Raw genomic sequence first — 57,671 nt, 5'->3', positions numbered from 1 at the left:
TGGTGCGCTTCTACAACCCGGCTCGGTCCCAATGGCACGATACTTGGTAAGTGATTGTCGTCGTCTGCCCGGGTCAGGGCTCCCAAACTCCCGGATTCCTCTCCCCCTGGATCGCCGAACCGAGATTCTCGGACCACCTGGGCGCCATCTCCGACGTCGTCGGCATCGATCTGGTCGCGCACGGCACGGTCTCGGATGCCGACACGATCCGCGACACGGCGGTCGCCCAGCCGCTCATCGTCGCCGCGGGGCTTCTCACCCTGTCCGCACTGCTCGAGGGGCGCCGGGACCGCATCGGCGGTGTCGCCGGGCACTCGGTGGGCGAGATCACCGCGGCGGCGGCGGCGGGCATCCTGAGTGAACCGGATGCCATGACGCTCGTTCGCGAGCGCGGCGCCGCGATGGCCAAAGCGGCCTCGCTCGTGAAGACCGGCATGAGCGCCGTGATCGGCGGGGATGAGGCCGAACTGCTGCAGAAGCTCGCCGAGCTGGGGCTCGAACCGGCCAACTTCAACGGCGGAGGACAGATCGTGGTGGCCGGCGAACTCGCGGCGCTCGACGCCCTCAGGGCGACCCCTCCGGCGGGCGCCCGCGTGATTCCGCTTCAGGTCGCCGGCGCATTCCACACCCGGTATATGTCCCCGGCCGTCGACCATCTCCGCGAGGTCGCCGACGGCATCGAATCGCACGATCCGACCCTCCCGATCTGGACCAACCGGGACGGTTCCCGAGTCACCGAGGGGGCCGCATTCGTCGACCTGCTCGTCGGCCAGGTCTCATCCCCGGTACGGTGGGACAAGACAATGGACGCATTCGCGGCCGCTGGCGTGACCGGTCTGATCGAGATCGCCCCGGCAGGAGCCCTCGTCGGGCTCGCGAAGCGCGGCCTCAAGGGAGTGCCAACGGTGGCCGTCAAGACCCCGGACGACCTGGCAGCAGCCTTCGAACTGATTGACGGTAACTCATGACCCAGCTCCAGCAGTCCCACGGACCGCAGTTCACCCGCATCTACAGCTACGGGGCAGCACGCGGTGACCTCGTCGTGCCCAACGAGGAGCTCATCGGCCCGATCGACTCGAGCGACGAGTGGATCCAGCAGCGCACCGGCATCATCACCCGCACCCGCGCCTCGGCCGGGATCCTCGCCGTGGACCTCGCCACCGATGCCGCGCGTGAGGCGATCGAGAAGTCCGGCGTGCCGGCCGATCAGATTGATCTCGTGATCGTCGCGACCATCAGCAATGTGCAGCAGACCCCGTCGATGGCCGCCGTGGTCGCCGACCGCGTCGGTTCCAACCCCGCCGCCGCCTACGACACGAACGCGGCGTGCGCCGGCTTCAGCTACGGCGTCACCCAGGCCGACGCCCTCATCCGTGCCGGCGCCGCCCATTACGCGCTTGTCATCGGCGCCGAGAAGCTCTCCGACGTGGTGGACCCCACCGATCGCTCCATCTCGTTCCTGCTCGGGGACGGCGCAGGAGCCGTGGTGATCGGGCCGAGCGAGACAGCGGGCATCTCCCCCGCCGTGTGGGGATCCGACGGGTCCAAGGCGGATGCCGTGGGCATGAACGCGACCCTCACCCAGTTCCGCGACGGCGTCGCCCCGTGGCCCACGCTGCGCCAGGAGGGCCAGACCGTGTTCCGCTGGGCGGTCTGGGACATGGCAAAGGTCGCCAAGCGCGCGCTCGAGGTCGCCGGCATCACGGCGGAGGACCTCGCCGCCTTCATTCCGCACCAGGCCAACATGCGCATCATCGACGAGTTCGCGAAGCAGCTGAAGCTGCCAGAGTCCGTGATCATCGCCCGCGACATCGCCACGACCGGGAACACCTCGGCCGCGTCGATTCCGCTGGCCACCCATCGCCTTCTTCAGGAGCACCCCGAGCTCAGCGGCGGTCTCGCCCTGCAGATCGGATTCGGCGCCGGCCTCGTCTTCGGGGCCCAGGTCGTCGTCCTCCCGTAAGATAATCAACGGTCAAACGACACACCCCCAAGGAGAAAACACAATGGCATTGTCCACAGAAGAAGTTCTGGCAGGTCTCGCGGAGCTCATCAACGACGAAACCGGCATCGCCACCGACTCGGTCGAGCTGGGCAAGTCGTTCACTGACGACCTGGACATCGACTCCATCTCGATGATGACCATTGTCGTGAACGCAGAGGAAAAGTTCGACGTGAAGATCCCGGACGAAGAGGTCAAGAACCTCAAGACCGTCGGAGACGCCGTGAGCTTCATCGTCGGAGCACAGGGCTAACTGCCACGCACGACGCGGCTGGCCAGCCCTGACCCCGGTCCGGGCTGGCCGCGCCCGCGTGACGATGCAGAATCGTTGATCCACAAGAGAGATGCCGTTATGACCAAAAAGATCGTAGTTACCGGAATCGGCGCGAGTTCCCCCCTGGGCGGGACCGCTCCGGAGTCGTGGAGCGCCCTGTTGGCCGGCGAGTCAGGCGTTCACGCGCTCACTCACGACTGGATCGACCAGTACGAACTGCCCGTCACCTTCGCCGCGGAGGCCAAGGTGCGCCCCGAGGTGGTCCTGGAGCGGCCCGAGGCCAAGCGCCTCGACCCGTCCTCCCAGTTCGCCCTGATCTCGGCGCGCGAGGCCTGGGCCGATGCGGGATCGCCGGATGTCGCCCCCGAGCGGCTCGGCGTGGACTATGCCACCGGAATCGGCGGCCTGTGGAGCCTGCTCAACGCCTGGGACACACTGCGTGAGAAGGGACCGCGACGGGTTCTGCCGATGACCGTCCCCATGCTCATGCCGAACGCGGCATCCGCCGCCATCTCGATGGCCCTCCATGCGAGAGCATTCGCCCACACCGTGGCATCGGCCTGTGCATCGAGCACGGAGTCCATCCACAACGCGTACACCAACCTGCAGCTCGGTCTCGCCGACGTGATCATCGCCGGTGGCACCGAATCGGCGATCCACCCGATCACGCTCGCCTCGTTCTCGTCCATGCAGGCGCTGTCCAGACGCAACGACTCCCCGGAGACGGCGTCTCGCCCGTACAACATCGACCGCGACGGCTTCGTCATGGGCGAGGGAGCGGGCAGCATCGTCATGGAGACCGAGGAGCACGCGCTCGCCCGCGGCGCCCACATCTACGCCGAGGTCGCCGGCGGCGGGGTCACCGCCGATTCGTACCACATCACCGCGAACGACCCTGAGGGTCGCGGGGCATCGCGCGCGATCGCGCTCGCCCTGGCCCAGGCCGGCGCGACCCCGGACGAGGTGGGTCACATCAACGCCCACGCCACGAGCACCCCGGTCGGCGACATCGCCGAGTACGCGGCGCTCAAGGCGGCGTTCGGTGATCGGGTGCACAGCATCCCGGTCTCCGCCACCAAGGGCGCGACCGGCCACCTGCTCGGTGGAACGGGTGCGCTCGAGGCGATCTTCACGATCCTCGCCCTGCGCAACCGCACCGCCCCGCCCACGATCAACCTCACCGAGCAGGATCCGGCGATTCCGCTCGACGTGGTGACCTCGCCGCGCGCGCTGCCCGACGGCCCGCTGCTCGCGATCAGCAACTCATTCGGATTCGGCGGCCACAACGCCGTTCTCGCCTTCAGGAGTGTTTAGTCGGGAGAACCCCGCGTTCCCCATGCGAATTGCCATCCTCAGCGACTATTACTTCGACTATGTCGGAGGCGCCCAGACCTCAATGAGACAGCAGAAGCTCGCCCTCGAGGAGGCCGGCCACACCGTGGTCGTCGTCTCGCCGGCACGGGGAGCCCTCGGGGCGCGCTACCAGAGGGTGGCGGACGGACTGCAGATCAAGCCCCTGTTCCGGTTGCCGGTGCTCGACCTCGCGGTAATCCCGAAGACCGCCAAGAACGTGGCGGCGCTCGAACGCTACCTGCGCGAGGAACACATCGACGTCGTGCACGTGCAGACCGAATTCGGTCTCGCGCATGTCGCGGATGCCGCGGCGGAAGCCATCGGAATCCCGCTCGTGCACACCGTGCACAGCTTCTATTGGGCGAGCGAGGGGCCGCCGCAAGCGTCGGTGGCCTGGTTCATCCGCTGGGCGCTGGAGAAGGCCATCGGCGAGAAGATCCCGAATGTGCTGTTCACCCCCCGCAAGACCGACAATCTGTTGCGCAACCTCGTGCTCGCCATGGCCCGCAAGGCCAAGCGTGTGGTGTCGCCCTCGGCACACCAGGCCGCGGATCTGAAGGACGCGGGCGTCACGGGCGAGATCTTCGTGATCCCCAACCCGATCGCCACCCCAGACCTCCCCTCCCAGGCGATCACCCTGAAGAGCGGCCAGAAGCCGCACTTCCTCTGGGTGGCGCGTTGCGAACCGGTGAAACGGCCCCTCCCGTTCGCTCGCGCGGTCATCGACGCTCTGGCCCGCACCGGCAACGGCTTCACCGTCGACTTCGTGGGCGAAGGCTCCGACCTCGCCGCCCTCAAGCGGCTCGCCGCCGGCCACCCCGAGATCCGAATCCAGGGCGCCCTTCCGCACGACGACGTGCTCGCGCTGATGGACGCCTCCTCGGCCATCGCCCTCACCTCGGTCGGTTTCGACAACCAGCCGATGACGATCGCGGAGGCGGTGAGCCGTGAGCGAGGCGTGCTCTACTGCGACCCCAAGCTCAGCGAGGGACTGCACAACTCGGGATTCCTGGCCGACTCGCCGGATGACGCCGGTCTCGCCGACGCGCTCGTCACCCTGGTGACCACGCCGTCGCTTCTCGTCGAGTTGTCCAGGGGCGCGGTGATCGACCGCGAACTGTTCTCGCCGACACGCTACGTCGAGCGCATCACGAAGGTCTACGCGGCCCGCTGAGGCCCTAGCCGACCTTGTGCAGCCAGACGACCTGGTTGGTGTCGCTGGCGTGGCGGAACGCCTCCAGTTCGTCGTCCCAGGCCTGCCCGAGGGCGAGCCGCAACTCACGGTGCAACTCGAAGGCGTCCGAACCGGCGATCTCCATCGCGTAGCGGATGCGATCCTCGGGGATGACGACGTTGCCCACCGTGTCGGTCTGGGCGAAGAAGATGCCGAGGTCCGGGGTGTGCAGCCAGCGTCCGCCATCGCTCCCGGGCGTCGCGTCCTCGGTGACCTCGAAGCGCAGGTGCTCCCAGCCGCGCAACGCGGAGGCGAGCGCCGCCCCGGTGCCCTGCACGCCCTCCCAGTAGAACTCCGTGCGCATGGAGCCCTTGAGGACGGGCTGTTCCACCCATTGGAAGTTCACGGCACGATCGAGGGCGCCTCCTGCGGCCCACTCGATGTGGGGGCAGAGCGCGCGAGGAGAGGAGTGCACATAAAGCACTCCTCGTGCCAAAGCAACACTGTTGTGATCAGTGAGACCGGCATTGCGTGCAGCCACGATAACTCCATTCCGTTGAGGTGCGACTTCCCCATCGACCTCGGAATGGCCCTTGCGTGCTGCGTATGAAATTTTACGGCAAGCCGTTTTCCCAATTATTGCTGATGGCGGCTCGAAATTACAACTGTGTAGTGCGATGGACTTCGTGTCGGGGCACATTCTCCCTATACTCGGTATAGCTTTGGCAGCAGCGAGGAGGTGCCGTGTCGGTTCGGGACGGCATTCTGGCGATCCTCACCATGGGGCCCGCCTACGGACTGCAGCTGCATTCGGAGCTGACGAGCCGCGCACCGCACCGCAAGCCGGTCAATGTCGGCCAGATCTACGGCACCCTCGATCGCGTGGCCAAGCAGGGGTTGATCGAGCCGGCCGGAACCACGGATGACGCCCTCCCGCTTTACCGCCTCACCGCGGAGGGCCGCAACGCCGCCCTGAAGTGGATGCGGCATCCGATGCTCGACGCGCTGCCCGAGTGGACCGAGATGCTCGACCAGGTGATCATCTCGGGATCGATCGATCCCGTGGCGGCCAAGGCCGTCGCGGAGGACTATCGCCGCTGGTGGGAAGGCGATCTCCGGCGCGCGCGAACACCGACACCGGATGCCTCCCCCGCCACCGAGGTGCACCTCGCCCGGGTCGCCCGCGAAGCCCAGGCGGTGGCGGCAATCGCGTGGCTCGGGGCGGCGATCGCCGCCCTGTCGCACTACGACTCGTCGCGCGCACTCTCCGACGTGCGACCCAGACGGGGGCGCAAGGCACAGGTGTAGCGTCGCCGATCCGCGGCTATTTCGCCTGGCCGTAGTTGTCCACGACCGCCACCGTCAGGGGGAAGGTCACGGGCATCGGTCCGAACATGAGCCGGCCCGCCTCCGCCGCCGCGGCGCGCACCGCGGCCTCGACCTCCGCCGCGAGCCCCTCCGGGCAGTGCACGACCACCTCGTCGTGCATGAAGAACACGAGGTGCGGCGAGTCCGTGATCCACAGTCCGCCGCCGATCTCGTGCAGGCGTCCGCGCAGACCGGCCATCCAGCAGAGCGCCCACTCCGCGGCGCTGCCCTGCACCACGAAGTTGCGGGTGAACCGCCCCCAGCCCCTTGCCTGGCCCCGGGCGCGACTGGCGTCGGCATCCGTCGCGGTCTCGCCATAGGCCTCCGCCTGGCCCTCTCGCCACTCGGAGCCCGGGCGTGGCGAGCTGCGGCCGAGTCTGGTCGTCACGACCTCGCCCTTCTCCCCGGCCCGCGCCGCCTCCTCGACGAGCCCGATCGCCCGCGGATAGGCACGGGTGAGTGCGGGCATCAGTCTGCCGCTCTCCCCCGTCGTCGCGCCGTACATCGCCCCGAGCATCGCGACCTTGGCCTCGTCACGAGTCGCAACGGCCCCGCTCGCCACGATTCCCGCATACAGGTCACCGGCGCTGCCCGCCTCCGCCATGCCGCGGTCTCCCGACAGCGCGGCGAGAATGCGCGGCTCGAGCTGCGAGGCGTCCGCCACCACGAACTTCCAGCCGGGGTCGGCGATGACGGCGCCGCGGATCTGCTTCGGCAGCTGCAGCGCTCCCCCGCCGCCCTTGCTGGCCCAGCGACCGGTCACCACACCGCCCGGCACGTAGTCGGGATGGAATCGGCCGTCGCGCACATTCGTGTCGAGCCAGTGCCAGCCGTTCGCCGCCAGCAGCCTGGCGAGCTTCTTGTATTCGAGGAGGGGCGCGATCGCCGGATGCTTGAGTTTCTTCAGCTCCCACGACCTGGTCGACTTGACCATGAGGCCGGCCACGCCCAGGGCCTTCAGCAGATCCGCCGGGGAGTCGGGGTTGAGCGCCGGCGCCTCGAGCGCGTCGCGCAGGCGGGCGAGGACCGCCTCGAGCTTCTCCGGGCGCTGCCCGCTCGGCGGCCGCGGCCCGAGGTGCTCGCCGAGCATCGCCTCGTGCGCCTCCGCGCTCCACGGGAGCCCCGCGTGACGGATCTCCGCGGCAACGAGCGCCCCGGCGGATTCGGCGGCGATCAACAGGCCGATCCTTCGCGGATCGTCGGCGGCGGCGATGGCCTCCCGTTGCAGGGCGAACTCGACGAGGGTGTCCTCGGCTGCCGTCGACACCGGACGCTCCTCCAGGTCGAAGAGGGTGTGCTCCTCGCGTTGCACCCGGGCCTCCGGCGTCGGCTGGTCCCACGAACTCCTCGCGGCGCTCGCGAGTGCCGAGCCCTCCGTCAGGGCGGAGCCACGCAGGATGGCGTGCGAGAGACGCAGGTCGACGCAGCGTTCGATGCGCACCCCTGCCTCGAGGAGCGGCGGGTACCAGCGGCTCGTGTCGTCCCAGACCCAGCGGGGATGCTCGGCCTCGAGCGGCGCCACCGCCTCCGCCAGAGCATCGAAGGGCACGGTCCTCGGGTCGCCGCTCACGCGGCCGTCGTCGTCGATCGCCTGCAGGACTGCGCCCTGTGGCGCGGAAAACAGGGAGACGTGCACGCTCCCAGTCTGCCGCCTGCCCGCGACATCGGGCGCACGGGGCGGTGCGCGTCACACGAACGGCGCGGCGGTCTCCATCAGACGGGAACGGATCATGAATCGCACGCCCTCTGGCGCCTCGACCGAGAAACCGCTCCCCCGGCCCTTAACGACGTCGACGGACAGGAAGGTGTGGCTCCAGTACTCGAACTGCTCCGCGGACATCCAGAAGTCGATCACCTGGGGTTCGGCGCCTTCCGGGGCGATGTCGAGTCGGCCGAGGAGGACGTCCTGGTCGGAGGTGATGAAGTCCCCGGCCGGGAAGCACATCGGGCTCGAGCCGTCGCAGCATCCGCCCGACTGATGGATCATCAGTGGCCCGTACTGGTCCCAGAGCTTGCGCAACAGCTCAACGGTCACGGGCAGGAACTCGACCCGGGGGATGCTCTCACCCGGGACCGTGACCGACGCGGTGACCACTCCGGAGCTTTCGATGACAGACATCGGTGTCCTTTCGATCTGTATCCAGTATGCGTCGGCCCGACGGGGATCTGGCCGGCCGAGAGGATTCTCGACAGGCCAGATTCCCGAACCGGTGCGGGTTTAGAAGAACCCGAGCTTCTCCTCGGAGTACGACACCAGAAGGTTCTTCGTCTGCTGGTAGTGATCGAGCGCCAGCCGGCTGTTCTCACGGCCGATACCCGAGCTCTTGTAGCCGCCGAACGCCGCCCCCGCCGGGTAGGCGTGGTAGTTGTTCACCCAGACGCGACCGGCCTGGATGTCGCGGCCCGCGCGGTAGGCCACGTTGCCGTTCCGTGACCAGACGCCGGCCCCGAGGCCGTAGAGAGTGTCGTTGGCGATCGCGATGCCGTCGTCGTAGCCATCGAAGCTCGTCACGGCGAGCACCGGCCCGAAGATCTCCTCCTGGAAGAGTCGCATCTTGTTGTGGCCCTCGAAGATGGTGGGCTGCACGTAGTAGCCCTCGCTGAGGTCGCCGCCGAGGTCGGCGCGCTCCCCGCCGAGCAGTAGCTTCGCGCCCTCCTGCTTGCCGATGTCGATGTAGCTGAGGATCTTCTCCAGCTGGTCGTTCGACGCCTGGGCGCCGACCATCGTCTCGGTGTCGAGGGGGTTGCCCTGCACGGCGAGTGCTGTGCGCTTCACGGCCGCGCCGAGGAACTGGTCGTAGATCGGCTTCTCGATGAGCGCGCGGCTCGGAGCCGTGCAGACCTCGCCCTGGTTGAAGGCGAAGAGCGCGAAGCCCTCGAGCGCCTTGTCGTAGAACGCGTCGTCCTTGTCGGCCACATCCGCGAAGAACAGGTTCGGGCTCTTGCCGCCGAGCTCCAGCGTCGCCGGGATGATGTTGGCGCTCGCGTACTGCAGGATTAGACGGCCGGTGGTCGTCTCCCCCGTGAACGCGATCTTGCGGATGCGCGGACTCGACGCGAGCGGCTTGCCCGCCTCCACGCCGAACCCGTTGACGATGTTGACGACCCCGGGCGGCAGGACGTCGCCGATGAGCTCGATCAGCACGAGGATCGACACCGGGGTCTGCTCGGCGGGCTTGAGCACGATCGCGTTGCCGGCGGCCAGGGCCGGCGCGAGCTTCCAGACGGCCATGAGGATGGGGAAGTTCCAGGGGATGATCTGCCCCACGACGCCGAGCGGCTCGTGGTAGTGGTACGCCGTCATGTCGCCGTCCATCTCGGCGAAGCTGCCCTCCTGGGCGCGGATCGCCGCCGCGAAGTAGCGGAAGTGGTCGGCGGCCAGGGGGATGTCCGCGTTGAGGGTCTCCCGAATCGCCTTGCCGTTGTCCCAGGTCTCCGCGAGGGCGAGCAGCTCGGTGTTCGCGTCGATCAGGTCGGCGATCTTGTTGAGCACGGCGGCACGCTGGGTGGCGCTCGTCTTGCCCCACGCCGGCGCGGCCCTGTGGGCGGCATCGAGAGCGAGTTCGATGTCTTCCGCCGTACCGCGTGCGACCTCGGCGAACGGCTTGCCATTGACCGGGGAGATGTCTTCGAAGTATTGGCCCTTGACCGGCTTGACCCACTCACCCCCGATCCAGTTCTCGTACCGTGGCTTGAAGGTGATTTTCGCATCCGGGGAACCCGGGGCCGCGTAAACGGTCATTGCAACTCCTGTCGACGTCGTTGTCCAATGGCCCACTGGTGGCCTTCAGGAAGACTAGGAGCGGCGAGGTTGCGGCGACGTTGCAACTTGTTGCACCGCACCGAGCTCGATCTCGATGCGTTCGAGCCGCGACACCACGGCCGCCCTCTTGGGCGACTTCGGGGGCAACATCATCAGGCACGCCCGCCACACCTCGACGTCGTAGACCGCCTCGTCCGAGCGCGCGTAGCTGAGAAGCGTGTCGACCGAGGCGTCGGTGAGGAGCGCATCTCGCAGCCGTGCGCTCAACTCCGCCCGGATCGCGACGATCCCGGGGGCGCTCGAGGTGGGAAGCAGCGCACCGGAGTAGGCCGCGAGGGCCACCCGATGGGCCCCTCGATCGAGGAAGGCGAGCACGCGATGCGCGTCGAGCTCCAGTTTGCGCGGCAGCCGATACGGTCGGGACAGGGGCACCAGCGCCTCGTCGGCGACCTCGAGCACCTTACGCAGGCGCACCATCTCGGCGCGCAGGGTCACCACCGAGCCCTCGCGCTCGTAGACGAGGCCCGCGAGGCGGTCCACAGACAGCCCCTCGGGGTGCCAGGCGAGCAGGGTGAGGATCTCCGCGTGCCGCATGCTCAGTTCGACGGCCTTGCCCCGGCTGGTGAGACGACCGGTGTCGCTGCCGAGCACCGCCAGCAGCGGCTCCGCCGCCACGGCAGAGGGCCGGCGCAGGGTGGCGCGCCTCGGCCGGGAGGAGAGCTCGTCCAGGCGTCGGATGCGAAGCTCCGATTCGACGGCCGCGACGGCGGCCTCGAGCAGCGGGAGGGTTGCCGGGGCAACGGCGTCCTCCCCGCCGGTGATGTCGATGACGCCGAGCACCCGCCCGGACGCGGGGTCGTGCACGGGCACCGCCGTGCAGCTCCACGGGTGCACGATCCGGTTGAAGTGTTCGGCACCCTGGATCTGGATCCCGTGGTCCAGGGCCAGGGCGGTGCCGGGGGCGCTCGTGCCCACCGCCCGCTCGGACCAGTCCGCCCCCTCCACGAACAGCATCCCCTCGGCCTTACGACGCAGGGAACGGTCGCCATCGATCCAGAGCAGACGGCCGGCCTCGTCTCCGACAGCGACGATCAGCCCCGAGTCGAAGGTGTGCCGGATGAGCAGGCTGTGGATGGTCGGCAGCACGAGGGACATCGGATGCGCGTCCCGGTACTCCCGCAGTTCGTCGTCGTCGAACTCGAGGGCGGTGCCGAGACGATCGGGATCGAGTTTCAGCTGAAGGGACCGCTGCCAGGACTCTTCGACCAGGCGCCGCACTCCCGTCGCCGGCATTCGGGTGCCCACCACGGAGTCGTGCGCGCTGGCGATACGCGCGCGATCGCGAACGTCATCCGTATGGGTGACGATCCAGGGACTGGCCACAGCGCTCCGATCATCGTTGGTCGAGTGGCGCAATCCTAGCCGGAGGCGCCGCGTACCGTCCGTGAACCCCTGCGCTCGTGCACTGGCTCGTCGCCCGGGCCACCACGGTCAGCCCGGGCCGGCACGCCAGCCCGGGATGACCGCACTGCCCGGATTCCTGCGTCCGGTGCCCCGACCCGAGCGAAACAGGCCTACTCCTCGTGCAGCAGCGACCCGTCCTTCTTGAGAACCTGCTTCTCGCCGGCCTCGATCGGCACCGAGAATCGGTTCTGCTTGGGCGGCATGGGGCAGTTGAACGCGTAGCTGAAGGCGCAGGGAGGCAGGATGGCCCGGTTGAAGTCCAGCGTGATCGTGCCGTCGGCGTTCGGCGCAACGAAGAGGAACCTGCCGACGCTGTAGGTGCTGTCGCCGCTGGTCGAGTCGGAGAAGACGAGCTGGAGCGCGCGCCCGGCCTTGAACGCCGCGAGGTTGTAGTCCACGCCGTCCTTGGTGAAGGTGATCTCGCCGGGCACCGGCAGCTCGCGGGACTTGCCGTCGTCCTTGAGGTGCTCGAAGCCGACGGTGGTGCCATCCGGGAGCTCGGTGAACGTGCCCGTGACCACCCAGTCGGGGTTGTAGTCGAAGGCGGAGATCGAACCGAATTCCTGGATTCCCTCGGAGTTCGAGTCGAACACGCGTAGCGCGTAGCTTCCCGCCTCGCTCGCGATGACGAATCCCGACCTGGTGTCGCTGAAGGTGATCTCGCTCGGCGTGGGCGAATCCTTGCCCCGCACGACCACCTCGCCGTCGACGAGCGCGCCGTCGACCTGGATGCCGTCGGCCGCGGTCGCCGTGAGCGCGAGTCCCGATTCACCGGCCGGTAGTGGCCCCCAGGTGCCCGGCACGCCCCAAATGGTCTGCTCGGAGTCGATCCACTGGGTGTTCACCAGGGCGAGACTGCCCTTCGGCTGAACGACGGAAAGCTCTCGTCTGGAGTGGAAGGCGGCGAGTTGCTCGGCGGGCGTGGCTGTTGTGGCGGTGTCGGTCATGGGTTCCATCCTCGCTGAAGTCCCTCACTGTAACGAGCCGGGACATGCCGCGATTCCCTTAACGAGAAAACCGGCCCTCGCACCGAGGTGCGGGGGCCGGTCTCATGGAGTTTCAACGTCTACGGCTGACATTCATCAGCATTAGTTGCATCCAGTTCGGCCACTACGGCCGGAAGACTTGCGTCTTACAGGGGGCGAATGTTCTCGGCCTGGGGTCCCTTGGGGCCCTGGGCGAGGTCGAATTCGACCTTCTGGTTCTCGTCGAGGGACTTGTATCCGCTCGAGGCGATCGCCGAGTAGTGTGCGAACACGTCCGGGCTTCCGTCGTCCGGGGCGATGAATCCAAAGCCCTTTTCAGCGTTGAACCACTTCACTGTTCCTAGTGCCATTATTTTCTCCTTCAGGAGTCTTCGCGCGAACCCGACTGTCGGGCCCGCTCGTCGCGGTGTTCATCGTCCGCTCCCGAAAGAGACATGGCACCCAGCCGATTGATTTCTCAGGCGGCCGATCTTAAGGGTTCCAAGCATTCAAGATGTGCGAGGTACTGCAACTGCATGACCCAGCGTAGACCACGAGGCCGAATTTTGGGCGAAACGTCCCAGGAAACTCAACAAATAACTCGTGGCGACTACTAATTCGCGTCCGAAAATGCCCGGGAATTCGGGCCTTCCGGCGCAGAGCGGCCGCGGATTCATCGTTCCCCTCAGCTCGGAACACCGCACCAAGTTGGTGGGTCGCGGCCGGCGACAGCGTTCGGGTCACCCTCGAGCGGCACACCGCGCCACGCGAACTAGCGGTGCCGGACGACCTCGCGACGGCACTGGCCGCCACGCCGGGAGGCGTTCGCGCTAGCGCCGACGACCGCCGGCTCGGCGCAGGAAGCCCACGACGGCGGTGATGGCGAAGAGCACGATGCCGAGCACCGCGAGCCAGAGCAGCCCCTTGACCACGAAACCCAGAATCGAGAGAACCAGCCAGAGCACGAGCAACACGACGACGATCACGATGAGCATGGCGATCAGTGTACGCCGCGGAATACCCGCCCCTCGCGCGGTTCTCCGGGTGGGCGACCGGGACGTCACTAGGCTGTGGCCCATGGAAACTCTCGTGAATGTCTTGCATGTCGTCGGCGCCGTGTTCATCGTCGGACCGATGGCGATTCTGCCGATGAGCGCGATGCGAGCGATTCGTGCCCGCAATGCGTCCCAGGTGGGGCTGCTGGCCAAGTCCACCAACCTGTTCAGCCTGCTGTCGCTCGTGGTTGTCGTGTTGGGATTCGCTGTCATGGGGATGACCGACCCGAAGGAGAAGCTCTCGATGACCACCCCGTGGATCCTGATCTCCCTGATCCTCTACGCGATCGCCATCGCCCTGAGCCTCGCCCTCGTAGTGCCCACGCTGCGCCGGGCGGCGGCGGACCTCGAGTCCGCGGGGGCGACCCCCGGTTCCGGCGCCGCGAACGCCGCGCCTCGTTACCCCGCTGTTGCCGCCGGCTCGGGAATCGTCTCGCTCCTGCTCGTCGCGGTGGTCGTGCTGATGGTCTGGCGACCCTGACCCGACCGCCGATCAGCGTCCGAGCCGGCGGTCCGGTCGCTCCACGAGACCGCGGAGCGCGTAGAGGATGACCAGGAGGTCCACGACCTCCTGCAGGGCCGCCCCGACGATCGCCGGGAGCACGCCGAACGTCGCGACGATCATGAGCGCGAGGCTCAGCGCGATACCGAGCCAGATCGCCCTCAAGGCCGTCGCGTTGGTCTGCCAACCGATGGTGATTGCGCGGACGACGCGTGACAGGTCGTCGACCATGATCACGACATCCGCCGACTCGCTGGCTGCCGTCGAACCTCGGGCGCCCATCGCCACGCCGATGTCGGCCACCGCGAGCACCGGCGCATCGTTGACGCCGTCACCCACCATCATCACCGGTCGGTCGGTGATGCCCTTCACCGCCTCCACCTTCTGCTCCGGGAGGCACTGGGCGCGCACCTCGGTGATTCCCAGCTCGTCCGCCACATGCTGCGCGGTGGCGGCGAGGTCGCCGGAGATCAGGATCGTGCGCCGCACACCGAGCCGCGACAGCTGGGCAAGGGTGGACTTCGCGTTGTCCCGCACCCGGTCGGAGAGCAGGATCTCGCCGGCATAGGCGCCGTCGACCGCCGCATAGACGGCCAGCTGCCCGGACCGCGGGGGTGGCGAGTCGATATCACCGGCGAGCCCCGACACGAATCTCCGCTTTCCCACGGCAATCCGACGGCCGCCGACGGTGGCGGTGACTCCGGCGGCCGTCTCCTCGTGGATCTCGGTGGCCGGCTGGAGCGCCAGGCCCGCCGCGAGAGCGGCGTCGACGATGGCTGACGCGAGCACATGCGGGGAATACTGTTCGACCGAGGCCACCAGCGAGAGCAGTTCGTTGGAGGCGAGCGACTCACGCGGCAGCACGCCGACGACCTTGGGCAGCCCGAGCGTGAGGGTGCCCGTCTTGTCGAAGGCGACGGTCTTCACCCGGGAGAGTTGTTCGAGGATCTGCCCCGACTTGACGATCACGCCCGCCTTGGCCGATCTGCTCATCCCGGCGATGAAGGCCACCGGTGCGGCGATCAGGAGCGGGCACGGGGTGGCCACCACCAGCACCTCCGCGAACCGCACCGGCTCCCCGCTCAGCCACCAGGCGAAGCCGGCGATGGCGACCGACACCACGGTGAACGGCACCGCGAACCGGTCGGCGAGCCGCACGAGCGGCGCCCGACTCTGGGCAGCGGAGGCCACGAGTTGCACGACCCGCTGGTATTGGCTGTCCGCCGCCACGGCGGTCGCGCGGATGCGGATGGCCGACTCGCCGTTCACACTGCCGCTCAGCACCTGCTCCCCCGCACCGCGCTCGACCGGGAGGCTCTCACCGGTGAGCTGCGACTCGTCGAACGTCGCGATCTCGGAGAGCAGCGTGCCGTCGACGGGCACGACCTCGCCCGGTCGCACGAATAACTCGTCACCGAGCGCCACGGCGTCGATGGGGATCTCGTCGACCGAGTCTCCGACCCCGACACGATGCGCCGACTGCGGAGCCCGCGCGAGGAGCGCGGTCAACTCCCGGCGCGCGCGGCGCCCGGCGAAGTCTTCGAGCGCCTCTCCGCCGGACAGCATCAGCACGATCACCAGGCTCGCCCAGTACTCCCCGACGGCGACGGTGGCCAGGATCGCGGCGATCGCGAGAATATCGACGCCGGCATGTCCCCGGATGATGTCGCGCAGCATCCGCCAGCCGCGCACGGCCGCCATCACCAGGGCGTACCCGCTCACGACCCAGCGGGCGACGTCGTGGGCGCCGGCGAGCCAGATCACTCCTCCGAGTGCGCCGACGAGGACGGTGGCCCCGACGACCGGATACCGGGCGAAGACACGCGACGCGGTGCGAACCTCGGCGGCGACTCCCGCCGAGGACACCTGGCGCGTATCGCTCACGTCGTGGCTGCCGCCGCCGTGCGGCTCGTCGCGCTGGTCGGGGCCACGCCGTCCGGCGCCGGGCTGTGCACCACGACCGCCGGCACCTCGAGATTGAGCATCACTTCGTGACTGACCGAGCCGAGCAGAGTGCGACCGACGAGCCGGCGGCTCTGGCTCCCGACGACGACGAGCGCCGCGGACGGCGAGGCCTCGAGGATGGAGCGCGGGATGTGGCCGCGGGCGGTGCGTCCGGAGACGCGGAGGTCCGGAAATTCCTGGCTGATGATGGCGAGGCACTGGTTGAGGATCAGGTCGTGGGCCTCCTGCAACTGAAGCAGGAACTCCGGCTCCAGGGGAAACGCGTCGAGCCAGATACTCGGTTCGAGCCAGCCGTGGATCACGGTGAGTACCTCTCCGCGTCGCTCCGCCTCGCGTGCCGCGAACCTCGCGGCGTTGAGGGATGCCTCTGAACCGTCGACCCCCACGACGACGCCCTCCCGTTCGCCGTGCGGCGCCGGGATGATGGCCACCGGACCGGGGGCGGATGCCGCGAGTCGGAGTCCGATGGACGCACCGCGCAGCACTCGCCTCGAGGTTCGATCGTGCACGCCGACGGCGATGAGCGAACCGGGCTCCGATCGGGAGAGGAGTCTGTCGTACGGCTCCCCCAGCACGACCTCACTGAGGACGGTCACCTCGGGCGCCGACTCCATCGCCTGTCGGGCATCCTTCGCGGCGAGAGTTCGAGCGGTCTCCAGGTCGTGCCGGCTGGTGGCGATGTCGCCGAAGACCCAGAGCAACGTGACAGTGCCGTTGCGCGGTCGTTCCCGGTCGATCGCCCAGGCAAGGGCAGCGTGGGCGGCAGGCGAACGATCCCAGCCGACGATGGTCTGTTCCGCGCGATTCGTTGCATCCATGACCCCATGCTCACGGCGTCCCCTTCGAGACGTTAGAGCACAAAGTCCCCCGCTGCCGGGGTGACGGCTACTGGTCGGTGTGCAGCGTGCCCAGGTGCAGCACGGCCGCCTGGGTCCTGCGCTGCAGGCCGAGCTTGCTCAGCAGGCTCGACACGTAATTCTTCACGGTCTTCTCGGCGAGGGAGAGCTCGACGCCGATCTGCCGGTTGGTGAGGCCGTCGGCGATGAGGGAGAGGATCTGGCGCTCCCGGGCGCTGAGCGACCCCAGTCGAGGATCACTGTCCCTGGTGTGTTCCATCCGCTGGACGACCCGCCTCGAGAGCGCCGGATCGATGAGCATGCGGCCGGCCGCCACCTTGCGGATGGACTCGACGAGTCCGCTTCCTCGCACGTCCTTGAGCACATACCCGGCTGCACCGGCCACGACCGCGGCGGAGAGGGCCTCGTCGTCGTCGTAGGCGGTGACCATGAGGCACCGAACCTCCGGGCTCTTCGATCGCACGTCGCGGCACACGTCGATGCCGTTCCCGTCCGGCAGGCGCACATCGAGCAGCGCCACATCGGGTAGCGTCGCCGCGATCCTCGCTCGGGCCTGGGCGGCGGTACCTGCCTCGCCCACAACCTCGATGTCTGGCTCGGCATTGAGCAGGTCGGCAATACCTCGGCGCACGATCTCGTGATCGTCAACCAGGAAAACTCGGATCATCGGGTTGCTCCGTCCATCGGTCGTTCAGTCTGCCAGATCGAAGGGGACACTCCAGCGCACACGGGTGCCGCTGTCGTCGGAGTCCAGGTCGAAGGTGCCGCGACGGCGCACCGCCCGCTCCTCGAGATTAGCGAGGCCACTGCGGCGTGGACTCGCCGACACTCCCCCGACGCCGTCGTCGGTGATCTCCAACGCCACCCAGCCGTCGGTGGCTGCGAGCGACACTGTGGTGTTCTGGGCCCCGGCATACTTGGCGGCGTTCGTGAGCGCCTCCCGGGTCACGGCGAGCACATCGTCGGCGAGGTCGTCGGTCACCACGAGGTCCACGGGGCCCGAGAACTGCACGGTGGGGGTGCGAGCTAGGCCTGGGGCGAGCTCATTGGCGAGATCGATAATCCAGTGCCGCACCGTGTCCCTGCGGTCGGCCGACTGCGAGGAAAGCGCGAAGATCACGGTCCTGATCTGCGCGATGGCCGCATCGAGACTGGAGACGCTTTGGAGCACCCTGTCCGCCTCGGGCGACGGCGCGATGGCCCCCGCGAGGCTCTGCAGTTCCAGTCCGGTGGCAAAGAGCTGCTGGATGACATGATCGTGCAGGTCGCGGGCGATGCGTCCGCGATCCTCGAGGAGCAGCATCCGCTGGCGGGTCGCCCTGGCCTTGGCGAGCTCCATGGCCACGCTCGCCTGGCCCGCGAAATCGGCGGCCATTTCGAGGTCGGCAGGCGAGAAGCTCGTCGAGCCATGGAGTCGGGCGACGATGAGGGCACCCTCGGCCCGGCTGCCGACCACGAGCGGGAGCGCCATCACCGGGCCGAGACTCGCACCGCTGGGCAGCGCGATCTCGTCTCGATCGCCGTCATTGACGAGGCGGGGCTGCAGTCCCTCGAGCACGCTGCCCGCGATCGAGCCCTCGGCTTCCACGATCGTCCCCTCCAGGGACTCCTCGTCGACCCCGCGGGCCGTGCCAACCGCGAGCTTCGCCGGGTCGTCGGTGGGCAGTACGACGCAGACGAGATCCGCCTCGGCCAGCGCGAGCACCCGGCCCACGAGGATGGAGATCGAGTCGCTCCGTTCGGAGGAGAGGAGCGCGGCCGTCACCTCGGCGGACGCGGCCGCCCAAGCCTGGCGTCGCCGGGTCTCGGCGAAAAGGCGGGCGTTGTCGATGGCGAACCCGGCGGTGGCGGCCAGCGCAGTGACGAGTTCTTCGTCTTCCTTGCTGAACTTACCCGACGCCTGGTTGGTGAGGTAGAGGTTGCCGTACACCTCGTCGCGAACGCGCACGGGGACGCCCAGGAAGCTGTCCATGCTGGGGTGCGAAGCGGGGAAGCCGGCCGAGCGGGAGTCATCGGTGATATGCCGCAGCCGGATCGGTCGCGGATCGTCGATGAGCGCCCCGAGCAGCCCGTGTCCCTCTGGAAGGTGCCCGATCGTCTTCGCCAGCTCCGGCGGCATCCCGACGTTGATGAACTGCTCGAGTCCGCCGAGCGGCGCGATCACACCGAGCGCGCCGTACTGGGCACCCACGAGACCCACCGCGGACTCGACTATCCTGCGCAGCACCACCGGAAGTTCGAGCTGCTCGACCACCGCCTGGTTGGCCCGGAGGAGTGCACGGAGCCTGCCTTGGGTGGTGAGCACCTCCTGGGCGCGGTCGACGAGTTCGCTCAGTGCCCGGTCCAGCTCGCCGCGCGGTTCGTCGGGGAAGGTCATGGAGTCATCTTCGCTCGTCACTGCTACACCTCAACTCACTGGCGACGGGGACATCCGCCGGGCCGGGTCCTCGTAACCGTGAGTTTATCCCCGGTTTGCCTCCTCCCGCGCGTAAATGAGCGGTTCTGTCGCCCGGTGGGACCAAAGCCCCTGTCGCGAACGGGGCGGGTTCGGCACGATGGACGAGCCGACAAGCGGCACACGGCAGGGAGGCCCGCACCATGGAACGCACCATCCTGGCGGGGATCGATGGGTCGTCACCCAGCCGCTCCGCGCTCACCTGGACGATGCGGCGCGCCGCGGCTACCGGTGCGGGCGTGCTGCTCGTGCACGTGGTCGATGACGAATGGGGCATGATCGGCACCCTCGCCCTCGAGGAGATCCACCGCTCGGCCCGAGAACTCGTGGAGGCGGAGTCGGAATTCGCGCGGTCTCTGGAACCGACTGTTCCGGTGACGAGCGAGGTGCTCCGCGGCGACCCGATGGTTGAACTCGCGAGCGCCTCCGCGCGCTCCGAACTGGTGGTCGTGGGCACCCACAAGACCGGGTTCCTGCACGGAAGGGCCTTCGGCTCCCGAAGCCTCCAACTCGCGGCGAGCGCCCAGGCGCCGGTTGCGATCATCCCCGAGTCCTCGGTGCGAAACCGCCGGGGAATCGTGGCGGGAGTCGACGATTCCACCGCGGGCTGGGCCGCCGTGCGATTCGCCGCGGCGGAGGCCGAGCGTACCGGCCAGGACCTCACCCTCGTCCGCTCGTGGCGGCTCCCCCAGTTGCGGCTGGACCCGGACGACAGGACGCTCCAGCACGAGAAGCTCGTGCATGCGGCCGTCGAGCAGATGATGGCCGACGCCGTGTCGCTGGCCAAGGAGCACTGCGTCACCGTCTCGGTGAAGTCGCGCACGATGCGCCGGACGCCGGCGGAAGCCCTTATCGAGGCCTCCACCTCAGCCCGCCTGCTGGTCATCGGCAGTTCCCGTCGCCACGGGCTGGCCCAGCGGGCCCTCGGCCCGGTGAGCCACGATGTGCTTCTCAATCTCGCCGGACCGACGCTCGTCGTGCACGGGGACCAGGACGCCGACCACCTCGAACGGGAGGAAGCCCGGGATGAAGGCGCTCGTGATCTACGAGTCGATGTTCGGTAGCACGAGAAGGATCGCGGAGCAGATTGCCGTCGGTCTCGCCGAGTCGTCGACGGTGGTGCTCGTGAGGGTTCACGACGCCGACCCGCTGGGAATCGGGCTCGCCGACCTCATCGTGGTCGGGGCACCGACCCACGTGCACGGGATGAGCATGCCCGCGACCCGAGCCACCGCGGCTGCCATGTCGAACGACCCGCAGCGCCACCTCGCGCTGGAGTCGGGTGCCGTCGGTGTCGGGGTGCGCGAGTGGCTCGAGACCGTGCCGACCGGATCCGGGCTCTTCGCGGCATTCGACACCCGCCGGGACATGGCCCGCATCCTCACGGGAGCCGCGTCGGTGTCGATCGGAAAGACACTCGCCCGCCGCGGTCTGCGGCAGGTATCGCGGCGTTCGAGCTTTCTCGTCGACGACGCCGAGGCCATCAAGGCCGGCGAACTCGAGCGCGCCCGCGCATGGGGGGAACGGATCGGGCGGCTGGCGACGGCCGCCCTCGCGGCCACGCCGTGAGTGCCCCGCAACTTGCGGGACCAAAGTCCCTCGGCGGTGCGCGGCGGGAAAATACTGTGGCCCTGCCCCGAAGACGGCGTGACCGCCCGGGCGGACACGCCCACGCGGCGGCATTCGACATCCTTCGTCGCGGACCCAGCGTTCGCCGGAACGGGAGCGCCACGTGAACGACCTGCTCAGTCCCCTCGTGCTATCGCAATGGCAGTTCGGGTTGACGACGATCTACCACTTCCTGTTCGTGCCGATCACGATCGGCATGGCCACGACGACCGCGGTCTTCCAGACGGCCTGGGTGCGCACGTCGAAGGCGAAGTACCTGCAGCTCACCCACTTCTTCGGCAAACTGTTCCTGATCAACTTCGCCATGGGCGTGGTCACCGGCATCGTGCAGGAATTCCAGTTCGGCATGAACTGGTCGACATACTCTCGCTTCGTCGGCGACGTCTTCGGGGCACCGCTCGCCCTCGAGGGCCTGCTGGCGTTCTTCCTCGAGGCGACGTTCATCGGCCTGTGGATCTTCGGCTGGGACAAGCTGCCGCGCGGCCTCCACCTCGCCACCATCTGGCTCACCGCCGCCGGCACGATCCTCTCCGCCTACTTCATCATCGCCGCGAACGCCTTCATGCAGCATCCGGTGGGCTTCGAATTGAACAAGGTGCGCGGGCGGGCCGAGCTCACCGACATCTGGGCGGTGCTCTCCAACAAGGTCGCGCTAGCCGCCTTCCCGCACACGATCGTGGCCTCGTTCATGGTGTCCGCCGCCCTCGTGATCTGCGTCGCGGCCTGGCACCTGGCCCGCAACCAGCACCTGGACACCATGCGTCCCGCCATCAAGTTCGGGATGTGGACGATGATCGGCGCCGGCATCCTCACCGTGCTCACCGGCGACCAGCTCGGTCTCGCGATGGTGTCCACCCAGCCGATGAAAATGGCCGCCGCCGAGGCGCTGTACAAGACGTCGAGCGGAGCCGACGCCTCGTTCTCGATCTTCACCCTCGGCACACCGGACGGTGTGAACGAGTTGTTCTCGATCCGCATCCCGTACCTCCTTTCGTTCCTGTCGACCCACACGCTCAACGGAACCGTCGAGGGTATCAATGACCTGCAAGCGGAGTACACGAGCCTCTACGGACCGGGCAACTACGCCCCGGTGATCTGGGTCACCTACTGGGCGTTCCGCTGGATGATCGGCCTCGGCCTCCTGTCGGTGATCATCTCGATCGTGGGCCTCTGGCTGATTCGCGGGGGCCGGATGCCGAAGCAGCGCTGGGTTTGGCGGGTGGCGGTCTGGGCGTTCCCGCTCCCCCTCGCCGCGATGATCGTGGGCTGGATCTTCACCGAGATGGGCCGCCAACCGTGGATCGTCTTCAGTCTTCTCAAGACCAAGGACGGGGTCTCCCCCAACATCACCGGTCTCGACGTGCTGATCTCGATCGTCGCCTTCACCCTGATCTACGGAGCCCTCGCCGTCGTCGAATTCCGGCTCATCAAGCGCGCTGCCCAGAAGGGCCCGGATGACGTGGTCCCCCTCGACGACACCTCCGGCCGGCCGTCCGACGCGGTCACCGTCTACTAGGAGCACACCATGGATCTCTCCCTACTCTGGTTCGGCATTGTCGGCTTCCTCTTCATCGGGTACTTCGTGCTTGACGGCTTCGACTTCGGTGTGGGAATGGCCCTGCCCTTCCTCGGCCGCGACGAGATCGACCGTCGCGTCATGATCAACACGATCGGCCCGATCTGGGATCTCAACGAGACCTGGCTGATCGTGGCCGGCGCATCCCTCTTCGCGGCCTTCCCCGAGTGGTACGCCACGCTCTTCAGCGGGTTCTACCTCGCCCTGCTGCTCATCCTGCTGGCGCTCATCGCGCGCGGGGTGTCGTTCGAGTACCGCCACCACCGCCCGGAGTCCCGCTGGAAGAGCTGGTTCGACGGGATGATCGTCGTCGGCTCGGCCGTGCCGGCGCTGCTCTGGGGTGTCGCGTTCGCCAACATCGTGCAGGGGGTGGCACTCGACTCGAACCACAACTACACCGGCACGCTCTTCGACCTGCTCAACCCATACGCGCTGCTCGGGGGCCTGACGACCCTGCTGCTGTTCTTCACCCACGGCGTGGTCTTCGTCTCGTTGAGGACGGATGGCGACCTCCGGCTGCGGTCGCAGAGGCTCGCCGTGCGCTCCGGCATCGCCACGATCGTCGTCGCGGCGTCGTTCCTGCTCTGGACCAACCTGGCCCACGGCAAGCCGCTCTCCTGGATTCTCGCCGGGGCGGCCGCCGTGCTGCTCATCGGCTCGTTCATCGCCAACTTCCGAGCAAAGGAGCGTGGCGCCTTCACTCTCATGGCGGTCACCATCGCGGTCGCGGTGCTGAGCCTCTTCGCCGCGCTCTACCCCAACGTGATGCCGGCGAGCAACGACCCGGCCAACAGCCTCACCATCGCGAACGCGTCGAGCACGCCGTACACTCTCACCGTGATGAGCTGGACCACCCTGATCTTCCTCCCGCTCGTCCTGGTGTACCAGGGCTGGACCTACTGGGTGTTCCGCAAGCGGGTGACCCGGGCATCCATTCCGCAGCCCACGAGCACGACGGCGAGCTGACCCAAGCGGTGCGTCCGTTCGACCCCCGCCTGCTGCGCTACGCGGCCGCCGCGCGCCTGTTCCTGGTGCTCTCCGGGGCTCTCGGCGTTGCACGCACCGCCTGCACCGTCGCGTTCTGCTGGCTGTTATCGCGCGTCCTTGTCGATGCGATCCACGGGGTGCCGCTCGAGGCAGCGTGGGGCGTTATCGGCGCGCTGGCCGCGGTGGGGGCGCTTCGGGCCGCACTCGTCTGGCTTGCCGATTTCGGCTCCGCGCGCGGCTCCGCCCTGGTGAAGAGCCAGTTGCGGCGTCGGTTCGTCGCCGGCCTCGCCAGACTCGGGCCGGGCTGGCTCGCCGGGCGCAACCGGGCCGAGATCGCCACGACGGCCGGGCACGGCCTCGAGGCCCTCGACGGATACTTCTCGCTCTTCCTGCCGCAGCTGGTACTCACCGCGGTGGCCACTCCGGTCATCGTCGCCGTCATGATGCTCCAGGATGCGACGAGCGGCATAGCGGTGCTCGTCACGCTTCCCCTGATCCCCCTCTTCATGGTGCTGATCGGCTGGGCCACTCAGAGCGTGCAGCGGGCACAGTGGCGCAGCCTCACCCACCTGTCCAGCCGATTCCTCGACCTCGTGAACGGGCTGGCCACCCTCAAGATCTTCGGTCGCGCCGAGCGCCAGCGTTCCCGTATCGAGGCGATCACCGAGGGCTACCGGGTCGAGACGATGAAGGTGCTGCGCATCTCCTTCCTCAGCGGGTTCGCGCTCGAACTGATCGCCAGCCTCTCGGTCGCCCTCGTCGCCGTCTCGGTGGGCCTGCGGCTTGTGAACGGCGACCTCGGACTCGGAGTCGGCCTGTTCGTGCTCCTGCTCGCCCCCGAGGCCTTCCTCCCGCTCCGGCAGGTCGGGGCCAACTACCACGCCGCGGCAGACGGCATCGCGGCCGCCGAGGACGTCTTCGTCGTCCTCGATGCGGCGGACGCGGTGCCCACGCCGTTGACGAGGGCCGCCTCTAACTGGCAGCCAGGCGCGCTCGCGCCCGCCGGCGTCCGCTTCTCGCGCGTGACCGTCGACTACGAGGGTGACCGGGCCGTGCACCCCTTCAACGCGGAGATCGACGCCGGGAGGATGACCGTGCTCGCCGGGCCGAGCGGATCGGGCAAGTCCAGCATCATCGCCGCGCTGCTCGGATTCGTGCCATTCGCCGGCGAGATCGACATCGACGGCGACCGGTCGGCCGAGAGGCTCGATCGCGTGGCCTGGGCCGGGCAGAACGCCGGCCTCCTCGAGGGCACGATCGCCGCCAATGTGGCGCTCGGCGCGGCGAGTGTCGACCGCGCCCTCGTCGAGCGGTCGCTCGCGCTCGCGGCGGCCTCCGAACTCGACCAGGACTCGCCCGTCGCGGTGAACGGCGGAGGACTCTCCGGCGGGCAGGCGGACCGGGTGGCGGTGGCCAGGGCCATCTACCGCTGCCTCGACCGCGGCTGCCCCATCCTCGTGCTCGACGAACCGACCGCCGCGCTCGACGGCGACACGGAGGCGGACCTTCTCGTCGGTCTCCGAACCCTCGCGGCGGCCGGGATCACCGTGCTGGTCGCGAGCCACCGGCCGGCGGTGCTCGCGGCGGCGGACGACGTGATCCGGATGGCGGAACCCGCCAATGCGTGACTCCCGACTGCCGGATGCTCGAACGCTGGCCGTATTGCGCCTCGCCCAGCCCCGGCTCGCCCGGTTCGCTCCTGGCGCGCTCCTGGGCCTGCTGTCCGCGGCGAGCTCCGTCGCGCTTCTCGCCACGTCGGCGTGGCTGATCACCCGGGCGGCCGAGCATCCCCCCATCCTGTTCCTCTCCGCGGCGATCGTCGGTGTGCGCGCCTTCGCGCTGGGCAGGGCCGGATTCCGCTACGCCGACCGGCTCGCGAGCCACGACGCGGCCTTCCGCCAGCTCGCCGCCGTGCGAGTGGGCATCTACTCGCGGCTCGTGCCGCTCGCACCGGACGGACTGGGCGCGACGGCTCGCGGCGACCTTCTCACCCGTCTCGTCAACGACGTTGACGAGTTGCAGAACTTGCCGCTGCGGGTCGTTCAACCCCTCGTGACCGCCGCGGTCACCGCCGTGCTCAGCGTGATCGGGATCTCCCTGATTCTTCCGGCGGCGGGGTTCGCCCTCGCGTTGTCCCTGGCCATCGGGTTCATCGTCTCGACCGTCGCCCACTCGGCGATCGCGGCGCGCGCCGAACGCGCCATCGCCCCTCTCCGCGGGGCCCTGGGCGACCGCCTGCTCGAATTCGTCAACGGGCTCGACGTGTTCATCGCCTTCGGCGCCGTCGCGGAACGCCAGGCCGCCGTGGACGAGGCCGACGCCCGGCTCCGCACCGCGACACTCGCGCGGGCTGCCGCGGCGGGCGTGACCGCGGCGGTGCTCTCCGCGCTCGCCGCCACCGCGACGGTCGGCGGGCTGATCGTGGGCATCCCGGCACTCGCACACGGGTCGATCGGCGGGCCGGCCCTGGCCGTCATCGCCCTCGTGCCCCTCGCGGTCTTCGATGTCGTCGGCACAGCCCCGCTGGCGATGGCCGCGTGGCGGCAGGTGCGGTCGAGCGCCGAACGGATCGCCGCGTCGGTGCCGACCGACCCTCCCGCGGAACTACCGACAGAACTCCCCGCTGGCGCACCCAGCCGGGGGAATCCGCCTCCCCAGCCGACGGCACCAGACGGAACCGTCCTCGAGCTTGTCGACGTGGCCGCGAGCTGGCCCGGCGCCACTGAACCTGCCGTGCACGGGGTCACCGTGCGGTTGCGGCGCGGGGATCGTCTCGTCGTGCGCGGACCGAGCGGCTCGGGAAAAACGACCCTCGCCCATCTGCTCGTGCGCTTTCTCGACTACTCGGGCAGCTTCCGCCTCGGCGGGGTCGAGGCGAGAGACCTGCCGCTCGAGACGGTGCGGGCCACCATCGGCCTGGTCGAGCAGTCACCGTATCTCTTCGACGAGAGCGTTCGCCAGAACCTGTTGTTCGCGCGCGACACCGCCACCGACGGCGAGCTGGTGGCCGCACTGGAGCGGGTGGGCCTCGCGTCCTGGCTGAGCGAACGGGGCGGGCTGGACGCTCGGGTCGGCGATGCGGGATCGCTCGTGTCTGGTGGGCAGGCCGGGCGGATCGCCCTCGCCAGGGCGCTTCTCGCGGACTTCCCGGTGATCGTGTTCGACGAGCCGGCCGCGAACGTCGAACCGCGACTTGCGGAGCTTCTCCTGCGCGACATCCTGTCGATCGCGACGGACGAGCACCGCACGGTCATCGTGATTTCGCACCTGCCCGTGCCTGATGCGCTCGTCTCCCACCGCCTCGACCTCGACTCGGCGCGCCCGCTCGAGGCGGCAGGGACCTTCGACCCTACGGCGAGGAGCACCCCCGCCCTTTAATGACAAGACGGGAGGAGCACGTCATGTCACCACAGGAGGAGAACATCGATCTCTGGTCTCCCCAGGGTCCGGTCACGGTGCTCACCGAGGCCGAGTCGTGGGAGTTGCTCGACGGATCCGCCTTCGGGAGGCTCGGCGTGAGTGTCGCGAACCAGCCCGAGATCTTCCCGATCAACTACTACGCCGACGGGGACACGATCCTCTTCCGCACCTCGGAGGGCACCAAGCTGCTCGAGCTGACCATCAACTCCAACGTCGCCTTCGAGGCGGATGCCTACACCGACGAGTGGGCCTGGAGCGTGATCGTCAAGGGCCGTGCCCAAATGATCGAGAATCAGGAAGACATCTTCGAGGCCGACCAGCTTCCGCTCAGCCCCTGGATTCCGACCCTCAAGTACATCTACGTTCGCATCACGCCGACCGAGATCACCGGGCGCCGCTTTCTGCGCGCACCGGAACCGGAGCGCTACTAGCCGCCCCGGGCGGGACCAGGCCGCACCCACCCTCCTGGGCACATTTGTGGTGCTGGTGCGACCTGGTTCCCGAGCTCAGGCTCGCGGCGGGGAGAGCCTCTCGGGGCTGCTGAACCGCGCGGCGCGGCGGGAGATCCGATGGGCCCGACCTCGCGCTCGCGGCAGGACCAACGCCGGGCGCGGGCGCGCGAACAGCCAGGTCTTCGCCAGCTCCACGAGAACGAGGTAGACCAGGATCATGCCGACGAGCGCGAGGAAGAACGGCGCGGGAAGCGGCGTGAATCCGAGCACGGCGGCGATCGGGGAGAACGGCAGATAGGCGCCGATCGCCACGACGCCGAGCACCGCGCTGAGCAGCCCGACGGACGGCCGGCTCCTGAAGAACGGCACCCGCCTGGTGCGGATCGCGAAGATGATGAGCGTCTGGGTCGCGAGCGACTCGATGAACCAGCCGGCCCGGAACTCCCCCGGCGCCGCGTGGAACACCAGAAGCATCAGGGCGAAGGTGGCGAAGTCGAACAGGGAGCTGATCGGTCCGAAGACGAGCATGAAGCGCCGGATGAACTTGATGTCCCAGTGCGACGGCGCCACCAGCTGCTCCCGGTCCACCCGGTCGCCGGGAATCGCCAGTTGGCTGCTGTCGTAGAGCAGGTTGTTCAGCAGGATCTGGCCGGGGAGCATCGGCAGGAAGCTCAGGGCCACCGACGCGACGGACGCGCTGAACATGTTGCCGAAATTGCTCGAGGTGCCCATGAGCACGTACTTGATGGTGTTGGAGAAGATTCGACGCCCCTCCATCACCCCCTGGGCGAGAACGCCGAGGTCCTTGTCGAGCAGGATGATGTCGGCGGCGTCCTTGGCGACATCCGTCGCGCTGTCCACCGAGATGCCGAGATCTGCGCGGTGCAGGGCGAGGGCGTCGTTGACACCGTCGCCCAGGAATCCCACGGCTCGCCCCTGCTGCCGCAGCTGGGCGATGATGCGGGCCTTCTGTTCCGGGGAGACCCGGGCGAAGATCCCCGCGCGCCGCACGGCGTCGGCCAGCTCGGCATCGGAGAGGGCATCGATCTGCGCCCCGGTGAGCGTCTCGCCGGATTCCAGCCCCAGGTCGCGGCACACCTTCTCCGCGACCTTCGCGTTGTCGCCCGTGGCGATCTTGACCGTGATGCCGAGGGCGGCAAGCTGGGCGAGGGATTCGCGGGCATTCGCCTTGGGCGGGTCGACGAAGACGAGGAATCCGGCGAGGGTCAGGTCCTTCTCATCCGCGGCGCTGATGGAGCCGAGCCCGGTCGCCACGCGAGTCGCCACGGCGACGACGCGAGAGCCCTGGTCGTACTGTCCGTCGAGCAGCGGCTGGGCCCCCGCTGGCACGTTCACACAGCGCGCCATCACGTCTTCCGGCGAGCCCTTCGTGACCAGGAGCACCTGGCCGGTGGCCTCGCGCACCAGCACGCTCGTCATCCGGCGCTGGTGGTCGAAGGGGGTCACGTCGATCTGGGTGACCGTGGCCACGTCGGCGGAAGCGGCATCCGGCGACTCCCACAGGGCGGAGTCGAGGGGGTTCTGGCCCAGGATCGACACCTGCGGCCGCGAGTAGTCCACCTCGGTCGCCAGAAGCCCCCAGCGGAAGACCTCCCGGGCGGTGGAACCGGAGTCGGCCGGGAGGGCGGCGGTGAAGCCGATGCGGCCCTCGGTGAGGGTGCCGGTCTTGTCCGTGACGAGCACGTCCATGTCGCCGAGGTCCTCGATGCAGATGAGGCGCTTGACGAGCACGCGTCGACGGGCGAGCGCCCGGCTGCCGGTGGCGAGACTCGTGCTGACCACCGCCGGGAGCAGCTGCGGCGTGATGCCCACGGCGATGGCGAGCGAGAACAGCAGCGACTCGAGCAGCGGTCGTTGGAGCAGCAGATTGGCTACGAAGATCAGGGCCGTGAGGGCGATGGCCACCTCGAGGAGCAGCACCGAGAACCGGCTCAGTCCGAGCTGAAACTCGGTCTGGGGCTGCCGGGTGCTCAGGCCCATCGCGATCCGACCGAATTCGGCCCGCCCGCCGGTCGCCACCACCATGCCCGTGCAGCTTCCGGCGTGGATGATCGTGCCCATGAAGATGCAGGACGTCAGGTCCCCGAGGGCGGCGCCGGCCAGCACCGGCGCGACCGACTTCTCCACTGGCAGGGACTCCCCGGTGAGGATCCCCTCCTCGCAGAGGAGGTCCTCGCAGGCGATCACCCGGATGTCGGCCGGGATCACCGCGCCGAGCGCGAGGCGCACGACATCGCCGGGCACCAGGTCGATCACGTTGACCTCGGTCGGACTGCCGTCGCGGATCACGATCGCGCGATGGGCGATGTTCGAATGCAGCGCCTCCGATGCCCGTTCGGCCCGATACTCGTTGCCGAACCCGAGCCCGACGCTCACGATCACGATCACGCCGATCACAATCGAGTCGGTGGTCTGCCCGACGAACAGGGAGATGCCGGCCGTGACCACCAACAGGATCAGGATGGGGCTGCGGAGCTGGCGGCCGAGCACCGCCCAGCCGTTCGCCTTGTGGGTTCTGAGCGCGTTCGGCCCGACCACCGCCAGCCGACGAGCCGCCTCAGCGGTCGTCAGACCGGCGGGCGTCGAGCCGAGCGCGGCGGCGACCTCGTCCACGCCGCGCGCCGCCGCATCCTCGATCGACAGGGAACCGACCGTCTCCGGCGCCAGAGCTCGCCCGGTGACCCCCGTTGTCATGCCCCCGCCTCAGGCACCGAGGACGGCGTCTGCCCCTGTGTCCAGGGCGTCACCGGTCGGCTCCTCGGTCTCGCCGGGCCGCGCATCGAGCCAACCCCAGCCGAGAACATCCGGGCTATCGATTCCATGCTCGTAGGCGAATGCGCGGTGCCGGGCACGCTCGTCGTCGAAGTGCTGGGCGAGCCCCGCATAGCGTTCGCCGAGGCCGGGCACGTGCCTGATCACATCCATCGCGAGGCGGTAGCGATCAAGATCGTTGAGCATGAGCATGTCGAACGGTGTCGTCGTGGTGCCCTTCTCCTTGAACCCGCGCACGTGGATGTTGTCATGATTGGTGCGGCGATAGGCGAGCTGGTGCACGAGGGCCGGGTAGCCGTGGAAGGCGAAGATCACCGGCTTGCTGGTGGTGAAGATGGCGTCGAAGTCGTTGTTCGGCATGCCGTGCGGGTGCTCGAGCGGATCCTGCAGCCGCATCAGGTCGACGACGTTGACGAAGCGGACCCGAAGTCCCGGGATGTTCTGCCGAAGCAGGTGCACCGCCGCCATCGCCTCGAGAGTCGGCACGTCCCCGGCCGCCGCGAGAACGACGTGAACGTCTTCGCCGTCACGCTCCGTGCCCGCCCAGTCCCAGATGCCGATTCCCCGCGCGCCGTGGATCCGCGCCTCCTCGAGGCTCAGGAAGGTCGGCGCCGGCTGCTTGCCGGCGACGATCACATTCACGTAGTCGCGGGTGGCCAGGCAGTGCTCCGCGGTCACGAGCAGGCTGTTGGCGTCGGACGGGAGGTACACCCGAACGACCTTGGCGCTCTTGCTCACCACGTGGTTGAGGAATCCGGGATCCTGGTGCGAGAAACCGTTGTGATCCTGGCGCCAGACATGCGAACTCAGCAGGTAGGTGAAGGAGGCGACCGGCCGCCGCCAGGGAACGTGGGCGCTCGACTCAAGCCACTTCGCGTGCTGGTTGAACATCGAGTCGACAACGTGGATGAAGGCCTCGTAGGAGTTCATCAGCCCGTGCCGGCCGCTGAGCAGGTAGCCCTCGAGCAGACCCTGGACGAGGTTCTCGCTCAGGATCTCGATGACCTTTCCCTCGGGGTCGAGGTGCTCGTCCGTCGGCTCGAACGAGCCCTGCCACTGCTTGGCGGTGACCTCGTACACGCCGTCCAGGCGGTTGGAGGCCGTCTCGTCCGGTCCGAAGATGCGGAAGTTGTCGGGGTTGGCCTTGACGACGTCGGCGAGCCAGTGCCCGAGCACCCGCGTGGCCTCCGACGTGGCACCGCGGCGCGCGCTCACATCCACCTGTCGGTTCTCGATCGGGGGCAGCGCGAGGTCCCTGAGCAGCAGGCCACCGTTGGAGGCGGGGATGGCGCTCATCCGCTTCGCGCCCCGGGGCCTGATGGACTCGAGGGTGGGCGTGGGCCGGCCCTCGCGGTCGAAGAGCTCCCGCGGGCTGTAGCTGTGCATCCACGCCTCGAGCAGGGCGAGGTGTTCCGGGTTCTCCCGCACCTCGGCGAGCGGGACCTGGTGGGCACGCCAGGTGCCCTCTACCGGCACCCCGTCGACGAAGCGGGGGCCCGTCCAGCCCTTCGGGGTGCGCAGGATGATCATCGGCCAGGCCGGCCGACCCACGGAGCGACCGCTTCTGGCGCGACGCTTGATGCTCTGGATGTCGTCGAACGCCTGCTCGAGGACCGCAGCCAGAGCGTCGTGCACGGCCATCGGATCCTCGCCGTCGAACCCGCCGGAGACGATTCGCGGCGAGTAGCCGTAACCACGGAAGAGGGCGAGCAGCTCGTCCTCCGGGATCCTGGCGAGCACGGCGGGGTTCGCGATCTTATAGCCGTTGAGGTTGAGGATCGGCAGCACGACGCCGTCGGTCTGTGGGTTGAGGAACTTGTTGAGGTGCCAGCTCGCGGCGAGGGTGCCCGTCTCGGCCTCTCCGTCGCCGATCACGCAGGCCACCGTGAGCGACGGGTTGTCCAGCGCCGCGCCGTAGGCATGAACGAGCGAATAGCCGAGTTCTCCGCCCTCGTGGATCGAACCCGGGGTCTCGGGCGAGGCATGCGACGGGATGCCGCCCGGGAAGGAGAACTGCCGGAAGAGCTCGGCCATGCCCTCGGCATCCTGGCTCACGTTGGGGAACAGCTCCGAGTACGTGCCGTCGAGCCAGGCGTTGGCCACCATGGCCGGTCCGCCGTGTCCCGGGCCCGCGACGTAGAGCACGTTGGCCTCGCGCTGCACGATGATGCGGTTCAGGTGCGCATAGATGAGGTTGAGCGCCGGGGACGTGCCCCAGTGGCCGAGAAGTCGCGGCTTGATGTGCTCGGGAGCGAGGACTGCGGTGAGCAACGGGTTCGTCTTGAGGTAGATCTGCCCCACCGTGAGGTAGTTCGCGGCCCTCCACCATTCGTCCACCACGTGGAGCGGGTAACTGGATCTGGTAGCGAGTTCGTGCGAGGTGGATTCCGAGGACGAGACCATTCGGTGGTGATCCTTTCGTTGCCTCTGACACGGTAGACAGAGGGCCAAACAGGCGGACAGGGCCGAAGGTCCTAGGTTGCCGCCAGCGTACTCTTAAGCACGACTCGCCCTCGAAATCCGACCCCGCCTGCGGCGTGGCACGGCTCGGCCGAAGGTCCCCCGGTGGTTACATCAGGATGCGAGAGCGGCCGGCTACACGATGCCTGTCGTGCCGAGCAGCGCCCCGATGGCGAAGGTCACGATGAGGGCCAGGGCGCCCCCGACGACGACGCGCACGGCGGCGGTGAGACGTGAGCTGCCGCCGAGATGCGCCCCGACCAGGCCGGTCGCGGCGAGGGCGATGAGCACGACCACGAAGGTGGCCGGAACCCGCCAGGCCGCCGGCGGCAGAAGGATCACGATGAGGGGAAGAAGGCCGCCGATGAGGAAGGCCACGGCCGAGGCGAATGCCGCGTGCCACGGGCTCGCGACGTCGTTCTCCACGATGTTGAGCTCGGCAGAGAGGTGGGCGGCGAGAGCGTCGTGTTTGGTCAGTTCCGTGGCCACCTGCCACGAGGTCTCCTCGGAGAGGCCCTTCGACCGGTAGATTCCGGCGAGCTCAGCCAGCTCCTCCTCCGGCGACTCGAGCAGTTCGCGTCGCTCCTTCGCAATCAGGGCACGTTCGCTGTCGCGCTGACTGCTCACCGAGACGTACTCGCCGAGGGCCATGGAGATGCCGCCACCGACGAGTGCGGCCACTCCGGCGGTGAGGATCACAGCGGTATTCGTCGTTGCCCCGGCCACCCCCACCACGAGCGCGGCGACAGAGACGATGCCGTCATTGGCACCGAGCACTCCCGCCCGCAGCCAATTAAGCCGCTGGGCGGTGCCATCCCGATGGGGTTCGAGGTCGTGCTGCTGAGGAATCGGCTCTTCTGTGGTCACGTGCACAGCAAAACACGCCGGGCTCTCGCCGTCCAGCAAGGTCAGGCTGTCCTGACCTGCGGCTTGTACTCCAGGCGGTGTCCATTGTCAACGGTCGAGCCGGAATCGGGGGTGGCGGCCTCGGTCACGCGACAATTGAACGCACGCGCAGGGAGCGCAGACAGGGAGGCGGCTGACGTGGACGCACCAGAACCGAGGCTGCTTCGCGGTCGGTACCGTGTCAGCGAACTCCTCGGACGCGGGGGCGGCGGTTCCGTCTATCGCGCCCACGACGAGTTCCTCGCGAGGGACGTCGCCGTCAAGATCTTCCCGGCGAGTACCGACGAGAGCGAGACCCGTCGTCAGGAAGCGGAGGTCAACGTGCTGGCCAGTCTCAACCACCACGGCCTCGTCACCCTCCTCGACGCCGCCATCGACCGCGACGAGTTCGACAGCCCACGCATCTACTTCGTGATGGCCCTTGTCGAGGGCGAAGACCTCAGGCAACGAATCTCCCGGGAGCCCCTCACCCCCCGCGAGGTCGCCCACATCGGATACGACCTGGCCGAGGGCCTGCAGTACATCCACCATCTGGGGGTAGTGCACCGGGACATTAAGCCGGCGAACATCATGATGGTCGACTACCAGAACGACAGCACGCGGCCCCGGGCCAAGCTCACAGACTTCGGGATTGCCTTGCGCACCGACGACGAGCGCTCCACCTCCACCGGCCTCACCGCCGGCACGGCGGCGTACCTCAGCCCGGAACAGGTTCGCCAGACTCCCGTCGGCCCCCCGAGCGACGTCTATTCGCTCGGCCTCGTTCTTCTCGAGTGTTTCACGCGCGAGATCGCCTTCCCCGGCGATCCGGTGCCGTCCGCCGTGGCGAGGGTGCTCGGCGAGCCGCACCTGCCTGAGGACCTGCCCGAGGACTGGCGGATTCTCCTCGCCGCAATGACCGCGCAGAATCCGGACGACCGGCCGGACGCCAACGACCTCGTCCTCGCGCTGAGTCAGGCCATGATCTCCGAGACCGGACGGCACCGGCACGACCTTCCGCTCATCCCGGCGAACGAGCCGCAGCGCCTGGAGGCGATTCGCCGCTACGACCTCGTCAATGCGCCACAGAACGGCTCATTCGACCGCATCACGGCGATTGCTGCCCGGGTGTTCTCGGTGCCGATCGCGATCGTGAGCGTGGTGGACCACGACCGGATCTGGTTCTCCTCGCATCACGGTCTCGAGATCGAGGAGGTCGGACGGGATGCGGGACTCTGCGCGTCCGCGATCCTCCAGGACGAACCGTGGGTGGTGGAAGACGCACGGATCGACCCGAGGGCGCTGGCCAATCCGCTCGTCGCCGGAGAGTTCGGCCTCCAGTTCTATGCCGGAGTGCCACTGCGCACCCACGATGGGTTCCAGCTCGGCACACTCTGTGTGCTCGACGTCTCCCCGCGGCGCGCCACCGCGGCCGAACTCGCCACGCTCACCGACCTCGCCGCCCTCGTGATGAACGAACTCGAACTGCGTCTCGCGGTTCGAGACATCGAACGCGTGTCGGCGACACCGACCGCCGAAATGAGCGTCATCGCTTAAGCGGGGCCCAGGCACCGCGGCCCGCTCCCGCAGGAGTCGCACGGATTCCCCGGTGTCCGGCTCGTCAAAGGCCGAATCTCTTTCGGGCCGCGTCATCCGCGGGACTTTCGCCTCTCTCCCGCTCCCCCGCCACGCGGCACCATGGTGCGCAGACGACGCCCGCCACGGCGGGAGAAACGAGGCGAACGATGGATCTCTCCCGTGCCGCCCATCTCGTGCTCTGCTGGGTGCTCGCACTCGTCGCGGTGAGCGCCATCGCCGGCGGGGGCGCGCTGATCATCGGCTCCCTCTCCCCGGATCTCGCGACCGTGCTCTCGCCTCCCCCGGCCTACCTGAAGGGTTCCCCGTTCTCGTCCTATCTCGTGCCGGGGCTTCTGCTCGCGGTGCTGGTGGGCGGGCTGCATGTCGCAGCCTTCGTCCTGACCGTGCGGAGGGAGCGTTGGCGCCTTCTCGCGGCCGCGATCTGCGGGTACGAGATGCTCATCTGGATCTTCGTGCAGATGATCTTCATCCCGTTCAGCCCGTTGCAGGTGGCGTACATCGTGATCGGGATGCTCGAGCTGGGGCTGGTGCTCGTGCTGCTCGGCCTGTTCTCCCCGGCCGCGGCGAGGGGTCGTCGGCACGGGCTGCTGCACATCGAATTCGACGTCGACGCGAAGGCTCGCTAGGCGTAAAATTCGGTGCGAAAAACACCGCCCAGTCGAACCGCGAATGCCGGTCCGGCGGACGAGGAGCCGTTGGTCGACGCTCCGCGGAACAGGCCAGTTCCCGGCTCCCACACTCGCTCGCGAGGCGCGCGCGGCCGGGCACGCAGCCGCGCAGTCCGCGAGCGCCAAGCAACCCGACCTTCACCCTTCCGAAGGAGCAGAAACAATGTTGAAGGAACTCCACACGGTTCTGCCCGCTGCCGACCTGCAGCGCGCCAGGACCTTCTATCACGACAAGCTCGGCATGGATCCGCAGGACGAGGTCGACGGCGTACTCGTCTACCGACCAGACTCCGGCGCTCAGTTCGAACTCTACGAGACCGCCAACGCCGGAACGGCCCAGAACACCCAGATGGGCTGGATGACCGACGACCTCGACTCGGAGATGGCGACGATGCGAGAGCACGGCATCGTCTTCGAGGAGTACGACGTGCCCGGCATGAAGACGGTCAACGGAGTGGCGACCGGAGACGCGATGCGAAGCGCGTGGTTCCGCGACAGCGAGGGCAACTTCATCTGCATCAGCGAGATGAAGCGCTGACCTTCGCCGCACGACCGACAATGCCCCCGCCGGGTGGCGAGGGCATTGTCGCCTGCGGTCCAGCTGTACTGTCCAGGCAGGTTGGTGGATTGGGCGTGACGACTCGCTTCGGTGAGCGTGAGCGAGGACCTCCTGGCGTGAAAGTGGAGCTGTCAAAGGCAGACCACGTCACGAACCTGGAGGTCCTCGTGTCCCACGTGGATGCTGCTCCGCCGCACGCCGGTCGCCGGACGACGCGCGCCGGACGCTGGGGCTTCTCGGCCCTCTCGCATTGCCGCCCGCATCGGTCGGGCCGCGCTCTGCAGGACGGGCCCCGGAGGCATGGTCGCCTACCCCGCAGACTCCAGTTGTGCAGGACAGCTTGTGCAGGATACGGCAGGGGTGTGGCGACCCGAAGAGTCCCGGTCTGCGGGACGTTCCCGTCGGTTCTGCACCAATCGTCCTCGCCATCCGCCCGAGGCGTCCTGCACAACCCGTCCAACCGTCCTGCAGAACCCGTCCTGCACAACTGGAGTCTGCGGGGCGGGCACCGTGGACGGCGGAGCCGTCCTGCACAACGCGTGCCAAGGGCAAGGGAGTGCCGCACAGTGGCGCGGACACAGGCCCCACACCCCGATAGGAGCGGGCCCACCCATCAGCTGGTTAACCAACGTCCCTTGGGCAGTACATCTAGCGGGTCATGATCCACGCGAGCAGGTAGCTGCGGGAGTTGCCATCATCGATGAACTTCTCCGGCAGGTCCCGTGCGGTGGCCAGAGCGGTCTTCGCCTGCTCGGGCCCGGCGAGCGACGAGTACATCAGCAGATAGTCGCCGAACTTCACGCCGTAGCCAGCCGGTGTCGCCTCGGCGACGTTCTTGCCGATTCGCGCGGCGTCCCCGGCGAGATACCTGGAGGCAGGGCTCATGGGGATGAGCTGGATGCCCAGCTTGGCGTTGGCCTCCGCGCTGAACCAGGTGGAGTAGTCGCGTTTGCCGCCCCAGTTGAGGGCGACAATCGAATGCGAGTAGCCCGTGTACGCGGCATCGGAGGCGGTGAAGTCCGTCCAATACGCCTTGCCGGAAGCCGCCTCGCCCGAGAGCATCCACAACGCCTCCTTCTTCAGGGGCGTATTCCCCGTGACGCCGCTCCACAGCGCGAGACCGTTCCAGGCGCTCACCGCCTCCGAACTCGACTCGAGGTTGTTTCCGTCGGCGAACGGCGAATAGCCGGATGCCCAGGAGTGCCCGGAGTACGCGTCGAATCCGCGGCGGTCAGGGAAGTACTTCGACGGGCCGCTCGTGGCGAGATCGGCCGCGATGAGGTTCATCACCGGAGTGATGTCCTTGCGCAGGACGACATCCTGCGCCGCGGCGACGCTCGCCGCATAGAGGAAGTAGCCGTAGTGGAAGTTGTGGTCGTTGAACTGCTCGGACCCGAACGACGCCGAGAGCCCGACGAGTCCCTTCATCTTCGCGTCGTAGACGAAGCAGCGCTCAGTGCCCGACTTGCAGCCTGCGGGATTGGTCCACTGGCGAAGGGCCGCACCCAGGGTCGCCCCCACGGACTTGGCCACGGCGGTGTCGCCGAGCTGGTTGGCGAGGGTCAGCAGGTTGGCGAGGCGGTAGAGCGCCTTTCCGCCGAAGTAGGTGTCGGCCGGCAGCGCGGTCGTCGCGGCGACGTCCTTGCCCAGTTGGTTCCGCAGCACGCTCTTCTCCGACTCGCTGAGCGACCTGACATCGAGGGCATCCGAGGGCGTGACGACCGGGGTGCTCCAGGCGAGGGAGGTGCCGGCGCAGAGGGACATCGTGCCGTAGGCGGACGGATAGCTGCCGAGGGTGCAGGCCGGCGTGGCCATCGCCTTCTGCTGGTGCGGCAGCACGGCGATGAGCGTGTCCTTCTGTCCCTGCGTGCGGTAGCCGAGCCTGGTCGTGGCGTTCGGGCTCTCCGCGGTGTAGTCGAGGGTCACCGACTGCAGGGGTGCCGCGTGGGCGGCGACGGCCTTGAGGGTGCCGTCCTTCGGCACGGGGAACCAGACCGCGGCATCCCCCTTGTCGAGCGACAGGGTGGTGCCGTCCTGCGCCACCGTGCCCGCTGTCCGCAGGCCGTAGGTGGTGTCGCCGACCCTGGTGGACCAGACGCCGGCGCCGGCATCGGTGAATTGCTGCCCCATCCGCAAGGTCAGCTTCTTCGCCGCCGTGAAGCTCACGAGCGGCGAACCCTCCGCGATGACGGTCGATCCGAGCTGGGCTCCCGAGCCGTCGAGGTGCGCGATGGTCACCGAGACGTCGTCATAGGCGGTGATCTGGCTCCTGGCCGCCCCGGCATCCACCGTGATACTCGGGGTGTTTCCGCCCGTGATGGTGTCCGGGGTGGTCGTGACCGTGGGCAGCCCGAGGGTGAAACCGGTGTCGGTGAGCCCGAAGGAGAGGGGAAGCGGAAAGACCGGAAGCGGCTTTTCGCCGAAGACCAGGCCGGAGAACCAGCGATTGGTGGGCGGCGCGAGTCCCTTCGCCAGTCGCATTGTCGGGACCTTGCCCACGGACTTGGCCGGCAGCTTCGCCACGGTCGAGCCGATCTGCGAGTCGGGGAGAACCGAGCTCGTCGAGGGGTCGGCCGGCGCGTTCGGACTCCCGCAGGCCGCAACCGCGAGCAGAACCGCGACTCCCGCCGCCAGGATTCCCGTGCCGCGAGCAATAGTCGTTCGATTCATCAGATTCCAATCTGCTCGAGCAGCGAGAAGAACGAATCCTTCACACCGGCGAGGGGTCCGTCGTCGCGCAGGTGCATGATCGCCGTGACCGGGGTCCCCGGTTCGACGAGGCCATCGTGGCTGCCCGCGATGAGGTCCTTGCTCGCGATCTTGATCGCGGCATCCGCGGCCCCGGCCACCGTCTGCACCTTGACATCAGAGACGGTGCCGGTGACCCGCTGGTGGTTGGGCAGCACGATTTCGACGCGCGCGCCCTTCTCCACCCTGGCGAAGTCGTAGGAGTCGACCCTGAACTTGGCGAGCACGAAAAACGGCCCGCTGCGGTCGATCGTGGCGAGAGGCTGACCGGCACCGACGAGTCCGCCGACCTGGGCCTTGATGTCGGACACCACGCCGGGCTCGGTCGCCATGAGTGTGAGGGTGCCGTCCTTCGACGTGGTGTACGCGGCGCTCACCGGCACGGTCTTCGGCGACGAAAGGTCGCGCAGAAGGGTCGCGCTCTGGATGGTCATGAGGGGGTCGCCCTTCTTGACCTTGTCGCCCGCCTTCACGGCCTGGCTCACGACGGAGCCGGCGTAGTCGGAGCCGACGGAGTACGCGATGGCGTTGATCGACGCGGAGCCGCTCGCCACCTGGTTCTCGCGTTGGTTGAGCACGAGCGTCGCTCCCGCGACGATCGCGAGCACGATGAGCAGTCCGCCGAAAAGGCGGAATCGGTTTCCCCAGGTCATCGGGTCACCATTCCTTTCGAGTCAAAAGCGTGTACGGGCATCGCCGGGACGGCCGGGGCGACCGGAATGGCTTGAGTGGCCGGAACCACCGGGGCAGCCGGGGCGCGGTGCGCGGCTCGCGCCACGGGCGGCCGGGCAAAGGTGGGATAGAGCTGGGGCGACTCGGGCACCGTCACGCGGGCGACGTGCGCCTCCTTCAGCGCGGCGACGATGAACACCGCGAAGACCGCCGTGCTCGTGAGGTTCCACGCCGTGGCGAGGGTGAGCGTGCCGTGGCCGACATCCTTCATGATCGCCACCCCGGACGTGAGCAGCAGGAAGGCGAAGACGAGTACCTGCGGAATCATGAAGTTGAAGGGTGAGACGCGTTTGCCGGCGCCTCCCGTGACGTGCCACTTCTGCTCCCGCGCGGCGAACACGTTGATGAACGCCCGGATGTAGATCGGAAACGACACCGTCGCCATCACGAGGGTGGCCGGTCGGAACGACCCCATGGTGTTGAACGCGAGCATGATCTGCAGGCCGTAGAAACCCAGGTAGAACAAGAGCCAGGTGAGCCAGGTCACCGTGAGGTTCACTGGTCGCAGGTCGAAGTAGATCTCGAGCGGCGGCACGAGCAGCAGCAGCAGCGGGGTGATCCCGACGAGGTAGTGGGTGGCCGTGACGGTGTACTGGAGTCGCTGGTCCATGGTGAGGCGGTTGCGCGGGTTCAGCGGGTTGTGCCGCATGAGAATCTCGAAACCCCCGGATGCCCAACGCAGCTGCTGCTTCGTGTAGTCCTCCACGGTCTCCGGAGCGTCGCCGACGGCGAGTGTCACGGGGATGTAGACCGAGCGCCAGCCCTTCTCGTGAAGCATGAGCGAGGTCCACACGTCCTCCGACTTGGAGTCGGTGTACATGCCGCCGATGTCGTTGATGGCCTCGCGACGGAAGATCACGTTCGTGCCGACGCAGAATGCCGCGTTGAAGCGGTTGCGACCGGGCTGGATGAAGCGGTAGAACACGGACTGCATGAATCCGGCGCCACTCGAGACGAGATTCTTGATGTTGCCGTAGGTCTGCGGCGTCTGCACGAACGCGACGTTGCCGTCGATGAAGAACGGGACCGTCTCGTAGAGAAAGTCCTCCTTCGGCACGAAGTCGGCGTCGAAGATCGCGTAGAACTCGCCGTTGCTGATCGACAGCGCATGGTTGACGTTGCCGGCCTTCGCTCCGTGGTTGCTCAGCCGCCGCACGTAGCGGGCCCCGATGTCCCCGGCGAGGTCGCGCACGGCATCCGACCCGCCGTCGTCGAGGATCCAGGTGATGTGCTCACCGCGCATCGCGATCGCCGCCGTGGCGGTGCGGCGGATCTTCGACAGCTCCTCGCCGTAGACGGTGATGAACACGTCGACGCCGACACGCTTGTCGTCGAGGTAGATCGCCCAGTCCCTGGGGCTCGACTCGGTGCCCTCCGCCTCGATGCTCTCGGCATCGAAGATGCGCTCCTGGGAGTGATGGAACGCGAAGTCCCGGGGATCGACTCCCCCCGAGAGGATGGTCCACATCGACACGAGTGCCTGGGTCACCAGGATCACCTCGGCGGTGATCACGAGGCTGTAGGGCAACCAGTCCCCGCGATTGGCCGGGTTGAGAAGGAAGAACGTGTACGCGAGCACGCCGATCGTGGCGATGAGCACAAAGAGCACGAGCGTCGGCGAGTTGGCCGCGCCGTTCTCGGCGACACGGGCGAGCGGGGTGTGCTGAGAGCGGCGGTTGCCGCGAAAAGGTCTGTCTTTCCAGAGTGGTGCCATGATGCTGATCTCCATTCCGTTGGGCAGGCGCGATCAATCGCGCCCGGCACGCGTGTGCCGGGCAACGGCGACGATGGCGTTGGCGGTGGGGCTCTCTGTGCCCTTCACCTGCTGCACTGAAACGACACGATCAACGCGCGTGACCCACATGACGTAAATGTCAACCGGAGGTGTCGCGGCGGATGGTGCCGATTACAGGCTAAACACAGCAATGCTGAAAAACCCCGCACAATTGGCTGGTTGTACCCCTATTCGGGGGTCATTGGACGCGATTGTCCCCCGTTGTGGGGACAGTCGCGTGTGCCGCAATCCGTTGGTCATCCCGGCTCAGCCGGCGGGACCAAAGCCACTGGCGCTCCCGCCCGGTGGCCTCGAGACTCGAACCATGGGCGAGCGGCGGAGCACCACTCACGGGTCCGCCCCGCCGCCATTTGACGCCGTCATCCTCGACCTGGACGGGGTCGTCACCGACACCGCGAGCGTGCATGCCCGGGCGTGGAAGAAGCTCTTCGACGAGGCTCTCCCCCGGCTCGCACCGACGGCCCGCCCCTACGACGAGGCCGATTACCGCAGCCACCTCGACGGTCGCACCAGGGAGGACGGCATCCGGGAGTTCCTCGCCTCGAGGGCGATCGACGAAGACGCCGAGTTGATCGCGAGCCTGGCAGCCCGAAAGCAGCGTCTCTTCGAGGCTGAGCTCTCGACCGCCGGGGTGAGCACGGTGCCGGGCACCATCGAGTTCCTGCGGACGCTGCGCGGGCGTGGCATCCGCACCGCCGTCGCCACATCGAGCCGGAATGCCGCGCGAGTGTTGAAGGCGGCCGGGGTGGCAGACCTCTTCGACGCGCGCGTGGACGGCAACGACCTCCGACGCCTGCGGATCGCCGGCAAGCCGAGCCCCGCCCTGTTTCTCGAGGCCTGCCGCGCCCTCGGGGCTGAACCGGACCGCACGGTCGTCGTCGAGGATGCCGTGTCGGGGATCCGGGCCGGAGCGGCCGGCGGCTTCGGCCTGGTGGTGGGACTCGATCGATACCTCGACAACTCGCCCCTTCAGATCGCCGGCGCCGACGTGGTCGTGCGCGACCTGCGCGACCTTGACCTCGACGCGGCGGCCCACGATGGAGCGACGAGTCAATGGATGCTGCGCTACGACGGATTCGATGCGGCGCAGGAGGGCACCCGAGAGGCGCTGTGCACCCTCGCCAATGGTTACTGGGGAACACGCGGTGCCGCGGCGGAGGCCGATGCCGACGGCGTTCACTACCCCGGCACCTACTTCGCCGGCGTCTACAACACCGTCACGAGCGAACGGGACGGCGTCGCCACCGAGAGCGAGGCCATGGTGAATGCCCCGAGCTGGCTCCCCCTCTGGTTCCGGGTGGATGGCGGGGCCTGGTTCGCGCCGTCGACCGCGCGGCTGCTCGAGTACCGGCAGGAGCTGGACCTGCGCCGAGCCCTGCTGACCCGTGACCTCCGATTCAGCGACGACGAGGGCCGGATCACCCGCGTGCGGTCGCGGCGGCTGGTCTCCCAGGCCAGCGCGCACACCGCGATGATCGAGACGACGATCGAGCCGGAGAACTGGAGCGGGGTCCTCACCGTGCGGTCCGCCATCGACGGCCGGGTGACGAACCGCAACGCCGCCGGGTCGCCCCTGCTCACCCGACGGCACCTCTCGGCCCGGAAGACGCACGAACTCGATGCGGAGAGCATCCTGCTCGAGATGGAGACCATCCGGTCCGGCATCCACATCGCGACCGCCGCCCGCACGAGGGCCTTCGACGGGGCCCACCAGCTGACTCCGACCCGCAGCTTCCTGGTCGACGAGGAGGGCTGGGTCGCCCACGAACTCGACCTCACCGTGAACGCCGGGCACGCCATCCGGATCGAGAAGGTCGTGGTGGTGCGCACCTCCCGGGACCGCGCGATAGCCTCACCGGCCGAGGCCGCCGCGACCCTGCTCGGCCGGACACCGGGCGCGGACGCCCTGCTCGCCGCGCACGAGCGGGCGTGGCGGATTCTCTGGGACGAGTTCCGGGTCGAGTTGCGCTCCGGCGAGCGCCAGTCCCTCGCCCTCAACCTCAACACCTTCCACGTGCTGCAGACCCTCGCCTCGGTGACCGCCGACCTCGACGCCGGTGTCCCGGCGAGAGGGCTGCACGGCGAGGGCTATGGCGGGCACGTCTTCTGGGACGAGCTCTTCGTCTACCCGTCGCTCACCCTCCGCCGACCGGACCTCAGCCGCACCCTGCTCGGCTACCGCTACCGGCGCCTGGACGAGGCCCGGTCGTCCGCGCGCGCCCAGGGCCTGAGCGGGGCGATGTTCCCCTGGCAGAGCGGCATCGACGGTCGAGAGGTCACGCCTCGCGAGCTGTACAACCCGTTGACCGGCGCCTGGATGCCCGACAACTCCTACCGCCAGCGCCACGTCGGCCTGGGGATCGCCTACAGCGCCTGGCAGCACTACCAGTCCACCGGCGACCTGAGCTTCCTGGTGGACCAGGGCGCCGAGCTCGTGATCGAGGTGGCCCGCTACTTCGCGGATCTGGCCACGCACGAGCCGGCCACCGACCGGTACTCGATCAGCGGGGTGATGGGGCCGGACGAGTTTCACGACGGCTACCCGGACCAGCCGGGAGAAGGCCTGCGCAACAATGCCTACACGAACGTGATGGCCGCCTGGGTGCTGCGGCGAGCGGCCGACACCGTGTCGCTCCTGGCCAGCCGTTCGTGTCGGCCGCTCTGGGACCGGCTGGGGCTTCTCGCGACGGAGGCGGATCGCTGGCTGGACATCGGCAGGCGCCTCACCGTGCCGTTCCTCCGCGACGGCGCTATCGCACAGTTCGAGGGCTACGAGAGTCTCGCCGAGCTGGACTGGGAGCGTTACCGAAGCCGCTACGGGTCGATCGGCCGCCTCGACCTGATCCTCAACGCCGAGGGTGACAGCACCAACCGCTACAAGGTGTCTAAACAGCCGGATGCCCTCATGCTGCTCTACCTGTTCTCCGCCGAGGAACTGCGCGAACTCCTCAGCGAGATGGGCTATCCGCTGCCCGCCGAGGCGGTCGTGCGCACCGTGAACCACTACACCGAGCGATCCACCTACGGCTCGACACTGTCCAACGTCGTGCACTCGTGGATCGAGGCGCGGCAGCGGCGGGAGCGATCGTGGGACTTCCTCACCCGGGCGCTCGAGAGCGACCTCTCCGACATCCAGGGCGGCTCGACCAGGGACGGTATCCACGTCGGCGCCATGGCCGGCTCCATCGACATGGTCGGCCGCTGCTACCCGGGGCTGGAGCTGCGGTCCGACATGCTGTGGCTGCATCCCCTGCTGCCCCCGGAGATCGACTCGATCGCGTTCGACTTCACCTACCGGTCACAGCAGCTGCGGCTGGAACTCTCCCATATGCTGCTCACCGTCACGGTGGAGAGCAGCGGCGCGGCCCCGATCACGGTGGTGGTGGACGGCCATCGCTCCGAGCTCGCGCCGGGGCAGTCGATGAAGTACGTGCTCGATGGCACCGGAGGCTTGCCCTGAGGGCACAGTGCCCCGCGCCTCACGGCTCTCGCTGCGCAACTCTCGCCGGTGGCGGGGGAAACGGTCTCGCGGAGGGAGTCCGACTCCCTCCGCGAGCACATTTTCCCGCCCAGGCGTGACACGACTCCCTCCGTGAGGCAGAGTGGCGTCCGCCGTTGCGCTCTACTTCGAGAGGCCTCGCAGCATCTCGGCGACCTGCACGGCGTCGCCCTGGGGGGCGTCGGAGTGGCGGTCGGGCCGTGCCAGGAAAAGGTAGAGCAGGCCGGTGCCGACGACGACGCCCAGTCCGATCAGCACGATCCAGTCGTTGAGAATCACTCCGCTGCGGCCGGGCCAGGCCAGCAGCAGCATCGCGGCGATCCCGTACAGCAGCGCCGCGACGTTCACCGCGAAGCCGACGCGACCGAGGTTGAACGGCCCGGCCGGCCGCCAGCCCTTGAGCCGCTGCCGGAGGGAGGCGAGAACCACGGCCTGGAATGCCACGTAGATACCGATGACCGCGAACGCGGTGACCTGGTTGAGCAGCCCATCCGGGCCGACGTAGATGAGCAGGCAGATGAGCACCGGGATGCCACACGCCACGATGAGTGCGTTGATCGGCACCTTGCTCTTGGGCGAGACCCTCGCCAGCCAGCGGTGGCCGGGGACCATCCCGTCGCGTCCGAAGGAGAACAGCAGCCGGCTCGCCGCGGCCTGCAGGCTCAGCACGCAGGACAGGAAGGCGGTGAGTGCCACCACCAGGAAGATCTTCTCCCCCACCGAACCGAGACTCGATGCGAGGATGTGCGGGATCGGATCCGGGTCCTTGCCGCTGACGATCGACGCGAGGTCTGGCGCGGCGAGCACGTAGCCGCCGAACGCGAACAGCGCGGAGACTCCGCCGACGAGGATCGTCATGATCATGGCCTTCGGTATCTGCCGTGCCGGGTTCTCGACCTCCTCCGCGACATCCCCGCAGGCCTCGAAGCCGTAGAACAGGAACAGTCCGGCGAGCGCTGCGCCGAGGAAGGCGCCGAAGTAGCTGCCCTTCCCCTCCACGCCCATGCTGTTGAAGAACACCTCGAAGCCCTGGTGCCGCTGGAAGATCAGCAGGTAGAGCCCGACACCGATCACGCCGACGAGTTCAGCCGCAAGCCCGATCTTGGCGACCCGGGCGAGAGTCTTCGTTCCAGTGAAGTTGAGCCCGAGCGCGACGAGGAGCAACACGAGAGAGAGCAGGAGGGTGATCTCCTTGGTCAGGACGAAGCCGAACAGGCTGGCAAAGAATCCGCTGCCGAATTCCGCGATCGCGGTGATCGACACGATCATGGCCCAGATGTAGATCCACGCGGCCATCCAGGCGTAACGCCGACCCCAGAGCCGGCGCGTCCAGGGATAGATGCCGCCGTGGATCGGATACTGCGACACGACCTCGCCGAACACGAGGGACACGAGCAGCTGGCCGGAACCCACGATCACGAGCCAGAAGATCGACGGCGGGCCGCCGGCACTGAGCGCGAGTGCGAAGAGCGAGTAGACCCCGACGAGGGGCGAGAGGTAGGTGAAGCCGAGGGCGAAGTTGCCCCACAGACTCATCGACCGGTGGAAGGAATCCTGGTAACCGAGGGCCTCAAGGTGTTCGCTGTCACCAAGGGTTCTGCCTTCGGGCTTTTCTTCTGGCATCTTTGCCTTTCAGATCTGTCCGGCGGGTGCCTGATGCGCCCCGCCGATGACACCCAATATGTCGAGCCAAACCTAGCGCCGCCCACACCCCAGTCGACCCGAATTGGCCGTCGACAAGTCAGTCCGCGTGTCGCGGCGACTACAGCCCGAGCCGCAGACTGCGCCGGTGCAGCCACCAGGCCACCGCGGACAGCACGGTGAGGATGACGATCAGTTGCAGCGCGGCGAGCCAGCCGGGTGCCGCCGTGTACCACCACGCCACGGGCGGCACCACGACGAGGGAGAGAATCACCAGATGCAGGAAGTAGAGCGCGAGCGAGTTCTCGCCCCACCAGCAGAAGAGTCCGGTGGCCGCCGAGGCGAATCGGGCGCCGAACTCGAACGCCAGGAAGACGATGGCACTGATCGCCAGGGTGATCAAGACGAAGCTCAGCGACACCCGATTCTTGCTCACCGGCACGATCAGCGCGGAGAGTGTCGCCGCGACGGCCAGCGCGGCGCAGCAGACGGCGTAGGGGGCGCGCCCGCTGCGCCAGACATCCGCCACCGCCGTGGACAGCACCAGTAGCGCCGCCCAGGACAGCGCGCCGAACAGACCCCCGTGCACGCTGTGCAGGACGGTCGCGAGCATCGACACACCGAGCACGTACTGGTAGGCGATGAGCAGCAGCACTCCGATGACGAAGCGCGCCCAGGTCGGAAGCCGGACCACCGCCAGGCAGATCAGGCCGGCCACCCCGAGAGCCTGAAGCACTCCCCAGTCGGTGGGCACACCGGATGCCGTCGTCCCGCCCGCGATGAGGGCGCCGATGCCGATCAGGGCGAGATACCTGACGATGAAATGCCGATAGGCGGCCGCGGTGCCGTCCCGGGCCCGCCGCGTGAAGGAGGGGCCATAGTTCAAACCGACGACGAACACGAAGGCTGAGGCGACCGTGTCCGCCACGGTGAAGCCGATGTCGGGGGCGTGCTTGAGGAACGCGGGAACGATCTGAACGCCGCTGAGATAGTCGCCGCCCACCATCAGGATCACGAGCACGCCCCTGAAGCGGTCGATCGCAAGGTTCCTCGTTGATTCTTGCGCCGAGCGCGGCAGCGCGTTCGACTCCCCACGCTCGACTCCGGTGCCGGCTCGCATGGTGCCAACCGTACCGCTAGCGGGCTCTCCGGTGACATTGGCTCACCGCTCCAGGCCACGGAAGGCGAAGCGGCGCGTGCATTGCCGCCCAGCGTTCTGGACCGCGTTGCGCACCGAGTGGGCAAAAGTGGCGCCAAATGCGCAGCAGTGGCGCCACTATTGCCCACTCACGGATGTCGCGGGGTGCAGGGGCCAGCGGATGGGCTTCTCGGTGGGGCGGGGGGGACTTGAAGCCCTGACCGACGGATCTTATCCGCTGTCCTCGGCCCACCCACTTTCCCCGTCTCCCGCCGCGAACGGATACCTCTCGCGAAATGAGCTTCTAGAGCTGGATCGCTTTGACCTCGGTGAATTCTTCGAGGCCGGCATGGCCCATCTCGCGGCCGTTTCCCGACTGCTTATAGCCGCCGAAGGGGGCGAGGGGGTTGAAGTCGGCCCCGTTGATGTAGACCTGACCCACGTGCAAGCGCTTTGCGATGGCGAGGGCGTGCTGGTGCTCACCGTAGATGGACGCGGTCAGGCCGTAGACGGTGCCGTCGGCGATCGCGATGGCGTCTTCTTCGCGAGCATACGCGATGACCGTCAATACGGGCCCGAAAATCTCCTCTTGCGCAATTGTGGCGCCAGGGTCGACGTTGGTGAAGATGGTCGGGCGTATGAACGCTCCGTTTTCGAATCCCGGAATTCGCCCGGGTCCGCCGATAGCGACGGTCGCTCCTTCGGCGATCCCTCGCTCGATGTATCCGTTGACGCGTTCCCACTGAGCCTCCGAAGCGACCGGTCCTACCCGGGTCGTTTCCGCATTCGGATCGCCTACCGCATAGGCGGCGGCTCCGGCGACGAGCTTGCCGACGATCTCGTCGTGCAGGGCCGCCGGGACGAGAAGTCTCGCCCATGCTCCGCAGGCCTGGCCGCTGTTGCTGAAGATGTTCATCAGCGTTGCATCGACGGCGGCGTCGATGTCTGCGCCCTCAAGCACGATATTCGCGGTCTTGCCTCCGAGTTCCAGCCCGACGCGTTTCACCGTGGCCGACGCTGCAACGGAGATGCGTTTGCCTGCAGCGGTGGAGCCGGTGAAGGAGATCATGTCGATGCCGGGATGGGCGGACATGGCCTCCCCCACGACAGGTCCAGACCCGTACACGATGTTGAGCACCCCGTCGGGCAGTCCAGCAACCTGTGCTGCGGCGGCGAGGATCGGTGCCGTCAACGGCGCGAGGTCGGCGGGCGAAGCTGGGTCCGATTCGTGTCATTCCCGTGATGCGCACTCAGCCCATCGCAGCCAGAGAAGTCGCCAACCGCCTGATCGAGCTTGCAGAAGGCTCCGCCGTCGGCCGCTCCCGGGACCTCGCCGGCCCGCAGGCAGAACACCTCATCGAACTCGCCCGTGCGTACGCTGACGCGGCAGGACTCCCCGGGACGATCGTCTCCATCCCGCTGCCTGGCGTCATGGGCACCGCAATGCGCACCGGAGCGCTGCTCCCGGACAGCACCGCGCAAACAGGGATCGCCACCTTCGCAGAATGGCTCAATGCGCAAGACCTCCGCAATTCGTCTCCCCGGCCCCCTGCTTGAGCCCGGTCACACGGGAGGTCCAGCCGCCCGCGCCCGGCCCCAGCGGCCGCGCCAGCCATCAGACAATCACCCTTGCAGCGTCGGCCGGATGACGATCTCGTTGACATCTACCGACCTGGGCTGGGCGACCGCGTAGCCGATGGCTTCAGCGACAGCAGATGCCGGCAACCCCAGTTGCCGGGTCGCGGCCTGCGCGGCGGCTTGGCTGGCTTCGTCGCCGCCACGGTCGGCGAGTTCGCTGACCGTGAGGCCGGGACTGATCACCGTGACACGCACTACGGTGCTCTCCTGGCGCAGTCCCTCCGAGAGCGCGCGCACGGCGAACTTCGTCGCACTGTAGACCGCTGCCGTCGGGTCGACCCGGTGACCCGAAACGGACGCGACGTTGACGATGTGACCGTGTCCCTGCGCCTCCATCAGCGGCAGCACCACGGCGAGGCCGTGCAGCGTACCGCGTAGGTTCACGTCGATCATCTGGTTCCACTCGTCGATGCGCAGAGCGTTAAGCTGCGACAGCGGCATAACGCCGGCGTTGTTGACGAGCACGTCGATACGGCTGTGCAGCGCCAGCGCTGTCTCGGCGAAGGCCTGCACGCTGGCCAGATCGGTCACGTCGAGTTCGGCGCAGTCGGCACGACCTCCGGCCGTCCTGATCCCGTCGACCACGGCGGCGAGCTTGTCGGTACGCCGGGCGCCGAGCACGACCGGGTAGCCGAGCGACGCGAGGTGCCTCGCGGTCGCTTCGCCGATACCGCTGCTCGCGCCGGTGATGAGAACGGCTCCGCCGTCGTGGGGCGTGGTCGTGGTCATGAGGTCTCGTTGAGGTGTGGGGTTGCGCGGGAGTCGCCCGCGATTGGGCGGTACGCGGTGGGCGATCTCAGTTGCCATCGACGCGGTGCAGCACGGTCGTCAGGTTCCAGTCGACGCTGGAGTGGTCGATGGTGGCGTGCACGGGCGAGCCGGCCATTTCGCCGCTGATGCCGGCGGCACCGGCGCGGGCGTGTTCCATGCTGTCGTACGCGACGATGTCGATGATGGTGCCGTCGCCGGTTTCGAGGATCCGGCGCCATTCGAAGCCGGGCTGGCGCGCCAGGTATTCGTCGATGTCGGCGTTGGCCGTGACGAAGTCGGCGGCAGTGCGGCCGGCGGCCGGGCGGAGGGTGGTCACTTCGAGGATCTCGGTCATGATGGGGCAGCTCTCTCTGTCAGTCATGCAGGGTCTGGTTTCCAGTCTCGGTGCGGTGCACCGAGGGAAGAAGGCCGGAGGAACCTAGGTGCGCCGCACCCTGTCGGCGGTCACGCCTCAGGCAGGAGCTCGAACTCCGCTCGTCCCATCACGATGCCGTTCACCTGCAGTTCGATGGCGTGCGGTCCGGGATAGTAGCGGCGAGTCGTGATCGCGCGGAATGAGTGGCTACGCGTGCGATCGAGGCGATCGCCCGGTGCAAGCGTCGCGGTGGTCAGCTTGAACGTCTTGCCGGTCTGTGTGCCGTTGGCCTTCCTGTGGTGCACGATGTAGTCGATGGCCAGGCGGGCCGGCACGTCACCGTTGTTGGTCACGCCGACGGCGAAACGCGCGGTTCCGCCGAAGGATACAGCCGCGGCATCCAGAACGGGGCCGTCGACGGCGATCGACACTGCCGGAGCGAACCCGAGCAGCGACAGGGCGTCGGGGTCGCCGCGCTTGATCAGTGTCCGCAGCCCGCGGGCGACCAGTCGCGCGGTGTTCTCGTCGGGGTGCGCGAGCCAGGCCCGCGCCGTCTCGACGACGATCGCCGGTTGCTGACGGCTGAGGTCGTTGAGATGGTTGGCGACCGAACGCCGCACGTATTCGCTGGGGTCGCGGTAGAGCGCGGTGATGATCGGCAGTGTCGCCCGCGGGTGGGTCAGGAGCCCTTGCACCCGTGTCGACCACGGCAGGAAGGCACGGGTGCCCTCGGAGGCGAGGCGTCGGATATCGACGTCGGGAGATGCGGTCCAGGTCTGGATCACGGAGAGCGCCCGATCGAGGTCGTGGTCGAGCAGGCTGCGGATCGCAAACTCGGAGGTGAGCCGCGAGGTGAGTTCGGCAAGCAGTTGCAGGGCGTCGTCGAAGGCTGCGCCGGTGTTCTCCCCGATGGCCTTAGTGGCCACAGCTCCCGTGACAGGCCAGATCAACCAGCCGCCGAACATCGGACCACCGTGCTGGGCCCGCCGGATCGTCGCGACGAACGATCCATAGTCGCCGGGCAGGTCAAGAAGAAGGGCGTCTCTGAGCAGGTCGCTTCGTTCGCGCAGAGAGAGGGGCGCCAGACTCGTCGACGCCGATTGCAGGCTGGTCAGCGCTGCGGTCGGCGCCGCGACATGGATCGCCCGCACCAGGGCGTTGGCCGTGTGGGGTCCGATGAGTTCGTCGGCGAAGGGCATGGGTCGGCTCTCTGTTTGCGGCTGTCACCTCAGATTGCCCCAACTACCCGGGGCGCAGGAGGCCGCGGTTCCCTAGGTGCACCGCACCTAGGGAACCGCGAGACCTCGCGACTAGGTTGGCATAGTGCACACTCTCACTGGCAATGCATTGGGCGAATTCCTGCGAGCGAGCCGCGGCAACCTCGACCCGGAAGAAGCCGGCCTCGCGGGTGGGCGCGGAACCCGCCGGGTCGCCGGCCTCCGTCGTGAAGAGGTGGCCGTGCTGGCCGGGGTCAGCGCTGACTACTACGCGCGGCTCGAGCAGGGCCGCGAGCGCAGTCCTTCGTCGCAGGTTCTCGATGCAATCGCGCGCGCATTGCGGCTCGATAGGGATTCACGGGGGCACCTCTACCGCCTCGCCGGAATGAACCCGAGTTTGCGGGCCGGAAGCTCGCGCGACCTCGTCGACCCCGCGCTACTGACGCTGCTCGATTCCTTCCCCGCCGCTGCCGCGTACGTGCTCGGGCCGTCGTTCGACATCCTGGCGACCAACTCCGCCGCCGCCGCCTTGTTGGCGCCGTTCGCGCAACCCGGCGCCGACGGCCCTCTCAACATGGTGCGCGTGCTGTTCCTGCACCCCGACGCGAAGTCCGTCTTCATCGAGTGGGACTCCGTGACGCGGGCGACCGTGCACGCCCTGCGCCTGAACGCGGGGTACGACCCCAACAATCCCGCCATCATGGCGCTACTCGACGAACTGCTGCCCGTCGACGCGTTCCGCACGCTGTGGAACGACCAGACGGTCACCGGTCTCGCCCGGGCGTACAAGGTCTTCGTGCACCCCTCGGTCGGCCGCATAGAACTGACCTACCAGACGTTCGAAGTTCGGGATGCCCCGGGGCAGCAGCTGCTCGTCGGCACTCCCGCGATCGGCAGCTCGAGCGCCGACGCTCTCGCGTTGCTCGGCACGCTGCACGCGACTGCCACTCGCGACATCCACGCGTAGCGGCTGCTCAGCCGTCGCTCCTGCGGTGGGCGCTCAGCGCGCAGTCCGCCTCGCGCCGGTCTTCCCACGGGCGCGAGTCGGGGGCTAAGTATAGGTAAAGCCGATAGGGCAACGCGGAATACTCGCTCTTGTTCGAGGTGGGGCGGGTCTCTATCGTGAAGACGACCCAGCCCAGAGGAGTTCGAATGGCCATCCCGCACGTCACACCCACCCAAGGAACCCTGAAGCGAGAGCTGAAGGTGGCCGACGCCGCCGCCTTCTCCGTCGGCCTGATCGGCCCGGTCGGCGTGATGGCCCTGTTGGGCGCCGGCGCCGCGAGCATCCTCGGCGGCGGCGCGACCTGGGCCTTCATCTTCGCCCTGGTCGCCGTCGCCCTGGTCGCCTACGGCTTCGTAAAACTCTCGAGGCACATCTCGCATACCGGCTCGGTGTACGCGACGGTCGGGCTGACCCTCGGCCCGCGGGCCGGATTCCTGGCCGGTTGGGCGCTCTTTCTCGGCTACGTCACGATCGGGGCGGGTTCCGGAATCGAGATCGGCCTCTTCGTCACCCAGTTGCTGAAGGCCTTCGGGATGAGCTTCGACCCGGACTGGGTCTGGGTCACCATCGTCGCGCTGGCCCTGGTGGTGGTGCTCGGTCGCCGGGAGGTGCACGTGATCACCCGCATCCTGCTCTACGCCGAGCTGATCGGCGCGGTGTTCGTCGTGATCCTCGACCTCGTGATCCTCGTGCGAGTCGGCACCGGAACCGCCCCCGGAGGGCAGACCTTCTCCTGGAAGTTCCTCGAACTGCCCGCCGGAACCGACATCGGCATCATCGCGGCGGCCGCCGTATTCGGATTCCTCGCGTTCGCCGGTTTCGAAGGAGCCGCGACCCTCGGTGAGGAGACCTCCAACCCGAAACGGGACATCCCCCGCGCTCTGAAGATCGCGATCATCGTCGTCGGCGCGTTCTATCTGCTGTCGATCATCGCCCAGTCCCTCGGCTACGGTCTCGACGCCGCCGGGGTGAAGAAGTTCGGCGGCTCCAGCGCACCATACGGCGAGTTGGCCGGAGCCTACGTCGGCACCTGGCTCGCCGACATCCTCACGGTGGCCGCGACCATCAGCCTGTTCGCCATCTTCGTCGGCACCCTTTCCGGAGCCTCGCGGGTACTGTTCGCCCTCGCCCGCGACACCGGCAGCACCAGCCGCCTCGCCCGGGTGAGCGCCAATGGCTCGCCCACCGCCGCACTGTCCGTCGTGGCCGTTCTCGCCCTCATCGTCATCGTCATCGAACGACTGACCGGCGCGGCGGTGCTGGACGCCACGTTCTGGGCTCTCACCATCGGCACCATCGCCCTGCTCGTCGCTTACGTACTCGCCACGGTGGGGGCCGTCCGGTTCCTGTTCTTCGGAAAGACCGGCACCACGTCAAAATGGCAGATCGTCGTGCCGATCCTGGCCCTGATGCTGGTGCTCTACACCCTCTACAAGAATGCCGTCGGTCTGGAGGCGCCATACAGCTGGTTCCCGTACATGGTCGCCGCCTGGTTGATCATCGGCGTCGCGATCTCGTTCCGGAAGGGGCTCACCGCGAACATCGCCATTAGTCTCGAGAGAATGACTTCGACGCCGGAGGAATTCGGCGTTGATGCCGCTAAGGAGATCGTGATCTGATGACCCGGATTGCCGCCGTTCAACTCTCTCCCACGATCGCGAATGTGCGGGCGAATCGCGATATGGCAGCGGCGGCGATCGCGGGCGCCCTCGCCGACGGTGCGGACGTCGTCGTGCTGCCGGAACTGACGACATCCGGCTACGTGTTTGACAGCGTGGAGGAGTTGCGGTCCGTCGCGCTGACGGCGGATGATCCGCTGTTCCACGAGTGGGCGACGATGGCCGCAACCCGCCCGGGGAGCGTGATCGTCGCCGGCTTCGCGGAATCCGGGGCGGATGGCGCCCTGTACAACAGCGCGGCGGTCGTCACGGCCGCCGGAGTGCTCGGCGTCTACCGCAAGGTGCACCTGTGGGACCAGGAGAAACGGTTCTTCACTGCCGGTTCTGACGCACCGCTCCTGGTCGAAACGGCCCACGGCCGACTGGGCGTGATGATCTGCTTCGATCTCGAGTTCCCGGAGTGGACGCGAATCGCAGGGCTGGCCGGCACCGAAATCCTTGCCGTTCCCACGAATTGGCCCCACGTGGACCGCCCGGACGGCGAGCGGGCCCCGGAGGTGCAGATCGCGATGGCGGCGGCGCGCGTCAACCGTATGGCGATCGTCTGCTCGGATCGCGCCGGCGCCGAGCGCGGGGTCGCGTGGAACGAAGGCACGAGCATCATCGACGCGGACGGCTGGGTGGTCGACTCAGTCGGCCCCGGAGACGGCATCGCGTGGGCCGACATCGACGCGTCCCTGTCCCGGGACAAGAGACTGGCCGAGTTGTCCGATGCCTTCGTGGATCGTCGTCCCGACCTGTATTCGAAGTTCACGCGCTCGCCATCCTGAATCGTCGCCAGAAGGCAGACCGCGAGCAGCACCAGCGCTCATAAGCTTCAGCTATGACACTGATCCAGATGCGTGTGTTCCTGATGGCGGCCCAGTTGGGGTCGTTCACCGCCGCGGCGGCGGCCCTGCACATGGCGCAGCCGTCGGTGTCCGAGTTCGTGAAGCGCATCGAGGACGCCTACGGGATGCGCCTGTTCGTGCGCGGCGGACGCCGGCTCATCCTCACCCGGGCGGGCGAGGAGCTGCTGCCCCTGGCCGAGCAGACCGTGGCCAATGCGGATGCCGCCGATCGCGCCATGCGGGCGGTCGCGTCATTGAGCGCGGGTGTCGCCAGTTTCGGGCTGCTTCGCAACGCCAACTACTACTCGCTCGCCGAACTGCTAATCCAGTTCACCGAGAGCTATCCGGGCGTGCGGCTGCGCGTCGTCGGACTCAATTCCGTCGAGGTGGCACGATCGGTCGTCACCGGCGAGCTGGAAGCGGGACTCGTGGTGCTACCGATCGACAGCGAGGGGCTCAGCGTGACGCCTCTGCGTCGCGACGAGGTGCTCTACGCGAGCGCGGATCCCACCCATCTCGAATCACCGGTAACGATCGCCGACATGTCCGAACGCAACCTGATCCTCTACGACGCCCACTATGGCTGGCGGGACCCCACGCGCAGGCAGATCACCGAACGCGCCCAACTTCTGGGCATCGTGCTCGAAGCTCGCATCGAGGTCGAACAGGTCGAGTCGGCCCTGGCGCTGGTGTCGGCGGGGGGCGGCGACACCTTCGTCGCCCGCGCAGTGGCCGAGAGCGGCAAGTGCCCGCCGAACATCGGATTCGTGCCGTTCGCCGAGCCGCTCTACGACACGGTCGCGCTCATCCATCGGGAGAACGCGGTGCTCTCCCCCGCCACCGCCGAGCTCATCCGGTTTGCTCGGCGCATGCTCGACGAACCAGAGAAGGCGCCCAGCTCGCCATAGTGAAAACCTATTGCTGAGGCGGAATCTCTCCCCGTTGTGACTGAGGTTGTCCGTTCATAGACTTCACAAATGCTCCAGACGACCACAGTCCTCGCCCGCCTCGACGGCCATTTCTCCCGCGTCAAGATCCCGTCGGTGACCGCGCCCGCCGCCCAGCGGAACCCCGCGGTCATCGAGACGGTGTCCGCCATGCTCGCCGACATCGGCGAACGCGGGCTGGAGGCGGTGCGCCGCTATGCCCGCTCCCTCGACGGCTGGGAGGCCGCCGATTTCGAGGTATCCGCCGAAGACCTGGCACACAGCGGCGACGCGCTCTCGCCCGAACTTCGCGCCGCGATCGAGTTGGGCGCCTCGCGCACCCAGGCATTCGCCCGCGAACAGCGGCGCGGCCTGCACGACTTCGACGTGGAACTGGTTCCCGGCATCATCACGGGCCAGCGTTATATCCCCGTCGGATCGGTCGGCGCCTACCTGCCGGCCGGGCAGTTCCCGCTGACGGCGAGCGCGTTCATGACGGTCGGCGTGGCCAAGGCCGCGGGAGTTCCCAACGTCATCGCCTGCACCCCGCCCGGGCCGGATGGCAAGCCGAACAATGCCGTGCTCTACGCGGCGCACGTGTCGGGCGTCGACCGGGTGTTCTGCATCGGCGGGGTCCAGGCCCTCGCGGCCATGGCGTTCGGGCTGCTCACCGGAACGCCCGTGGACATGCTCGTGGGCGCGGGCAACGCGTTCGTCGCCGAAGCGAAGAGGCAGCTCTTCGGAACCGTGTCGATCGATCTGCTCGCCGGGCCGTCGGAGGTCGCCGTCCTCGCCGATGACGCCGCCGAGGCCGACATCGTGGCCGCGGATCTGCTCGGCCAGGCCGAGCACGGGGTCAACTCACCGGCGGCCCTCGTCACGACGTCGCCCGCGCTCGCCGATGCCGTCCTCGTCGAGGTGGACCGCCAGCTCACCCACCTGTCGACGGCCCACATCGCCGGCCCGGCTTGGCGCGATTTCGGATCCGTCACCGTGGCGGACAGCGCGGATGTCGCGATCACCCTGATGGACGACCTCGCCCCGGAGCACCTGGAACTGATCACCTCCGACGACGACTACTACTTCGAACGCCTCCGCAACTACGGATCCCTGTTCATCGGCCCGTGGAGCACGGTCGCCTACTCCGACAAGGGGATGGCGGGGACGAACCACGTGCTGCCGACCGCGGGCGGCGCCAAACACAGCGCCGGACTGTCCGTGTCCCGCTTCCTGAAGCCGCTGACCTTCCAGCGTGTGGCCCGCGAGGCCACACCGCAGCTCGCCGACGCGGTCGCGGTCATCTCCGCGTCGGAGGGAATGGCCGCGCACCAGGCGACCGCGACCATGCGCACTGCCCGATTCGAGTCGGCGCTGACTGTCGCGTGAGTCGCGCGGTGCGCATCGGCGTGGGCACGCTGAACAGCATTCCGTGAGAATCGAAATCCTCTACGCGATGTCCCAGCCGCCATCA

At 68.0% G+C, this 57,671-nt stretch carries 48 protein-coding genes and 1 pseudogene (1 of these 49 cut by a window edge); 24 read left to right on the top strand and 25 right to left on the bottom strand.

Translation table 11 applies throughout. The features are described 5' to 3' along the window. Positions 1-50 precede the first annotated feature (50 nt). The 5 genes from FVP33_RS15810 (at position 51) to FVP33_RS15790 (ending at position 4,803) form a co-directional block, all read left to right on the top strand. Entirely contained in the window at positions 51-968 is a 918-nt protein-coding gene (locus tag FVP33_RS15810) for an ACP S-malonyltransferase (protein ID WP_147784651.1), read from the top strand. Then, on the top strand, positions 965-1,963 hold the full coding sequence (locus FVP33_RS15805; RefSeq protein ID WP_147784650.1) for a beta-ketoacyl-ACP synthase III: 999 nt from the start codon (positions 965-967) through the stop codon (positions 1,961-1,963). Before FVP33_RS15810 ends, FVP33_RS15805 begins: the two co-directional genes overlap by 4 nt. A gap of 43 nt (positions 1,964-2,006) precedes the next feature. Beyond that, on the top strand, positions 2,007-2,255 hold the full coding sequence (locus FVP33_RS15800; protein ID WP_147784649.1) for an acyl carrier protein: 249 nt from the start codon (positions 2,007-2,009) through the stop codon (positions 2,253-2,255). 99 nt (positions 2,256-2,354) lie between these two features. Next, positions 2,355-3,590, top strand: a complete 1,236-nt coding sequence (locus FVP33_RS15795; protein WP_147784648.1) for a beta-ketoacyl-[acyl-carrier-protein] synthase family protein — start codon at positions 2,355-2,357, stop codon at positions 3,588-3,590. Between the two features lie 22 nt (positions 3,591-3,612). Continuing rightward, a complete protein-coding gene (locus FVP33_RS15790) occupies positions 3,613-4,803 on the top strand; it encodes a glycosyltransferase family 4 protein (protein WP_147784647.1) in 1,191 nt (396 codons plus the stop codon). A 4-nt stretch (positions 4,804-4,807) separates the two neighbouring features. On the opposite strand, the gene FVP33_RS15785 is transcribed toward FVP33_RS15790, so the two are convergent. Beyond that, positions 4,808-5,287 carry a DUF3145 domain-containing protein gene (locus FVP33_RS15785; RefSeq protein WP_147784698.1) on the bottom strand — a complete coding sequence of 160 codons (480 nt, stop codon included), beginning with the start codon at positions 5,285-5,287 and terminating at the stop codon, positions 4,808-4,810. A 260-nt stretch (positions 5,288-5,547) separates the two neighbouring features. Between FVP33_RS15785 and FVP33_RS15780 the strand changes: the two genes are divergently transcribed. Beyond that, a complete protein-coding gene (locus tag FVP33_RS15780; RefSeq protein ID WP_147784646.1) occupies positions 5,548-6,111 on the top strand; it encodes a PadR family transcriptional regulator in 564 nt (187 codons plus the stop codon). 16 nt (positions 6,112-6,127) lie between these two features. Here the strand turns inward: FVP33_RS15780 and FVP33_RS15775 are convergent, their stop codons facing one another. The 7 genes from FVP33_RS15775 to FVP33_RS19585 form a co-directional block, all read right to left on the bottom strand. Beyond that, on the bottom strand, positions 6,128-7,807 hold the full coding sequence (locus FVP33_RS15775) for a bifunctional 3'-5' exonuclease/DNA polymerase (protein WP_147784645.1): 1,680 nt from the start codon (positions 7,805-7,807) through the stop codon (positions 6,128-6,130). Positions 7,808-7,858: 51 nt separating this feature from the next. Next, a complete protein-coding gene (locus FVP33_RS15770; RefSeq protein ID WP_147784644.1) occupies positions 7,859-8,290 on the bottom strand; it encodes a DUF779 domain-containing protein in 432 nt (143 codons plus the stop codon). A gap of 99 nt (positions 8,291-8,389) precedes the next feature. After that, positions 8,390-9,913, bottom strand: a complete 1,524-nt coding sequence (gene exaC, locus FVP33_RS15765) for an acetaldehyde dehydrogenase ExaC (protein ID WP_147784643.1) — start codon at positions 9,911-9,913, stop codon at positions 8,390-8,392. 54 nt (positions 9,914-9,967) lie between these two features. Next, complete coding sequence (locus tag FVP33_RS15760; protein WP_246142373.1) at positions 9,968-11,317, bottom strand: GAF domain-containing protein; 1,350 nt, start codon at positions 11,315-11,317, stop codon at positions 9,968-9,970. A gap of 191 nt (positions 11,318-11,508) precedes the next feature. Next, the gene (locus tag FVP33_RS15755; RefSeq protein ID WP_147784642.1) at positions 11,509-12,345 is read right to left on the bottom strand and encodes a DUF1684 domain-containing protein; all 837 of its coding nucleotides are present in this window, start codon (positions 12,343-12,345) and stop codon (positions 11,509-11,511) included. 185 nt (positions 12,346-12,530) lie between these two features. Next, a complete protein-coding gene (locus FVP33_RS15750) occupies positions 12,531-12,734 on the bottom strand; it encodes a cold-shock protein (RefSeq protein ID WP_147784641.1) in 204 nt (67 codons plus the stop codon). 459 nt (positions 12,735-13,193) lie between these two features. After that, positions 13,194-13,358, bottom strand: a complete 165-nt coding sequence (locus tag FVP33_RS19585; RefSeq protein WP_187270764.1) for a hypothetical protein — start codon at positions 13,356-13,358, stop codon at positions 13,194-13,196. A gap of 82 nt (positions 13,359-13,440) precedes the next feature. Here FVP33_RS19585 and FVP33_RS15745 point away from each other — a divergent pair, with 82 nt between their 5' ends. Further along, positions 13,441-13,899 carry a DUF2269 family protein gene (locus tag FVP33_RS15745; protein WP_147784640.1) on the top strand — a complete coding sequence of 153 codons (459 nt, stop codon included), beginning with the start codon at positions 13,441-13,443 and terminating at the stop codon, positions 13,897-13,899. Between the two features lie 12 nt (positions 13,900-13,911). On the opposite strand, the gene FVP33_RS15740 is transcribed toward FVP33_RS15745, so the two are convergent. The 4 genes from FVP33_RS15740 to FVP33_RS15725 form a co-directional block, all read right to left on the bottom strand. After that, positions 13,912-15,804, bottom strand: coding sequence for a heavy metal translocating P-type ATPase (locus tag FVP33_RS15740; RefSeq protein ID WP_246142372.1), 1,893 nt, complete (start codon positions 15,802-15,804; stop codon positions 13,912-13,914). Continuing rightward, the gene (locus FVP33_RS15735) at positions 15,801-16,703 is read right to left on the bottom strand and encodes a universal stress protein (RefSeq protein WP_147784639.1); all 903 of its coding nucleotides are present in this window, start codon (positions 16,701-16,703) and stop codon (positions 15,801-15,803) included. Before FVP33_RS15735 ends, FVP33_RS15740 begins: the two co-directional genes overlap by 4 nt. A 67-nt stretch (positions 16,704-16,770) precedes the next feature. Then, positions 16,771-17,409, bottom strand: coding sequence for a response regulator (locus FVP33_RS15730; RefSeq protein ID WP_147784638.1), 639 nt, complete (start codon positions 17,407-17,409; stop codon positions 16,771-16,773). Between the two features lie 24 nt (positions 17,410-17,433). After that, positions 17,434-19,140 carry a sensor histidine kinase gene (locus tag FVP33_RS15725; protein ID WP_246142371.1) on the bottom strand — a complete coding sequence of 569 codons (1,707 nt, stop codon included), beginning with the start codon at positions 19,138-19,140 and terminating at the stop codon, positions 17,434-17,436. 200 nt (positions 19,141-19,340) lie between these two features. On the opposite strand from FVP33_RS15725, the gene FVP33_RS15720 reads away from it, so the two are divergent. The 7 genes from FVP33_RS15720 (at position 19,341) to FVP33_RS15690 (ending at position 27,240) form a co-directional block, all read left to right on the top strand. After that, positions 19,341-20,261 (top strand): universal stress protein, encoded by a 921-nt coding sequence (locus tag FVP33_RS15720; RefSeq protein WP_147784637.1) that lies wholly within the window; start codon positions 19,341-19,343, stop codon positions 20,259-20,261. Further along, on the top strand, positions 20,224-20,766 hold the full coding sequence (locus tag FVP33_RS15715) for a flavodoxin domain-containing protein (RefSeq protein WP_147784636.1): 543 nt from the start codon (positions 20,224-20,226) through the stop codon (positions 20,764-20,766). The genes FVP33_RS15720 and FVP33_RS15715 overlap by 38 nt, the downstream gene beginning before the upstream one ends. 163 nt (positions 20,767-20,929) lie before the next feature. Continuing rightward, positions 20,930-22,342, top strand: coding sequence for a cytochrome ubiquinol oxidase subunit I (locus FVP33_RS15710; RefSeq protein WP_147784635.1), 1,413 nt, complete (start codon positions 20,930-20,932; stop codon positions 22,340-22,342). Positions 22,343-22,351: 9 nt separating this feature from the next. Beyond that, a complete protein-coding gene (gene cydB / locus FVP33_RS15705) occupies positions 22,352-23,368 on the top strand; it encodes a cytochrome d ubiquinol oxidase subunit II (RefSeq protein ID WP_147784634.1) in 1,017 nt (338 codons plus the stop codon). Positions 23,369-23,376: 8 nt separating this feature from the next. Further along, positions 23,377-25,017 (top strand): thiol reductant ABC exporter subunit CydD, encoded by a 1,641-nt coding sequence (gene cydD, locus FVP33_RS15700; protein WP_147784633.1) that lies wholly within the window; start codon positions 23,377-23,379, stop codon positions 25,015-25,017. After that, a complete protein-coding gene (gene cydC / locus FVP33_RS15695) occupies positions 25,010-26,767 on the top strand; it encodes a thiol reductant ABC exporter subunit CydC (RefSeq protein WP_147784632.1) in 1,758 nt (585 codons plus the stop codon). The genes cydD and cydC overlap by 8 nt, the downstream gene beginning before the upstream one ends. A gap of 23 nt (positions 26,768-26,790) precedes the next feature. Beyond that, entirely contained in the window at positions 26,791-27,240 is a 450-nt protein-coding gene (locus FVP33_RS15690) for a pyridoxamine 5'-phosphate oxidase family protein (protein ID WP_147784631.1), read from the top strand. A gap of 75 nt (positions 27,241-27,315) precedes the next feature. Here FVP33_RS15690 and mgtA read toward each other — a convergent pair whose 3' ends face one another. From mgtA to FVP33_RS15675, 3 genes are all read right to left on the bottom strand, one after another. Then, positions 27,316-29,976 carry a magnesium-translocating P-type ATPase gene (gene mgtA / locus FVP33_RS15685; protein WP_147784630.1) on the bottom strand — a complete coding sequence of 887 codons (2,661 nt, stop codon included), beginning with the start codon at positions 29,974-29,976 and terminating at the stop codon, positions 27,316-27,318. Between the two features lie 9 nt (positions 29,977-29,985). After that, positions 29,986-32,457, bottom strand: coding sequence for a phosphoketolase family protein (locus FVP33_RS15680; RefSeq protein WP_147784629.1), 2,472 nt, complete (start codon positions 32,455-32,457; stop codon positions 29,986-29,988). 192 nt (positions 32,458-32,649) lie between these two features. After that, positions 32,650-33,381: a VIT1/CCC1 transporter family protein gene (locus tag FVP33_RS15675; RefSeq protein ID WP_246142370.1), complete on the bottom strand. Its 732-nt coding sequence runs from the start codon at positions 33,379-33,381 to the stop codon at positions 32,650-32,652. Positions 33,382-33,558: 177 nt separating this feature from the next. Here FVP33_RS15675 and FVP33_RS15670 point away from each other — a divergent pair, with 177 nt between their 5' ends. The 3 genes from FVP33_RS15670 (at position 33,559) to FVP33_RS15660 (ending at position 36,204) form a co-directional block, all read left to right on the top strand. Beyond that, positions 33,559-34,956 (top strand): protein kinase domain-containing protein, encoded by a 1,398-nt coding sequence (locus tag FVP33_RS15670; RefSeq protein ID WP_246142369.1) that lies wholly within the window; start codon positions 33,559-33,561, stop codon positions 34,954-34,956. 188 nt (positions 34,957-35,144) lie between these two features. Then, complete coding sequence (locus tag FVP33_RS15665) at positions 35,145-35,624, top strand: hypothetical protein (protein ID WP_187270759.1); 480 nt, start codon at positions 35,145-35,147, stop codon at positions 35,622-35,624. Between the two features lie 205 nt (positions 35,625-35,829). Next, on the top strand, positions 35,830-36,204 hold the full coding sequence (locus tag FVP33_RS15660) for a VOC family protein (protein ID WP_147784627.1): 375 nt from the start codon (positions 35,830-35,832) through the stop codon (positions 36,202-36,204). A 669-nt stretch (positions 36,205-36,873) separates the two neighbouring features. Here FVP33_RS15660 and FVP33_RS15655 read toward each other — a convergent pair. From FVP33_RS15655 to FVP33_RS15645, 3 genes are read right to left on the bottom strand one after another with little or no spacing between them, the layout of a single operon-like run. Then, positions 36,874-38,895: a glycosyl hydrolase gene (locus FVP33_RS15655; protein WP_147784626.1), complete on the bottom strand. Its 2,022-nt coding sequence runs from the start codon at positions 38,893-38,895 to the stop codon at positions 36,874-36,876. Further along, complete coding sequence (locus FVP33_RS15650) at positions 38,895-39,626, bottom strand: efflux RND transporter periplasmic adaptor subunit (RefSeq protein WP_147784625.1); 732 nt, start codon at positions 39,624-39,626, stop codon at positions 38,895-38,897. Before FVP33_RS15650 ends, FVP33_RS15655 begins: the two co-directional genes overlap by 1 nt. After that, the gene (locus tag FVP33_RS15645; RefSeq protein ID WP_147784624.1) at positions 39,623-41,419 is read right to left on the bottom strand and encodes a glycosyltransferase family 2 protein; all 1,797 of its coding nucleotides are present in this window, start codon (positions 41,417-41,419) and stop codon (positions 39,623-39,625) included. Before FVP33_RS15645 ends, FVP33_RS15650 begins: the two co-directional genes overlap by 4 nt. A 385-nt stretch (positions 41,420-41,804) precedes the next feature. Between FVP33_RS15645 and FVP33_RS15640 the strand changes: the two genes are divergently transcribed. After that, a complete protein-coding gene (locus FVP33_RS15640; RefSeq protein ID WP_187270758.1) occupies positions 41,805-44,960 on the top strand; it encodes a beta-phosphoglucomutase family hydrolase in 3,156 nt (1,051 codons plus the stop codon). A gap of 162 nt (positions 44,961-45,122) precedes the next feature. On the opposite strand, the gene FVP33_RS15635 is transcribed toward FVP33_RS15640, so the two are convergent. The 3 genes and pseudogenes from FVP33_RS15635 to FVP33_RS15625 form a co-directional block, all read right to left on the bottom strand. After that, the gene (locus FVP33_RS15635) at positions 45,123-46,622 is read right to left on the bottom strand and encodes an APC family permease (RefSeq protein WP_147784622.1); all 1,500 of its coding nucleotides are present in this window, start codon (positions 46,620-46,622) and stop codon (positions 45,123-45,125) included. A 139-nt stretch (positions 46,623-46,761) separates the two neighbouring features. Beyond that, positions 46,762-47,760, bottom strand: a complete 999-nt coding sequence (locus tag FVP33_RS15630) for a heparan-alpha-glucosaminide N-acetyltransferase domain-containing protein (RefSeq protein ID WP_147784621.1) — start codon at positions 47,758-47,760, stop codon at positions 46,762-46,764. A gap of 322 nt (positions 47,761-48,082) precedes the next feature. After that, positions 48,083-48,976: pseudogene (locus FVP33_RS15625) on the bottom strand (aldehyde dehydrogenase family protein); the annotation flags it as partial. Positions 48,977-49,020: 44 nt separating this feature from the next. Here FVP33_RS15625 and FVP33_RS15620 point away from each other — a divergent pair. Further along, positions 49,021-49,335, top strand: coding sequence for an SDR family oxidoreductase (locus FVP33_RS15620; protein ID WP_187270757.1), 315 nt, complete (start codon positions 49,021-49,023; stop codon positions 49,333-49,335). A gap of 66 nt (positions 49,336-49,401) precedes the next feature. On the opposite strand, the gene FVP33_RS15615 is transcribed toward FVP33_RS15620, so the two are convergent. From FVP33_RS15615 to FVP33_RS15605, 3 genes are all read right to left on the bottom strand, one after another. Continuing rightward, on the bottom strand, positions 49,402-50,145 hold the full coding sequence (locus tag FVP33_RS15615; protein ID WP_147784618.1) for an SDR family oxidoreductase: 744 nt from the start codon (positions 50,143-50,145) through the stop codon (positions 49,402-49,404). Between the two features lie 67 nt (positions 50,146-50,212). Then, positions 50,213-50,521, bottom strand: coding sequence for a hypothetical protein (locus tag FVP33_RS15610; protein WP_147784617.1), 309 nt, complete (start codon positions 50,519-50,521; stop codon positions 50,213-50,215). Positions 50,522-50,631: 110 nt separating this feature from the next. Continuing rightward, entirely contained in the window at positions 50,632-51,741 is a 1,110-nt protein-coding gene (locus tag FVP33_RS15605; protein WP_147784616.1) for a DNA alkylation repair protein, read from the bottom strand. 124 nt (positions 51,742-51,865) lie between these two features. On the opposite strand from FVP33_RS15605, the gene FVP33_RS15600 reads away from it, so the two are divergent. The 5 genes from FVP33_RS15600 (at position 51,866) to hisD (ending at position 57,586) form a co-directional block, all read left to right on the top strand. Next, positions 51,866-52,726, top strand: coding sequence for a helix-turn-helix transcriptional regulator (locus tag FVP33_RS15600; protein WP_147784615.1), 861 nt, complete (start codon positions 51,866-51,868; stop codon positions 52,724-52,726). Positions 52,727-52,911: 185 nt separating this feature from the next. Beyond that, complete coding sequence (locus FVP33_RS15595) at positions 52,912-54,384, top strand: APC family permease (RefSeq protein ID WP_147784614.1); 1,473 nt, start codon at positions 52,912-52,914, stop codon at positions 54,382-54,384. Continuing rightward, positions 54,384-55,214: a nitrilase-related carbon-nitrogen hydrolase gene (locus FVP33_RS15590; protein ID WP_147784613.1), complete on the top strand. Its 831-nt coding sequence runs from the start codon at positions 54,384-54,386 to the stop codon at positions 55,212-55,214. Before FVP33_RS15595 ends, FVP33_RS15590 begins: the two co-directional genes overlap by 1 nt. 53 nt (positions 55,215-55,267) lie before the next feature. Continuing rightward, a complete protein-coding gene (locus FVP33_RS15585; protein ID WP_147784612.1) occupies positions 55,268-56,182 on the top strand; it encodes a LysR family transcriptional regulator in 915 nt (304 codons plus the stop codon). A gap of 69 nt (positions 56,183-56,251) precedes the next feature. After that, positions 56,252-57,586, top strand: coding sequence for a histidinol dehydrogenase (hisD, locus tag FVP33_RS15580; RefSeq protein ID WP_147784611.1), 1,335 nt, complete (start codon positions 56,252-56,254; stop codon positions 57,584-57,586). Between the two features lie 60 nt (positions 57,587-57,646). On the opposite strand, the gene FVP33_RS15575 is transcribed toward hisD, so the two are convergent. Then, positions 57,647-57,671, bottom strand: partial view of an SDR family NAD(P)-dependent oxidoreductase gene (locus tag FVP33_RS15575; RefSeq protein ID WP_187270756.1) — the final stretch only. 707 nt of this gene lie beyond the right edge of the window; the window shows 25 of its 732 coding nt (coding positions 708-732); the start codon falls outside the window, past its right edge — the gene reads right to left on this strand; its stop codon occupies positions 57,647-57,649.

This window comes from Lacisediminihabitans profunda (assembly GCF_008040105.1).
GTDB lineage: Bacteria > Actinomycetota > Actinomycetes > Actinomycetales > Microbacteriaceae > Lacisediminihabitans > Lacisediminihabitans profunda.
The sequence above is the reverse complement of the archived record's forward strand: the minus strand, read 5'-3'. Positions and strand labels throughout refer to the sequence as shown.

Excerpts from the sequence above, each read along its gene's own strand:
- FVP33_RS15805 (WP_147784650.1), top strand. The coding sequence starts at position 965 with ATGACCCAGCTCCAGCAGTCCCACGGACCGCAGTTCACCCGCATCTAC.
- FVP33_RS15800 (WP_147784649.1), top strand. The coding sequence starts at position 2,007 with ATGGCATTGTCCACAGAAGAAGTTCTGGCAGGTCTCGCGGAGCTCATC.
- FVP33_RS15795 (WP_147784648.1), top strand. The coding sequence starts at position 2,355 with ATGACCAAAAAGATCGTAGTTACCGGAATCGGCGCGAGTTCCCCCCTG.
- FVP33_RS15790 (WP_147784647.1), top strand. The coding sequence starts at position 3,613 with ATGCGAATTGCCATCCTCAGCGACTATTACTTCGACTATGTCGGAGGC.
- FVP33_RS15770 (WP_147784644.1), bottom strand. The coding sequence starts at position 8,290 with ATGTCTGTCATCGAAAGCTCCGGAGTGGTCACCGCGTCGGTCACGGTC.
- exaC (WP_147784643.1), bottom strand. The coding sequence starts at position 9,913 with ATGACCGTTTACGCGGCCCCGGGTTCCCCGGATGCGAAAATCACCTTC.
- FVP33_RS15755 (WP_147784642.1), bottom strand. The coding sequence starts at position 12,345 with ATGACCGACACCGCCACAACAGCCACGCCCGCCGAGCAACTCGCCGCC.
- FVP33_RS15750 (WP_147784641.1), bottom strand. The coding sequence starts at position 12,734 with ATGGCACTAGGAACAGTGAAGTGGTTCAACGCTGAAAAGGGCTTTGGA.
- FVP33_RS19585 (WP_187270764.1), bottom strand. The coding sequence starts at position 13,358 with ATGCTCATCGTGATCGTCGTCGTGTTGCTCGTGCTCTGGCTGGTTCTC.
- FVP33_RS15745 (WP_147784640.1), top strand. The coding sequence starts at position 13,441 with ATGGAAACTCTCGTGAATGTCTTGCATGTCGTCGGCGCCGTGTTCATC.
- FVP33_RS15735 (WP_147784639.1), bottom strand. The coding sequence starts at position 16,703 with ATGGATGCAACGAATCGCGCGGAACAGACCATCGTCGGCTGGGATCGT.
- FVP33_RS15730 (WP_147784638.1), bottom strand. The coding sequence starts at position 17,409 with ATGATCCGAGTTTTCCTGGTTGACGATCACGAGATCGTGCGCCGAGGT.
- FVP33_RS15720 (WP_147784637.1), top strand. The coding sequence starts at position 19,341 with ATGGAACGCACCATCCTGGCGGGGATCGATGGGTCGTCACCCAGCCGC.
- FVP33_RS15715 (WP_147784636.1), top strand. The coding sequence starts at position 20,224 with ATGAAGGCGCTCGTGATCTACGAGTCGATGTTCGGTAGCACGAGAAGG.
- cydB (WP_147784634.1), top strand. The coding sequence starts at position 22,352 with ATGGATCTCTCCCTACTCTGGTTCGGCATTGTCGGCTTCCTCTTCATC.
- cydC (WP_147784632.1), top strand. The coding sequence starts at position 25,010 with ATGCGTGACTCCCGACTGCCGGATGCTCGAACGCTGGCCGTATTGCGC.
- FVP33_RS15690 (WP_147784631.1), top strand. The coding sequence starts at position 26,791 with ATGTCACCACAGGAGGAGAACATCGATCTCTGGTCTCCCCAGGGTCCG.
- mgtA (WP_147784630.1), bottom strand. The coding sequence starts at position 29,976 with ATGACAACGGGGGTCACCGGGCGAGCTCTGGCGCCGGAGACGGTCGGT.
- FVP33_RS15680 (WP_147784629.1), bottom strand. The coding sequence starts at position 32,457 with ATGGTCTCGTCCTCGGAATCCACCTCGCACGAACTCGCTACCAGATCC.
- FVP33_RS15665 (WP_187270759.1), top strand. The coding sequence starts at position 35,145 with ATGGATCTCTCCCGTGCCGCCCATCTCGTGCTCTGCTGGGTGCTCGCA.
- FVP33_RS15660 (WP_147784627.1), top strand. The coding sequence starts at position 35,830 with ATGTTGAAGGAACTCCACACGGTTCTGCCCGCTGCCGACCTGCAGCGC.
- FVP33_RS15655 (WP_147784626.1), bottom strand. The coding sequence starts at position 38,895 with ATGAATCGAACGACTATTGCTCGCGGCACGGGAATCCTGGCGGCGGGA.
- FVP33_RS15650 (WP_147784625.1), bottom strand. The coding sequence starts at position 39,626 with ATGACCTGGGGAAACCGATTCCGCCTTTTCGGCGGACTGCTCATCGTG.
- FVP33_RS15645 (WP_147784624.1), bottom strand. The coding sequence starts at position 41,419 with ATGGCACCACTCTGGAAAGACAGACCTTTTCGCGGCAACCGCCGCTCT.
- FVP33_RS15640 (WP_187270758.1), top strand. The coding sequence starts at position 41,805 with ATGGGCGAGCGGCGGAGCACCACTCACGGGTCCGCCCCGCCGCCATTT.
- FVP33_RS15635 (WP_147784622.1), bottom strand. The coding sequence starts at position 46,622 with ATGCCAGAAGAAAAGCCCGAAGGCAGAACCCTTGGTGACAGCGAACAC.
- FVP33_RS15630 (WP_147784621.1), bottom strand. The coding sequence starts at position 47,760 with ATGCGAGCCGGCACCGGAGTCGAGCGTGGGGAGTCGAACGCGCTGCCG.
- FVP33_RS15620 (WP_187270757.1), top strand. The coding sequence starts at position 49,021 with ATGCGCACTCAGCCCATCGCAGCCAGAGAAGTCGCCAACCGCCTGATC.
- FVP33_RS15615 (WP_147784618.1), bottom strand. The coding sequence starts at position 50,145 with ATGACCACGACCACGCCCCACGACGGCGGAGCCGTTCTCATCACCGGC.
- FVP33_RS15610 (WP_147784617.1), bottom strand. The coding sequence starts at position 50,521 with ATGACCGAGATCCTCGAAGTGACCACCCTCCGCCCGGCCGCCGGCCGC.
- FVP33_RS15605 (WP_147784616.1), bottom strand. The coding sequence starts at position 51,741 with ATGCCCTTCGCCGACGAACTCATCGGACCCCACACGGCCAACGCCCTG.
- FVP33_RS15595 (WP_147784614.1), top strand. The coding sequence starts at position 52,912 with ATGGCCATCCCGCACGTCACACCCACCCAAGGAACCCTGAAGCGAGAG.
- FVP33_RS15590 (WP_147784613.1), top strand. The coding sequence starts at position 54,384 with ATGACCCGGATTGCCGCCGTTCAACTCTCTCCCACGATCGCGAATGTG.
- FVP33_RS15585 (WP_147784612.1), top strand. The coding sequence starts at position 55,268 with ATGACACTGATCCAGATGCGTGTGTTCCTGATGGCGGCCCAGTTGGGG.
- hisD (WP_147784611.1), top strand. The coding sequence starts at position 56,252 with ATGCTCCAGACGACCACAGTCCTCGCCCGCCTCGACGGCCATTTCTCC.